Origin of the sequence: Sulfitobacter sediminis (assembly GCF_040811725.1) — a bacterium.
GTDB lineage: Bacteria > Pseudomonadota > Alphaproteobacteria > Rhodobacterales > Rhodobacteraceae > Sulfitobacter > Sulfitobacter sediminis.
This window is the reverse complement of record NZ_JBFNXX010000011.1, coordinates 1-54,471: the sequence shown is the minus strand read 5'-3', so window position 1 is coordinate 54,471 and position 54,471 is coordinate 1. Positions and strand designations below refer to the sequence as shown.

At 64.0% G+C, this 54,471-nt stretch carries 58 protein-coding genes and 1 pseudogene (1 of these 59 only partly in view); 23 read left to right on the top strand and 36 right to left on the bottom strand.

The genetic code is table 11. The features are described 5' to 3' along the window. Positions 1-342, bottom strand: partial view of an AMP-binding protein gene (locus AB2B41_RS14710; protein WP_367878567.1) — the beginning only. It extends 1,281 nt beyond the left edge of the window; 342 of the gene's 1,623 nt are visible here — the first part of the coding sequence; it begins with the start codon at positions 340-342; its stop codon lies off the left edge, out of view. Between the two features lie 91 nt (positions 343-433). Here AB2B41_RS14710 and AB2B41_RS14705 point away from each other — a divergent pair, with 91 nt between their 5' ends. Together AB2B41_RS14705 and AB2B41_RS14700 are read left to right on the top strand one after the other, a co-directional pair. After that, on the top strand, positions 434-1,369 hold the full coding sequence (locus AB2B41_RS14705; RefSeq protein ID WP_367878566.1) for a DMT family transporter: 936 nt from the start codon (positions 434-436) through the stop codon (positions 1,367-1,369). Continuing rightward, positions 1,366-2,013, top strand: a complete 648-nt coding sequence (locus tag AB2B41_RS14700; RefSeq protein WP_367878565.1) for a sulfotransferase family 2 domain-containing protein — start codon at positions 1,366-1,368, stop codon at positions 2,011-2,013. The genes AB2B41_RS14705 and AB2B41_RS14700 overlap by 4 nt, the downstream gene beginning before the upstream one ends. A 365-nt stretch (positions 2,014-2,378) precedes the next feature. Here AB2B41_RS14700 and AB2B41_RS14695 read toward each other — a convergent pair whose 3' ends face one another. Next, positions 2,379-4,598, bottom strand: coding sequence for a putative bifunctional diguanylate cyclase/phosphodiesterase (locus tag AB2B41_RS14695; protein ID WP_367878564.1), 2,220 nt, complete (start codon positions 4,596-4,598; stop codon positions 2,379-2,381). A gap of 200 nt (positions 4,599-4,798) precedes the next feature. On the opposite strand from AB2B41_RS14695, the gene AB2B41_RS14690 reads away from it, so the two are divergent. Together AB2B41_RS14690 and AB2B41_RS14685 are read left to right on the top strand one after the other, a co-directional pair. After that, positions 4,799-5,002, top strand: coding sequence for a substrate-binding domain-containing protein (locus AB2B41_RS14690; RefSeq protein WP_367878563.1), 204 nt, complete (start codon positions 4,799-4,801; stop codon positions 5,000-5,002). A gap of 33 nt (positions 5,003-5,035) precedes the next feature. Further along, on the top strand, positions 5,036-5,716 hold the full coding sequence (locus AB2B41_RS14685) for a hypothetical protein (protein ID WP_367878562.1): 681 nt from the start codon (positions 5,036-5,038) through the stop codon (positions 5,714-5,716). 51 nt (positions 5,717-5,767) lie between these two features. On the opposite strand, the gene AB2B41_RS14680 is transcribed toward AB2B41_RS14685, so the two are convergent. The 9 genes from AB2B41_RS14680 to AB2B41_RS14640 form a co-directional block, all read right to left on the bottom strand. Continuing rightward, positions 5,768-6,364, bottom strand: coding sequence for a PDC sensor domain-containing protein (locus AB2B41_RS14680; RefSeq protein ID WP_367878561.1), 597 nt, complete (start codon positions 6,362-6,364; stop codon positions 5,768-5,770). A 302-nt stretch (positions 6,365-6,666) separates the two neighbouring features. Next, a complete protein-coding gene (locus tag AB2B41_RS14675) occupies positions 6,667-8,871 on the bottom strand; it encodes a 3-hydroxyacyl-CoA dehydrogenase NAD-binding domain-containing protein (protein ID WP_367878560.1) in 2,205 nt (734 codons plus the stop codon). Beyond that, positions 8,871-9,167: a hypothetical protein gene (locus AB2B41_RS14670; RefSeq protein ID WP_367878559.1), complete on the bottom strand. Its 297-nt coding sequence runs from the start codon at positions 9,165-9,167 to the stop codon at positions 8,871-8,873. The genes AB2B41_RS14675 and AB2B41_RS14670 overlap by 1 nt, the downstream gene beginning before the upstream one ends. 1 nt (position 9,168) lies before the next feature. Then, positions 9,169-10,380 (bottom strand): acetyl-CoA C-acetyltransferase, encoded by a 1,212-nt coding sequence (locus AB2B41_RS14665; RefSeq protein ID WP_367878558.1) that lies wholly within the window; start codon positions 10,378-10,380, stop codon positions 9,169-9,171. A gap of 24 nt (positions 10,381-10,404) precedes the next feature. After that, entirely contained in the window at positions 10,405-11,043 is a 639-nt protein-coding gene (locus AB2B41_RS14660; protein WP_367878557.1) for a glutathione S-transferase family protein, read from the bottom strand. Between the two features lie 272 nt (positions 11,044-11,315). Continuing rightward, positions 11,316-12,464, bottom strand: a complete 1,149-nt coding sequence (locus AB2B41_RS14655) for an acyl-CoA dehydrogenase family protein (protein WP_367878663.1) — start codon at positions 12,462-12,464, stop codon at positions 11,316-11,318. A 26-nt stretch (positions 12,465-12,490) separates the two neighbouring features. After that, on the bottom strand, positions 12,491-12,703 hold the full coding sequence (locus tag AB2B41_RS14650; RefSeq protein ID WP_367878556.1) for a hypothetical protein: 213 nt from the start codon (positions 12,701-12,703) through the stop codon (positions 12,491-12,493). A 95-nt stretch (positions 12,704-12,798) separates the two neighbouring features. Further along, entirely contained in the window at positions 12,799-14,580 is a 1,782-nt protein-coding gene (locus tag AB2B41_RS14645) for an acyl-CoA dehydrogenase C-terminal domain-containing protein (RefSeq protein ID WP_367878555.1), read from the bottom strand. Between the two features lie 52 nt (positions 14,581-14,632). Further along, positions 14,633-15,034 (bottom strand): MerR family transcriptional regulator, encoded by a 402-nt coding sequence (locus tag AB2B41_RS14640; RefSeq protein WP_367878554.1) that lies wholly within the window; start codon positions 15,032-15,034, stop codon positions 14,633-14,635. Between the two features lie 289 nt (positions 15,035-15,323). Here AB2B41_RS14640 and AB2B41_RS14635 point away from each other — a divergent pair, with 289 nt between their 5' ends. Both AB2B41_RS14635 and AB2B41_RS14630 read left to right on the top strand, forming a co-directional pair. Beyond that, positions 15,324-16,067: a helix-turn-helix transcriptional regulator gene (locus tag AB2B41_RS14635; RefSeq protein ID WP_367878553.1), complete on the top strand. Its 744-nt coding sequence runs from the start codon at positions 15,324-15,326 to the stop codon at positions 16,065-16,067. A gap of 98 nt (positions 16,068-16,165) precedes the next feature. Next, positions 16,166-16,381 carry a hypothetical protein gene (locus AB2B41_RS14630; RefSeq protein WP_367878552.1) on the top strand — a complete coding sequence of 72 codons (216 nt, stop codon included), beginning with the start codon at positions 16,166-16,168 and terminating at the stop codon, positions 16,379-16,381. Between the two features lie 10 nt (positions 16,382-16,391). Here the strand turns inward: AB2B41_RS14630 and AB2B41_RS14625 are convergent, their stop codons facing one another. Then, positions 16,392-16,772, bottom strand: coding sequence for a MerR family transcriptional regulator (locus AB2B41_RS14625; protein WP_367878551.1), 381 nt, complete (start codon positions 16,770-16,772; stop codon positions 16,392-16,394). Positions 16,773-16,893: 121 nt separating this feature from the next. Here AB2B41_RS14625 and AB2B41_RS14620 point away from each other — a divergent pair, with 121 nt between their 5' ends. From AB2B41_RS14620 to AB2B41_RS14610, 3 genes are read left to right on the top strand one after another with little or no spacing between them, the layout of a single operon-like run. After that, positions 16,894-17,310 (top strand): PaaI family thioesterase, encoded by a 417-nt coding sequence (locus AB2B41_RS14620; RefSeq protein ID WP_367878550.1) that lies wholly within the window; start codon positions 16,894-16,896, stop codon positions 17,308-17,310. A 4-nt stretch (positions 17,311-17,314) separates the two neighbouring features. Next, positions 17,315-17,821: a PaaI family thioesterase gene (locus tag AB2B41_RS14615; RefSeq protein ID WP_367878549.1), complete on the top strand. Its 507-nt coding sequence runs from the start codon at positions 17,315-17,317 to the stop codon at positions 17,819-17,821. Position 17,822: 1 nt separating this feature from the next. Beyond that, complete coding sequence (locus tag AB2B41_RS14610) at positions 17,823-19,190, top strand: MATE family efflux transporter (RefSeq protein ID WP_367878548.1); 1,368 nt, start codon at positions 17,823-17,825, stop codon at positions 19,188-19,190. On the opposite strand, the gene arsC is transcribed toward AB2B41_RS14610, so the two are convergent. From arsC to AB2B41_RS14590, 4 genes are read right to left on the bottom strand one after another with little or no spacing between them, the layout of a single operon-like run. After that, complete coding sequence (arsC, locus tag AB2B41_RS14605) at positions 19,187-19,531, bottom strand: arsenate reductase (glutaredoxin) (protein ID WP_367878547.1); 345 nt, start codon at positions 19,529-19,531, stop codon at positions 19,187-19,189. The two genes, AB2B41_RS14610 and arsC, sit on opposite strands and share 4 nt — an antisense overlap. Beyond that, positions 19,528-20,571, bottom strand: a complete 1,044-nt coding sequence (locus AB2B41_RS14600) for a quinone-dependent dihydroorotate dehydrogenase (RefSeq protein ID WP_367878546.1) — start codon at positions 20,569-20,571, stop codon at positions 19,528-19,530. The genes arsC and AB2B41_RS14600 overlap by 4 nt, the downstream gene beginning before the upstream one ends. Further along, complete coding sequence (locus AB2B41_RS14595) at positions 20,568-20,999, bottom strand: DUF1330 domain-containing protein (RefSeq protein ID WP_367878545.1); 432 nt, start codon at positions 20,997-20,999, stop codon at positions 20,568-20,570. The genes AB2B41_RS14600 and AB2B41_RS14595 overlap by 4 nt, the downstream gene beginning before the upstream one ends. Further along, entirely contained in the window at positions 20,996-21,346 is a 351-nt protein-coding gene (locus AB2B41_RS14590) for a DUF952 domain-containing protein (RefSeq protein WP_367878544.1), read from the bottom strand. The genes AB2B41_RS14595 and AB2B41_RS14590 overlap by 4 nt, the downstream gene beginning before the upstream one ends. 175 nt (positions 21,347-21,521) lie before the next feature. Between AB2B41_RS14590 and AB2B41_RS14585 the strand changes: the two genes are divergently transcribed. Together AB2B41_RS14585 and AB2B41_RS14580 are read left to right on the top strand one after the other, a co-directional pair. Beyond that, entirely contained in the window at positions 21,522-23,078 is a 1,557-nt protein-coding gene (locus AB2B41_RS14585) for a bifunctional metallophosphatase/5'-nucleotidase (RefSeq protein ID WP_367878543.1), read from the top strand. A gap of 129 nt (positions 23,079-23,207) precedes the next feature. Further along, positions 23,208-23,831, top strand: a complete 624-nt coding sequence (locus AB2B41_RS14580; RefSeq protein ID WP_367878542.1) for a glutathione S-transferase family protein — start codon at positions 23,208-23,210, stop codon at positions 23,829-23,831. Between the two features lie 12 nt (positions 23,832-23,843). Here the strand turns inward: AB2B41_RS14580 and AB2B41_RS14575 are convergent, their stop codons facing one another. Continuing rightward, positions 23,844-25,121: an MFS transporter gene (locus AB2B41_RS14575; protein WP_367878541.1), complete on the bottom strand. Its 1,278-nt coding sequence runs from the start codon at positions 25,119-25,121 to the stop codon at positions 23,844-23,846. Between the two features lie 130 nt (positions 25,122-25,251). On the opposite strand from AB2B41_RS14575, the gene AB2B41_RS14570 reads away from it, so the two are divergent. Next, on the top strand, positions 25,252-25,938 hold the full coding sequence (locus tag AB2B41_RS14570) for an SOS response-associated peptidase (protein WP_367878540.1): 687 nt from the start codon (positions 25,252-25,254) through the stop codon (positions 25,936-25,938). A 23-nt stretch (positions 25,939-25,961) separates the two neighbouring features. Here the strand turns inward: AB2B41_RS14570 and AB2B41_RS14565 are convergent, their stop codons facing one another. Together AB2B41_RS14565 and AB2B41_RS14560 are read right to left on the bottom strand one after the other, a co-directional pair. After that, entirely contained in the window at positions 25,962-26,309 is a 348-nt protein-coding gene (locus AB2B41_RS14565) for a cupredoxin domain-containing protein (protein WP_367878539.1), read from the bottom strand. A gap of 123 nt (positions 26,310-26,432) precedes the next feature. Further along, a complete protein-coding gene (locus AB2B41_RS14560; protein WP_367878538.1) occupies positions 26,433-27,350 on the bottom strand; it encodes a LysR substrate-binding domain-containing protein in 918 nt (305 codons plus the stop codon). Positions 27,351-27,437: 87 nt separating this feature from the next. Here AB2B41_RS14560 and AB2B41_RS14555 point away from each other — a divergent pair, with 87 nt between their 5' ends. From AB2B41_RS14555 to AB2B41_RS14545, 3 genes are all read left to right on the top strand, one after another. Next, positions 27,438-28,661 (top strand): acyl-CoA dehydrogenase, encoded by a 1,224-nt coding sequence (locus tag AB2B41_RS14555; RefSeq protein ID WP_367878537.1) that lies wholly within the window; start codon positions 27,438-27,440, stop codon positions 28,659-28,661. 111 nt (positions 28,662-28,772) lie between these two features. Continuing rightward, on the top strand, positions 28,773-30,950 hold the full coding sequence (locus tag AB2B41_RS14550; protein ID WP_367878536.1) for a thiamine pyrophosphate-dependent enzyme: 2,178 nt from the start codon (positions 28,773-28,775) through the stop codon (positions 30,948-30,950). Positions 30,951-31,120: 170 nt separating this feature from the next. After that, the gene (locus AB2B41_RS14545; RefSeq protein ID WP_367878535.1) at positions 31,121-31,669 is read left to right on the top strand and encodes a hypothetical protein; all 549 of its coding nucleotides are present in this window, start codon (positions 31,121-31,123) and stop codon (positions 31,667-31,669) included. Positions 31,670-31,686: 17 nt separating this feature from the next. Here AB2B41_RS14545 and AB2B41_RS14540 read toward each other — a convergent pair whose 3' ends face one another. From AB2B41_RS14540 to AB2B41_RS14500, 9 genes are all read right to left on the bottom strand, one after another. Next, on the bottom strand, positions 31,687-32,919 hold the full coding sequence (locus AB2B41_RS14540) for a mandelate racemase/muconate lactonizing enzyme family protein (protein ID WP_367878534.1): 1,233 nt from the start codon (positions 32,917-32,919) through the stop codon (positions 31,687-31,689). Between the two features lie 122 nt (positions 32,920-33,041). Beyond that, positions 33,042-34,130 (bottom strand): Zn-dependent alcohol dehydrogenase, encoded by a 1,089-nt coding sequence (locus tag AB2B41_RS14535; protein WP_367878533.1) that lies wholly within the window; start codon positions 34,128-34,130, stop codon positions 33,042-33,044. 87 nt (positions 34,131-34,217) lie between these two features. Next, positions 34,218-35,423, bottom strand: a complete 1,206-nt coding sequence (locus tag AB2B41_RS14530) for a TCR/Tet family MFS transporter (protein WP_367878532.1) — start codon at positions 35,421-35,423, stop codon at positions 34,218-34,220. A 4-nt stretch (positions 35,424-35,427) separates the two neighbouring features. Then, entirely contained in the window at positions 35,428-36,753 is a 1,326-nt protein-coding gene (locus AB2B41_RS14525; RefSeq protein WP_367878531.1) for a lyase family protein, read from the bottom strand. Next, on the bottom strand, positions 36,754-37,137 hold the full coding sequence (pcaC, locus tag AB2B41_RS14520) for a 4-carboxymuconolactone decarboxylase (RefSeq protein ID WP_367878530.1): 384 nt from the start codon (positions 37,135-37,137) through the stop codon (positions 36,754-36,756). After that, positions 37,130-37,918, bottom strand: a complete 789-nt coding sequence (pcaD, locus tag AB2B41_RS14515) for a 3-oxoadipate enol-lactonase (protein ID WP_367878529.1) — start codon at positions 37,916-37,918, stop codon at positions 37,130-37,132. Before pcaD ends, pcaC begins: the two co-directional genes overlap by 8 nt. Before the next feature lie 29 nt (positions 37,919-37,947). Beyond that, positions 37,948-38,919 (bottom strand): threonine ammonia-lyase, encoded by a 972-nt coding sequence (locus AB2B41_RS14510; RefSeq protein WP_367878528.1) that lies wholly within the window; start codon positions 38,917-38,919, stop codon positions 37,948-37,950. Beyond that, on the bottom strand, positions 38,916-39,740 hold the full coding sequence (locus AB2B41_RS14505; RefSeq protein ID WP_367878527.1) for an alpha/beta fold hydrolase: 825 nt from the start codon (positions 39,738-39,740) through the stop codon (positions 38,916-38,918). The genes AB2B41_RS14510 and AB2B41_RS14505 overlap by 4 nt, the downstream gene beginning before the upstream one ends. Beyond that, positions 39,741-40,427, bottom strand: a complete 687-nt coding sequence (locus tag AB2B41_RS14500; RefSeq protein ID WP_367878526.1) for a haloacid dehalogenase type II — start codon at positions 40,425-40,427, stop codon at positions 39,741-39,743. 187 nt (positions 40,428-40,614) lie between these two features. Between AB2B41_RS14500 and AB2B41_RS14495 the strand changes: the two genes are divergently transcribed. Then, complete coding sequence (locus AB2B41_RS14495; RefSeq protein WP_367878525.1) at positions 40,615-41,043, top strand: FKBP-type peptidyl-prolyl cis-trans isomerase; 429 nt, start codon at positions 40,615-40,617, stop codon at positions 41,041-41,043. Here the strand turns inward: AB2B41_RS14495 and AB2B41_RS14490 are convergent, their stop codons facing one another. Beyond that, positions 41,044-41,586: a hypothetical protein gene (locus AB2B41_RS14490; RefSeq protein WP_367878524.1), complete on the bottom strand. Its 543-nt coding sequence runs from the start codon at positions 41,584-41,586 to the stop codon at positions 41,044-41,046. A 109-nt stretch (positions 41,587-41,695) separates the two neighbouring features. On the opposite strand from AB2B41_RS14490, the gene AB2B41_RS14485 reads away from it, so the two are divergent. Continuing rightward, positions 41,696-42,808, top strand: coding sequence for a THUMP domain-containing class I SAM-dependent RNA methyltransferase (locus AB2B41_RS14485; RefSeq protein ID WP_367878523.1), 1,113 nt, complete (start codon positions 41,696-41,698; stop codon positions 42,806-42,808). A gap of 149 nt (positions 42,809-42,957) precedes the next feature. Here AB2B41_RS14485 and AB2B41_RS14480 read toward each other — a convergent pair whose 3' ends face one another. Together AB2B41_RS14480 and fabB are read right to left on the bottom strand one after the other, a co-directional pair. After that, positions 42,958-43,749 (bottom strand): enoyl-ACP reductase FabI, encoded by a 792-nt coding sequence (locus AB2B41_RS14480; protein ID WP_367878522.1) that lies wholly within the window; start codon positions 43,747-43,749, stop codon positions 42,958-42,960. Between the two features lie 6 nt (positions 43,750-43,755). Beyond that, positions 43,756-44,985 (bottom strand): beta-ketoacyl-ACP synthase I, encoded by a 1,230-nt coding sequence (fabB, locus tag AB2B41_RS14475; protein WP_367878521.1) that lies wholly within the window; start codon positions 44,983-44,985, stop codon positions 43,756-43,758. 168 nt (positions 44,986-45,153) lie between these two features. Here fabB and AB2B41_RS14470 point away from each other — a divergent pair. Further along, positions 45,154-46,527 (top strand): annotated as a pseudogene (locus tag AB2B41_RS14470) (NAD-dependent succinate-semialdehyde dehydrogenase). 46 nt (positions 46,528-46,573) lie between these two features. On the opposite strand, the gene AB2B41_RS14465 reads toward AB2B41_RS14470, so the two are convergent. The 4 genes from AB2B41_RS14465 to AB2B41_RS14450 all read right to left on the bottom strand — a co-directional run bounded on the left by AB2B41_RS14465 (position 46,574) and on the right by AB2B41_RS14450 (position 49,388). Beyond that, positions 46,574-47,002: a response regulator gene (locus tag AB2B41_RS14465; protein ID WP_367878520.1), complete on the bottom strand. Its 429-nt coding sequence runs from the start codon at positions 47,000-47,002 to the stop codon at positions 46,574-46,576. Continuing rightward, positions 46,999-48,150 (bottom strand): sensor histidine kinase, encoded by a 1,152-nt coding sequence (locus AB2B41_RS14460; RefSeq protein ID WP_367878519.1) that lies wholly within the window; start codon positions 48,148-48,150, stop codon positions 46,999-47,001. The genes AB2B41_RS14465 and AB2B41_RS14460 overlap by 4 nt, the downstream gene beginning before the upstream one ends. 123 nt (positions 48,151-48,273) lie before the next feature. Continuing rightward, positions 48,274-48,783 carry a bifunctional 3-hydroxydecanoyl-ACP dehydratase/trans-2-decenoyl-ACP isomerase gene (fabA, locus tag AB2B41_RS14455; RefSeq protein ID WP_367878518.1) on the bottom strand — a complete coding sequence of 170 codons (510 nt, stop codon included), beginning with the start codon at positions 48,781-48,783 and terminating at the stop codon, positions 48,274-48,276. Between the two features lie 119 nt (positions 48,784-48,902). Continuing rightward, a complete protein-coding gene (locus AB2B41_RS14450) occupies positions 48,903-49,388 on the bottom strand; it encodes a RidA family protein (RefSeq protein ID WP_367878517.1) in 486 nt (161 codons plus the stop codon). 300 nt (positions 49,389-49,688) lie between these two features. On the opposite strand from AB2B41_RS14450, the gene AB2B41_RS14445 reads away from it, so the two are divergent. After that, positions 49,689-50,654 (top strand): hypothetical protein, encoded by a 966-nt coding sequence (locus AB2B41_RS14445; RefSeq protein WP_367878516.1) that lies wholly within the window; start codon positions 49,689-49,691, stop codon positions 50,652-50,654. Positions 50,655-50,769: 115 nt separating this feature from the next. Here the strand turns inward: AB2B41_RS14445 and AB2B41_RS14440 are convergent, their stop codons facing one another. Beyond that, positions 50,770-51,603, bottom strand: coding sequence for a hypothetical protein (locus tag AB2B41_RS14440; protein WP_367878515.1), 834 nt, complete (start codon positions 51,601-51,603; stop codon positions 50,770-50,772). Positions 51,604-51,816: 213 nt separating this feature from the next. On the opposite strand from AB2B41_RS14440, the gene irrA reads away from it, so the two are divergent. The 4 genes from irrA (at position 51,817) to AB2B41_RS14420 (ending at position 54,173) form a co-directional block, all read left to right on the top strand. Then, positions 51,817-52,245, top strand: coding sequence for an iron response transcriptional regulator IrrA (irrA, locus tag AB2B41_RS14435; RefSeq protein WP_367878514.1), 429 nt, complete (start codon positions 51,817-51,819; stop codon positions 52,243-52,245). Between the two features lie 15 nt (positions 52,246-52,260). Then, positions 52,261-53,055 carry a phytanoyl-CoA dioxygenase family protein gene (locus AB2B41_RS14430; protein ID WP_367878513.1) on the top strand — a complete coding sequence of 265 codons (795 nt, stop codon included), beginning with the start codon at positions 52,261-52,263 and terminating at the stop codon, positions 53,053-53,055. A 127-nt stretch (positions 53,056-53,182) separates the two neighbouring features. After that, complete coding sequence (locus tag AB2B41_RS14425; RefSeq protein WP_367878512.1) at positions 53,183-53,437, top strand: LysR family transcriptional regulator; 255 nt, start codon at positions 53,183-53,185, stop codon at positions 53,435-53,437. A gap of 31 nt (positions 53,438-53,468) precedes the next feature. After that, positions 53,469-54,173, top strand: a complete 705-nt coding sequence (locus tag AB2B41_RS14420; RefSeq protein WP_367878511.1) for an IS6 family transposase — start codon at positions 53,469-53,471, stop codon at positions 54,171-54,173. Positions 54,174-54,471 lie beyond the last annotated feature (298 nt).

Genomic DNA, 54,471 nt, shown 5'->3' with positions numbered 1-54,471 from the left:
ATCGAAGATATAGGACACGGTGCCCACGTCGAGGCGGGTGTTGATCGTGTTCAGCACCGCCCCGCAGGCGGGCACGCCGAAATGCGCCTCGGCCTGGGCAGGGACGTTCGGCATGATGGTGGCGACCACCTCGCCCGACTTGACCCCCATACCAGCGAGCGCCGAGGCGAGTCGCGAGCAACGGGCGTGGTACTCGGCATAGCTGACCCGGTGGTCGCCGTAGACCACCGCCAGCCGGTCGGCAAAGACATCCGCCGCCCGGCGCAGGTGCGACAGCGGCGTGAGCGGCACGTAATTGGCCGTGCATTTGTCGAGACCGGTCTCGTCAGCCATCCATCCCATGTCGCATCCTCCCCGAATTGATGTCGTTCTGGCGCTTGAGTATTGCGGCAGGGGCGCGCATTTGGAAGGGTGATTTTCAAGGGAGACCGAGGTGAGCGCAGATACGATCAAGCCGGGACTGGCGGCGGTCTCGATCCTGGGGGGCATGGCGACGCTGGGCCTGACGGACAACTTCGTGCCCCATATCTCCGAGCGTGGATCGCTCTGGCAATTCCATTTCGTGCGCGCGCTGATGGCCTTGGGCATCCTCGCCGTGATCGTGGCACTGGGTTTCGGCAGCCTGCGGCCCCGGAGGCCCGTCGCGGTGGCCGGGCGGAGTTTCTTCCAGGCGGGCGCGATGCTGATCTATTTCGGGTGCCTGTCGGTGCTGCCCATCGGCGTGGTGGTGGCGGGGCTGTTCACCGCGCCCTTGTTCGTGGTGCTGATCTCGATCCTCTTCCAGGGCAAGCGCGTGGGCCCGTTCCGCTGGACGGCGGTGGTGATGGGGTTTCTGGGCGCGCTCATGGTGATCCGGCCAGACCCGTCCGCGCTCGATCCGGTGGCCTTCCTGCCGATCCTTGCCGGCCTTCTCTACGCTGTGGGTGCCGTCGCAACGCGCGCCTGGTGCGAGGGGGAAACGACAATGACCCTCACGGCGGGCTTTTTCGGGATGCTGGGTATCTTCGGCCTGATCGGGATCTTCACCGTGACGGGCGAGGCACCGCAGGGGCACGCGGGCTTTGTCCTGCGCAGCTGGGGGCCGCTCGATACGGAAATGCTCTTCTGGTTCGCGGTGCAGGCGGTGGGCTCGCTCATCGGGATCGGGCTGATCTTTCGCGGCTACCAGATGGGTGAAGCCAGCCAGGTGGCGGTGTTCGAATATTCGCTGCTGGTCTTCGCCAGCTTCTGGGCCTGGGTGCTGTGGGACCAGGGCGTGCCGATGCTGGCGCTCGCCGGGATGGTGCTGATCGCAGGCGCGGGCAGCATCATCGCCCTGCGCAGCGACACGCCCGTGCCCGCGGGCCGCGTGCCGGAGCCGGGCGCGTGATCATCAGCCCGGGGCGATCCTATATCTTCGTCCACGCCCCCAAGACTGGCGGCACCTCGCTGGCGCTGGCGCTCGAGGCGCGGGCGATGAAGGACGACATCATGCTCGGCGACACCCCCAAGGCGCTCAAGCGGCGGCGGCGCCTCAAGGGCGTGCAGGCTGCGGGGCGGCTCTGGAAACATGCGACGCTGGCCGATATCGAGGGGGTGGTGAGCCGGGATGAGATCGCCGGGATGTTCACCTTCACCCTCGTGCGTAACCCCTGGGACCGGGTGGTCAGCTATTACCACTGGCTGCGCGCGCAGGGTTTCGATCATCCCGCCACGCGCCTGGCAAAGTCAGCGTCCTTCGACGTCTTCCTTCAGGATCGCAGCACGCAGGCCAGTTTGCGCGACTGGCCCGCGCGGCGCTACATGACCGACGGCGCGGGGGGGGAGCGGGCGAACGCCTACATCCGGCTGGAGCATTTCGAGGAGGACGCGGCGCCGCTTTTCCGGCACCTCGGTTTCACACTCGAATTGCCGTACGAGAATACCTCAAGGCGCGATCGGGACCATCGTCCCTACTACACGGATGTTCTTCGGGAAATCGTGTCGGACTGCTGCGCCGAGGATATCGCGCGCTTCGGCTACCGCTTTGGCTAGGCCAGGGTTCAACCCGCAGTTCCCTTCAGTGTTTCCGCTTCATGGGCAATCGGGCAATCAGTCGCCGACTGTTCGCGCGTTGGCCGCGCTCTCTCAATAGTGCCTTAAATTCGACCCGAAGGCGCCAATGGAAGCGCGGCATGTAGCGGCGGGCCCGCTGCGGGGCCGCTGTCGCTGTGTGGTATCCGCTTGCCATCGCGCTGCCCGGGCGGTCCCATGGTCAGGGCCCAGAGAGATACCGTGGCGCCAGCCGCCCTTTCGGCGGGTGCTGCGGGCGAGGGGACCGGGTGAGAGGCGCGGTCCCCTTTTCCCACCGCGCCCGCCCGCGGCGTTGCCGTTTTGCCGCGCTCACGGTCATCACATCGTCAGGCGATGCGACGCCCGCGCACCGCCATCCATTCGGTGATCTGATCGAAGGGAAGCGGCCGCGAAAAATGGTAGCCCTGCAACGTGTCCACGCCGAGCGCCGTGAGGTTGCGCGCGATCTCGGCGCTTTCGACCCCTTCGGCCAGCACCTCGGTCTCGAGTGCCTTGCCGATCTCCACCACCGCCTTCAGCACCGCCTGCGCACCGCTGTCGGCGCGCCTGTCGGCGGCGGGTGCCACGATCCTGCGGTCGATCTTTAGGCAATCCGGGCGCACCCGGTAGAGCGCCATGACCGAGGCATGGCCCGAGCCGAAGTCGTCCACCTCGATCCGGATCCCGCTGTCGCGCAGCCGGTCGCTTGACGCATTGAAGGCGATCTTGGGGATGGTGACGCCCATCCCGGCCCAACGCTCCATATCCTTACGCACGTGGTGAAAGATGCACCTGTCGATCTCGGAGACTTTCTTCATCTGTTCGGCAAGCGGCAGGAAGGCACCGGGTGCAAGGATCGTACCATCGCGCCGGGGCCAGCGCGCCAGCACCTCGAGCCCAACCAGCCGCCCCGTGACCGCATCGACCTGCGGCTGGTAATAGGGCACGAAGATATCGTTCTCCAGCCCGCGCAACAGCGCGTCGGCAAGCCGCCTCTGCGCCACGATCTCCTGGTGCAGCGCGGGCGTGTAGAGCGCCGAATTGTCTCGGCCCGCCGCCTTCGCGCGATAAAGCGCGACATCGGCGGCGGCAAGGACGCCACGAGGGCTGAGGTCATCGGAAATGTCGAGATTGGAGGCCGACCCGAAGGACGCGCCGTAATGGCAGAGCCGTCCATTGTAGTGAAACGGCTTTCGGATCTGCGCGGCGATCTTCGTGGCGAGGGTCTCGGCATGGGCGAGGTTTGCCTCCTTCGGCGCCATGACGACGAATTCATCTCCGCCGATCCGCGCGGCGAGGCGTTGATCAAGCTTTGTTTCCTTAAGAATCTTGGCGACATGCTTGAGCACCTCGTCGCCCGCGTCGTGGCCAAAGGTGTCGTTGACGTATTTGAAGTGATCGAGGTCGATCCGCAGCAGCGTGCAGGGCCCGTCGTTTGCGGCGGCCAGCGCCAGATCGAACGCCCGGCGATTGGGCAGGCCGGTCAGCGGATCGTTCAGGGCCTGATGATTGGCCTCTTTCTGAGCGGCGGAAAGCCGTTCGGTGAGCGTGTGCAGCTCTTCTTTCTGACGGTGGATTTCCGTCTGGTCGGCGGTCACGATCACGACTCCGTCGCCGCTGTCGACCCGCGCCGCCGAAAGGCGGACGAAGCGGCCGTCATCAAAGCGGATATCGGCCTTGGTACCTTCCATGATCCGTGCCGCAAGCTGGCCCGTGGTGAGGGTCACGTCCTCGGCGCGGATTTCGACAATGCGGCCCGACGAGACGGCGATGCGCAGGATTTCGTCGATGAAGCGGCCTTCGAGGTTCTCCACGCCGAAGGCCGCTGCAAAGCTGGGGTTCCACTCCTCGATCCTGCCCGAGATGTCGAGTACGCCAAGCCCCTCGCGCGCATCGCGGATCGCGCGGCGAAACCGTGTCTGGTCCCGCAGCCGCTCGGCCTCGGTTCCGCGCAGGATCTCCATCGTGCGCCGGCGCATCTGCAGGCCCACCGCCCCACAGGCCAGAAGCAGCATCGCGATGCCCATCGTGGCAATCCGCACCGCCCGCCCTTCGACGCTTTCGAGCCGATCGAGCACCGGAAAGATGCGATCGGCGGTTTCCGACGAGAGAATGAGACGGTTGGCGATTGCCGCGAAGGCAAAGCCGGTCGGCGCTGACGGATCACCGGCCAGAACCAGGTACCGTCCGGCTTCTCGCAACAGGCTTTCGTTCCGCTCGCACAGGTCGAACAAAGAGGTGCCGACGATCAGGCGCACCGCCCGCCGCTCCATGCGCGAGTTGGACGCTCGGCACCATGCCGCGCTTTTCTGCAGGGCCCGCAGCCTTCCCGAGACGGCGATCCTGCGTGCGGGCGACTGCAGCGACCCGGTCCGCTGGATCGACGTGAGCAGCTCGAAGGTGGCGTCACGTTGCAGGTAGTTTGCCTTATGCAGTCCGCTGACCCGCTGCAGGATACCGTATCCCGCAAAGGACAGAGCCGTCGACAACAACACGCCGAACATGAAGATACCGAAAACCGTTCTGCCCGAAATACCGGTCACATCGCGCCCTGCTCGTTTCTCCACTGCGCCACTTGATAGGGGCGAAGGGTTTCAAGGATGTTGACGACTCGGCCCGAATGAGCCCGGTTCCGGTCTTTTCGTCTCCGCGCTGCCATTAACCTCCCGTTGCGACTGTCGCGATACCCTGTTCAGACCCACCGATTCTGGAGAGAACGATGCGATATGTCCTGCGATCTATGCTTGGCGCGATAGTGGCGGTTGTCATGTCCTCTGCCGCAATGGCGTCGGAGATCTTTCGCATCGCGCTGCCGGAATCGCCAACCGCCGAAACCGCCGCCTTCCTTCTCGCCCTTCAGCGGGCGGAAAGGGCGGGGCTTCCGGTCGAGGTGACAGTGCTCGCTGGGGAGGAGGCGGTGATCGATGCCGTTGCGTCCGGTATCGCCGACGCGGGCGTCGGCACCCCCTAAGCCGAGATCGCCTCGGGCACATCGCAACTGCGCGTGGTCTTTCAGCTGACGCGCCTGTCCTTCTTTCCCGTGGCCGCCGCGGAATACGAGCGCCTCGAAGACCTCGACGGCGTACCCATACTTCTGCATGCACCGGGCAGTGGTACCGATGCCATCGCCTCGGCGATCGAGAACCGTCTCGGCATCCGCTTCGCGTCCCGCGACTATATCGAGGGATCGGAGAACCGCGCCGTTGCCCTGATGACCGGCGCGGCACCCGCCGCGATCCTCGATCTGGCGAACCGGGACACGATACTCGCCATGGCGGGGGAGGATTTCCATGCGCTCCCGATGTTCGAGATCAAGGCCAGCGACGAGGTTCTCTTTGTCGGGCTGGAGGCATTGCAGTCCCATGCCGAAGCCGTCGATTTCCTGGTGAAGGTCGTCGATCAGACCTGGCACGATCTTTTCGACGATCACACCGTCGTTTCACGCGAACTGGCCGAGCCGACCGTTGCAGGGCCTTTGCCCGAAGACGTCCGCAGCAACCTGGACCTCTGGATGCTGCGCGCCGTGGAGGCCGGGATATTCCCACCGTCGCCGCATGACAAGAAAGGCCCGGCTCAGGCCGATCTCGAATGGTACCTGCCCAATCTCTCCCAGGTCGAAGCGGGGAGAGAGATTGAAAACTTCTGGGACTTCGGCCCGATTGAAGCCGCAAGCAGTCTGCACTGAGAGGTCATTTCCGGCGTCAAGGCAGCGGGCATCCCCCGGGACGCCCCCCTTCTAGTCAGCCAGAAATACACCCGGGTCCAATCCCAGCGCGAAGGCACCGATGATCTCGCCCGTCCGCGGATCTCGGATGGGAAGCGATACCTCGACCTGGTAGCGGCGACCGGATTCGTCGAATTCCAGCTCCCCGATATAGATGCCTTGGGAAATCGCCGTCGCATGCTCCGGCTCGTCGCCCTGCCAGTAATCGGACGTTGGATCGGCTGCCGCCACGTTCAACCCCACAAGGTCCATCACGAAGGCCTCGTGGATCAGATCGTCGGAAGTATCGCGCCACTGGCGCAGCCAATCGGCCAGCGGATTGTCGATGGCCGCCTGCACAACCGGTGCATTATCGGTGCCGACCTGCTGGCGCCACAAAAGGTCGAGCCGCTCGATCTCTTCCTGCGAAAACCCCAGCGTCCTGAGGTTCTGACTGCGGATCGAGTCGAGAAGCAATTCATCCGTCAGCAATGGCCGGACATGTTCCGCGAGATACCGCTCAAGCGCCTCGGGGCCCTCGGCCAACGCAGGGGCCGGGCAGGCGACCCCGAGCAAGCCGCAGGCAAGGAGACCCCGAACCGGGTTATGACAGACTGACGGTATGCGCATCCAAGCCTCCGCGTTCGATGCGCAACGATAGTGGAGGAACCTTAACGCTTTCTCGCCATCCAAAGCCGAAAACGTGGGCGGAAACCACAGCGTCCATACCCCGCGCAGTTGCTTTACGCTGGAGCAATCGGACCTTTCCCACAGCACATGTTCACATTATCCCCCCGGACCGTTTCCTCCCGAGGGACTTGCGCCATCTGGCGGCGGCGCGCCCGATTGTGAGCGGCCTTCTGCAACCCGCAAACCCGACAACAGGAAAGGGGCGCCGCAGCGCCCCTCTGTGTCAGTTTCCCTCTGGCCGATCAGGCAGCCGCCTGCGCCTCGCCACCGAACCGGCCATAGAACGTCTGGTTCTTCGCGGCCATCTCCTTCAGCAGGGCGGGCGGCTCGAAGCGTGGGCCGAACTTCGCCGCCAGCTCTTCGCAACGCTCCACCGCGTAGGGCGTGCCGATGATGTCGAGCCAGCTGAGCGGCCCGCCGGACCAGGGCGCAAAGCCCCAGCCAAGGATCGCGCCCACGTCGCCCTCGCGGATGTCCATGAGCACGCCTTCTTCCAGCGCGCGCACCGCTTCGAGCGCCTGCACGAACATCAGACGGTCCTGCACTTCCTGCACCGGAGGCTGGTCTTTGGAAAGCGGGTACTTGTCGTGGATGCCTTTCCAGTAGCCGATGCGCTTGCCCTTTTCGTCATAGTCGAAATAGCCCGCCTTGGCCTTGCGACCCAGACGCCCGATCTCTTCCATCCAGACGATCAGGTTGTCGGCCTCGGACGCGGGGTACGCGTTGCCCATAGCCTTCTTGGTCGCGCGCATGATCTTGGTGGCCAGATCAATGGAGGTCTCGTCGCCCAGCTGGATTGGCCCCACAGGGAAGCCCAGCATCTGCGCGGCGTTGTCGATCAGCGCCGGTGCCACACCTTCGGTCACCATGCGCGTCGCCTCACCGCCGTAGGGGATGATGCAGCGGTTGGCATAGAAGAAGCGCGCGTCGTTGACGACGATCGGCGTCTTGCGGATCTGGCGGACGTAGTCGAGCGCCTTGGCTACCGCGCGGTCGCCGGTTTCCTTGCCACGGATGATCTCCACAAGCAGCATCTTTTCGACGGGCGAGAAGAAGTGGATGCCGATGAACTGGTCTTTGCGGACGGATGCCTGCGCGAGATCGGTGATCGGCAGGGTGGAAGTGTTGGAGGCAAAGATGCAGTCCTCGGGAATGATCGCCTCGACGCGTCTGGTCATCTCGGCCTTCACCTCCGGGTCCTCGAAAACCGCTTCGATGATCAGGTCGCAACCCTTGAGCGCGTCGAGATCGGGCGTGGCCGTGATGAGGCTCAGAAGCTGCTCCTTCTTCTCCTCGGTCGCCTTGCGGCGCTGGATGCCCTTGTCCATGTAGGCGGCTGAGTAGGCCTTGCCCTTGTCGGCGGCTTCTTGGTCGCGGTCGATCAGCACCACCTCGATCCCCGCCTGCGCGGAGACCAGCGCGATGCCCGCGCCCATCATCCCCGCACCCAGCACGCCCAGCTTCTTGACGCGTTGATCCGGGATGCCCTCGGGACGCACCGCGCCTTTTTCGAGCGCTTCTTTATTGACGAAAAGCGAGCGGATCATGGCCGAGGACGAAGGGTTCATCAGGATGGAGGTGAACCACCGCGCCTCGATCTTCAGCGCCACGTCGAAGGGCACGAGTGCCCCTTCATAGACTGCCGACAGCAGCGCCTTGGCCGCTGGGAAAGCACCCTTGGTCTTGCCGTTCACCATCGCGTTGGCACCGACGAAGGTCATGAAACCTGCCGGGTGATAAGGCGCGCCGCCGGGCATCTTGTAACCCTTCGCGTCCCAGGGCTTCACAAGGTCCGCGTCCTTGGCGTTCAGTACCCACTCGCGGGCGGCTGCCACCGGGTCGGCGACAACCTCGTCCACCAGTCCCGCCTTTACGGCCGCGGCGGGGTCCACAAGCTTGCCTTCCAGCAGGAAGGGCGAGGCGTTCATCGCGCCCAGCTTGAAGCTCAACCGCGTGGTGCCACCGGCACCGGGGAAGATGCCGACCATGATCTCGGGCAGGCCGATACGCGCCTTGGGATTGTCGGCGACAAAGATGCGGTGGGTGGCCAGCGGTAGTTCCAGACCGATACCAGCCGCCGTACCGGGAAGCGCCGAGGCGATGGGCTTGCCGCCCTTCAGCGTCTTGGGGTCCATGCCCGCGCGCTCGATCTTGCGCAGAAGCCCATGCATCCGCATCGTGCCTTCGAAAAGACCCTTGGCCGGATCGTCGCCGGTCATCTCGCGCAGCTTGCCCAAGAGGTTCAGGTCCATGCCCCCGGCAAAACTGTCCTCCTTGCCGGAGGTGATCACGATGCCCTTGACGGCCTCGTCGGCCAGCGCCTGGTCGATCAGCTGGTCCAGCAATTCGATGCCCTCGAAGGACATCACGTTCATCCGCTTGCCCGGCACGTCCCAGGTGATGATGGCGACGCCATCGGCGTCTGTTGTCATTGCAAAATCGGTCATCAAGTTTTCTCCTGTGTCCAGGTTCCGTCGGCATTTTGGCGAAGAATAATTAGACTGTTGGGTGCCATGATGTCGGGTGCTTGTCCCCGTTGGCTCACATTCGTCATCCTCGGATGTAGGCCATTTCTAATCTCAGCAATTGCATCTTCAATGTTGTCTCGGAGGACTGGTTTGCTTGTCTTTCTTTCCTTGGCACTATCACCTTTATGTAGTTGGAACTTCCCTTTCGACTTCATAGGAAGAAGTTCATGCAGGCCGCCATTTTTTGAAGAAATCCCGAGTACTCGAACCGTCATCTTAGATCCTTTCGATGATGGTTGCGGCGCCCATGCCGGAAGCGATGCAAAGCGTGGCAAGGCCCACTTCCTTGTCCGCACGCTCAAGCTCATCAAGGAGCGTGCCGATGATCATCGCACCGGTGGCGCCCAGCGGATGCCCCATGGCGATGGAGCCGCCGTTCACGTTCACCTTGTCGTGCTCGACGTTGAAGGCCTCCATGAAGCGCATCACGACGGAGGCGAAGGCCTCGTTCACCTCGAACAGATCGATGTCCTTGATGGACATGCCGATCTCGGCCAGCACCTTTTCAGTCACGGGCACGGGGCCGGTGAGCATGATGGTCGGATCGGTGCCGATCTTGGCGGTGGCCTTGATCCGGGCGCGGGGCTTGAGCCCGTATTTCTCGCCGAATTCCTTGTTGCCGATCAGCACGGCAGCGGCACCGTCCACGATGCCGCTGGAGTTCCCGGCGTGGTGGATATGGTTGATCCGCTCCAGATGCGGGTACTTCAGCATCGCCACCTTGTCGAAGCCCGGCATCACCTCGCCCATCTGCTGGAAGGCGGGGTTGAGCGAGCCGAGCGACTGCATGTCCGTCTCGGGGCGCATGTATTCGTCGTGATCGAGGATCGTGAGACCGTTCTGGTCCCTGATCTGGATAACGGACTTGGCAAAACGGCCCTCATCCCAGGCCTTCTTGGCACGCTTCTGGCTTTCCATGGCGAGCGCGTCCGCGTCATCGCGGGAATAGCCGTATTCGGTTGCGATGATATCGGCGGAGATCCCCTGCGGAACGAAGTACTTCTCCATCGCCAGCGTCGGGTCGACGGCAATCGCCGCCCCGTCCGACCCCATGGCCACGCGGCCCATCATCTCCACGCCTCCGGCGATATAGGCCTCACCGGCGCCACCCTTGACCTGGTTCGCGGCGAGGTTCACGGCCTCCATGCCGCTCGCACAGAAGCGGTTGATGGCGAGGCCGGGGATGGATTCATCAAGATCAGAGGCCAGCACAGCTGAGCGCGCAAGGCAGCCGCCCTGTTCCATCACCTGGGTGACATTGCCCCAGATCACGTCCTCGACGGCGTGCCCTTGCAGGTTGTTACGTTCCTTGACGGCGTTCAGCGTCTGGGCCGAGAGGCGCAGCGCTGTCACCTCGTGCAGGGAGCCGTCCTTGCGGCCTTTCCCGCGCGGGGTGCGCAGGGCGTCATAGATATAGGCGTCGGTCATGGGGATACTCCGATTGTTCGTGTGTCAGGCGCGGTCAGCGGGGCTGCCGGGCATCAGGTCATAGGGGGCTTTCCAGCCCGGTTGTTCCGCGATGCGTGACAGCCACGCGTCGATGTTGTGCCAATGGGCACGGTCGAACCCGAAGGGCTCGGGGTAATAGAGATAGCCGCAGCAGGAGATATCCGCGTTGGTGATTCCGTCACCGACGATCCAGTCGCGGCCCTCGAGATGATTGTTCAGCACCTCGTAGGCGGCCTTGAGCCGCCCCTGGTTGAAGGCGATCACCTCGGCCGGGCGCTTGTCCTCGGGCAGAAAGTTCATCAGGAAGCGCGTCATCCCGGCCATGGAGCTGAGCTTGTGGTTGTCCCACAGCACCCAGCGCAGGACCTCGCGCCGTTCGGCCGCGTTCTTGCCGCCGAACTTGCCGGATTTCTCCGAGACATAGTCCTGAATGACGCCGGATTGCGTCAGCTTCACGTCACCGTCGATCATTACCGGGGCCTCGCCCATCTGGTTGATGGTCGCGCGGTATTCCGGGCTGCGCGTCTCGCCGCCGAAGAAGTCGACCTTCATAGGCTCCCAGTCGAGACCCGAGAGTTGCAGCGCAAGAGCCGCCTTGTAGGCGTTGCCGGATTCGCCGAAGCAGTAAAGCTTGATGGTCATATGTTGGCTCCTAGTTGGACTGTCGCTTTCGGGGGTTTCACACCCCCGGACCCCCGTGGAGGTATATTGGAAAGATGAAGCGCGATTCAGGTCTCGTTAACCTTGATTTCCTAGATTGAGATTGCCCGGCATGCTGGAGAGATAACCCGGGTGAAAGGTGAAGCCCTGCCGTGCCACAGACCTCTTTTTGGTGTGGCCCGGCAGGGTGGGCACCACCGTCCGGCTTCATCTTTCCAATACAACTCACTTGCAACATCTCCGCCTGCGCACCATCAAAGGTTGCGCGCAATCAGTTCCTTCATGATCTCGTTGGTGCCGCCGTAGATGCGCTGGACGCGGGCGTCCGTCCACATCTCCGCAATCGCGTATTCCTGCATGAAGCCATAGCCGCCGTGCAGTTGCAGGCACTCGTCCAGAACCTCGCCCTGCGTGTCAGTCAGCCAGTATTTCGCCATCGCGGCGCGGTCGACCGTCAGCTCGCCGCGCAGGTGCTCGGCGATACACTGGTCGAGGAAGGCGCGCGCGACGGCGGTCTTGGTCTTGCACTCCGCCAGTTTGAATCGGGTGTTCTGGAATTGCAGCAGGTTGCCGCCGAAGGCTTCGCGCTCCTTGCAATAGGTAATGGTGCGCTCAACAGCGCCCTCCATGGCACCGACGGCCTCGCAGGCGATGATCAGGCGTTCCTGCGGAAGCTGCTGCATCATCTGGTAGAAACCCTTGCCTTCCTCACCGCCGAGGATGTTCTCGGGCGGGATTTCGACGTTGTCGAAAAAGAGCTCGGAGGTATCGGAGGCGTGCTTGCCGATCTTTTCGAGGTTGCGGCCGCGCTTGAAACCCTCGGCCCCCTCGGTCTCGACCACGACAAGGCTGACGCCCTTCGAGCCCTGCGTCGGGTCCGTCTTGGCCGCCACGATGATCAGGTCGGCGTGCTGGCCGTTGGTGATGAAGGTCTTCTGCCCCGACAGGCGGTAGGCGTTGCCGTCGCGGATCGCCTTGGTCTTGATGTTCTGAACGTCTGACCCGGTCGAGGGTTCGGTCATCGCCAGCGCGCCGACCATCTCGCCTGTCACCATCCTGGGCAGCCAGCGCTGTTTCTGCTCTTCCGAGCCGTAGGCGAGGATGTAATGCGCGACGATCCCCGAGTGGATGCCGTTGCCCCAGCTGGCGAGGTTGGCGCGCGCCGCTTCGATCAGGATCGCGGCCTCGTGGCCGAAGTCACCGCCCGCACCGCCGTATTCTTCGGGGACGGAGGCGCAGAGGAGACCCAGCGCGCCAGCCTCGTTCCAGCTGTCGCGGTCCATCTCGGACTGCTTGCGCCACTTCTCGAACTTCGGGGCCCATTCGGCGTTGATGAAGTTCGCGGTCATCTCCGCGAGCATCCGGTGTTCTTCGGTCATCCATTGGGATGTGGCTGGTGCCATGTCTTTCATGTCTCTCTCCCTGCCGCTTATTTCTTGCGGTCTTCAAGCTCGGAATTGAACAGGCGCAACCGCGCCACGAGGTTTTCCTCTTTGGTCACGGATTTGAAGTTCTCGAAAAGAAAGGACAATGCCTCGCCCTCGTCGAGCCCTGCGTCGGCGCTGAATTTCTTCAGCGCGCGGTAGCCGTCTTCGGTCATGGCGAGCGGGAAGCGGCGGGTCAGGCGAAAGCGTTTGGGCATTTTAACCCCTTGTTAGGAAACGGCAAATGTTTCGCGCGCGAAACAAATGCCCCTTCCGGTTGGGGTCGGACACGATTGTCCGACCCCGCCCGTCGTTAGAAATTCGCCGCGTCGAGCGCCATCACCGTATCCGCGCCGGACTGGATGCGGGTGAGGTGAAGTGCCGTGGCGGGCAGCTGTCGTGCCATGTAGTAACGGCCCGTGTTCAGCTTTGTCTCGTAGAACGCCACGTCAGAAGCGCCGTTGGCGAGGGCTTCCTTTGCGGCAAGTCCCATCTTGGCCCACATCAGGCCAAGGCAGACGTGGCCGAACATGTGCATGAAGTCGTTGGAACCCGCGAGCGCGTGGTTCGGATTCTTGGCACCGTTCTGCATGAAGTACATGCCGGCGGCCTGCAAATCCTTGGAGGCGTTCTTGAGCGGCTCCATGAACTGCGCGTCGAAATCCGCGTCCTTGCCGGAGTTTTCCTTGATGAAGGTCTTCACTAGGTCAAAGAAGGCCATGACGTGCTTGCCGCCGTCCTGGGCGAGCTTGCGGCCCACCAGGTCGAGCGCCTGCACACCGTTCGCGCCTTCGTAGATCATGGCGATGCGGGCGTCGCGGGTGAACTGGGACATGCCCCACTCTTCCACGTAGCCGTGGCCGCCGTAGACCTGCTGGGCCTTGACGGTCATGTCATAGCCGACGTCCGTCAGGAAACCCTTGATGACCGGGGTCAGCAGGGAGACAAGCCCATCGGCGTCCGCGTCATGCTTGCGGTGCGCCGCGTCGATCATCGTTGCCCCCCAGAGCACGAAGGCGCGGGCACCTTCGGCAAAGGACTTCTGGTCCATCAGCGAGCGGCGCACGTCGGGGTGCACGATGATCGGGTCGGCGGCCTTGTCGGGCGCTTCCGGTCCGGTGATCGCGCGGCCCTGCAGGCGGTCGCGGGCGTAGGTCAGGGCGTTCTGGTAGGCCACTTCGGCCTGGCTCAGGCCCTGCATGCCGACGCCAAGGCGGGCTTCGTTCATCATGGTGAACATCGCGCGCATGCCCTTGTGCTCCTGCCCGAGCAGGAAGCCGGTGGCCTCGTCATAGTTCATCACGCAGGTGGAGTTGCCGTGGATGCCCATCTTTTCCTCGATGGAGCCGACGGAGACGCCGTTGCGCTCGCCCAGGGAGCCGTCCTCGTTCACCAAGAACTTCGGCACGATGAAGAGCGAGACACCGGCGATGCCCTCGGGGCCGCCTTCGATCTTGGCCAGCACGAGGTGGATGATGTTGTCGGCCATGTCGTGCTCACCGGCGGAGATGAAGATCTTCTGGCCGGAAATCTTGTAAGAACCATCGCCCTGCGGCACCGCCTTGGTGCGCATCAGGCCAAGGTCCGTGCCGCAGTGCGGCTCGGTCAGGTTCATGGTGCCGGTCCATTCGCAGGACACCATGTTGGGCAGGTAGGTTGCCTTTTGTTCATCGGTGCCGTGGGCGAGGATCGCCGAAGCCGCACCGTGGGTCAGGCCCTGGTACATGGTGAAGGCCTGGTTGGCGGAGGAGAAGAATTCACCCACCGCGGTGCCGATCACGTAGGGCATGTTCTGGCCGCCGAATTCCTCGGGCATGTCGAGGCCGGTCCAGCCGCCTTCCTTCACCTGCTCGAAGGCTTCCTTGAAGCCCTTGGGCGTGTAGACGACGCCGTTTTCAAGGCGGCAGCCTTCCTTGTCGCCCACCACGTTCAGGGGCGCGACGACCTCGGAGGTCAGCTTGCCGGCTTCCTCAAGGATGGCGGAGGTGAAATCGGGGTCCAGTTCATCGTAGCCGGGAATATCGGACTGGCTGACTTTCAGGACGTCGTGAAGGACGAACTGCATGTCTTTGGTCGGGGCGGAATAGGTTGGCATCGGGCTCTCCCTTTGAGTTCTGTTCGCTGCTGTTGGTTCTGAGCGGGGGCGGTTATTCCGCCGCGCTGCGTGTCTGTTTCATCGAGGCGATCATCTTTTCGCCCCACTTGAGCTGTTCCTTGAGGTCGGCAATCGCCTGGTCCAGTTCGGCGCGCTGGTTCTCGAGGTCCGCGAGACGTTCGCGTGCGACATCGTAGGCGCGCATGATCTGGGTCTGCTGCTGGTCACCCATGTGGTAGAGGTCCAGCAACTGGCGGATTTCCTCGAGGCTGAAGCCGAAGCGCTTGCCGCGCAGGATCAGCTTGAGCCGCGCGCGGTCGCGCTTGGTGAAGAGGCGCTTCTGGCCCTCGCGGATAGGGAAAAGCAGTTCTTTCGCCTCGTAAAAGCGAAGCGTCCGGGGGGTGACGTCAAAGGCGTCACACATCTCGCGGATGGTCATCGTGTCACTTGTCATTGCGTTTGCTCTTTTCATCAAGAAATTCGTCTTGGCGTTGATCTGTGATGTTTCGACGCTTCTTACAATAGCGCTCTAGGTTGACGTAAGCAGGACGTTACGTCACTTCAAAAGTTGACGTGGCTAGAGCCTTGGTAAACCATATTTTTCTCGATTTCAGCCGAAAACGCGAATTTCCTGCCTTTTTCGAACCCATTTGGCCCTTTTGGGGAAAAAGCTGATTACGGAGCCGATTCGAGGCCATAAATGGATGTGTTCGATTGGGACGTTCGAGGGTCCGGAGGCCTGTATGACCGGCAAGATCACGCTTCAGGACTTCATCGCGCGCTGTCACGATATCGCGCGCCTGTCCGAATTGTGGTCGGAGGCGCTGGGCTTCTTCCACAGCCGCGGCATCGCGCGGGTCAGCTATCACAGCGACGATGCGCAGGCGCCGGGGGCGGCGCGGCTGGGCATCGTCGAGGATGGCTATCCCGAAGAGTGGCTCGATCTCTATATCGGTGGGGAATTGAGCAAGATCGATCCGATTCCGGGCATCGCCGCGCGGCTGGTCCGGCCGTTTCTGTGGTCGGAGGCGGCGTCGCTGGCGGAGCTGACCGAGGACCAGAAACGCTACATGGATATCCTTGTCGCCTCTGACCTGGGCGACGGGCTGGCGATGCAGGTCTATGGACCCAACATGCGAAATGCCTACGTCGGGCTCGGCTTTGGGCGGGAGACGCCGGCGCTGGATGCACAGGATATCTTCGAGCTGCAATGCGCCGCGCAGATGGCGCATATCCGCTATTGCGAGATCACCGCGGGCAGGCAACAGCGCGCTGAACTGTCGCCGCGCGAGCTGGAGGTGTTGCGCTGGATCGCGGAGGGCAAGAGCAATTCGGTGATCGCCGATATCCTTGGTATCTCGCGCCACACGGTCGATACCATGACACGGCGCATGTTCGACAAGCTTGATGTGAACGACCGCACCTCGGCGGCGATACGCGGGCTTGGGTCGGGCTTGCTGCACCACAGGGAGCATTCGCCCTCGTGATTTGTGGCGCAGGTGCGTGACATGATTCCGTCGCCGCCCCGGCTAAAAGGCCGCGCGTATCCACCCCAATCCCTTTGCCGTCCCCGTTCTGGTTCCAGATGTCCGTTTCCAACCCACCTTGCAAGCCGTCCGCATCCAAAGGTTTCGACCGGCCGCTCGCCGCGCTGTCCGAAGCCGAACGCCTGATCGAGGACGCGACCTACGAGCTTGCCGACAAGGCGGCGCCGCAGGCCATCGCCAAGCTGATCGTTCTGGCCGCCGATCTGCGGCGCGCGCGCACGGAAATCGCCAGGCGCAGCGCCAGGAAAGGCTGAGCCTGCGCCGTCAGGCGCTTTGCTTGTCGAGGAAATCCTTGGTCTGCTGGCGCAGCTCCTTGAGCTCGGCGATGGCCTCGTCCAGTTGCGCGCGCTGATCGGCGAGTTCCTTGAGCTGTTCTTCCGAGGCGGTCATCCAGGCTTCGGCCTGGCTGCGGGTGCCCTCGTTCTCGCGCATCAGCAGCCACTGGCGGATGGATTCGAGCGGGAACCCGAATTTGCGGCCCTGCAGGATCAGCTTCATCCGGGCGCGTTCGCGGGCGCCGTAGAAACGGGCGCGCCCCTCCCGGTCAGGTTGCAGTAATTCGATATATTCGTAATAGCGCAGCGTGCGCGGGGTCACCTCGAATTCCGCGCACATCTCCTTAAACGTGATCCGGTCATCGGCCATGCTCGTCCACTCCCTTTCGATCAAGCTAAGGGGATGCCGCGTCAAGCGCAACAGGCGCCCTTGCCCTTTGGCAGGCTTGTGCAGATAAAGGAAAAAAATCGCCCTTGGGAATATATTGAGCATGTCTGACAAGGACAGGATCGCCAGCCAGTTCATCCAGGCGCTGCCACATGCGCGTGCCCTTGGCATGACGCTGGAAGAGCTGGGTGGCGGCACGGCGACGATCTCGATGCCCTACTCGGAAAAGCTGATCGGCGATCCGGCGACGGGGGTGGTGCATGGCGGCGCGGTTTCCGCGCTGATGGATACGTGTTGCGGGGCAGCGGTGATGTGCCATCCCAACAACCTGTCCCATACCGCGACCATCGATCTGCGGATCGAGTACCTGCGTCCCGCGACACCCGGGCAGCGGATCAGCACGACTGCGACCTGTTATCACGTCACGCGCTCGGTGGCCTTTGTCCGGGCAACAGCCTCGGACGAGGACGCGAAGAACCCGGTGGCGATGGCCACGGGCACCTTCACGGTGGGGAGCTGAGCGGATGAAAAAGCGCCCGGAGCCGGTTCAGGTCGTCAAGCAGCGCCGCGACGCGGTGTTGCGTACGCTGGTTGAGAACGTACCGTATATTCAGTTTCTCGGCATCCGGTTCGAGCGGATGGGGGATGAGCTGACAGCGATCCTGCCGTTCAAGGAAGAACTGATTGGCAACCCGCTCTTGCCCGCCTTGCACGGCGGGGCAACCTCGGCCTTTCTGGAGACGACCGCGATCATCTGCCTGAGCTGGAGTTTCCTGTGGGAGGACATGGAAAGCGGCGTGCTCGATATCGAGAACCTCGACCGCGATCACCTGCCGCGCCTGCCAAAGACCATCGACTTTACCGTCGACTACCTGCGCTCGGGCCTGCCGCGCGACGGCTATGCGCGGGCCGAGATCACCCGCGCCGGGCGGCGCTATGCCAGCGTGCGCGTGCAGGCCTGGCAGGACAACCGCGCACGTCCTTATGCGCAGGCGACGGGCCATTTCGTGATGCCGCAGCGAAAGGGCTGAGGTGTCCGAACCGCTGAAGGACAGGGAGTTGCGCGCGGTCGAGACCGGCGCGCTGAAGCCTAAGGACGTGGTGACGCACCGACGGGTGCTGAACATCGCGGTGCCGGTTGTCATTTCCAACGCGACCGTGCCCATCCTCGGGGCCGTCGATACGGGCGTCGTGGGGCAGATGGGGGCGGCGGCACCCATCGGTGCCGTGGGGATCGGGGCGATCATCCTGTCGGCCTTCTACTGGTTCTTCGGCTTTCTGCGGATGGGTACCGTGGGCCTGACCGCGCAGGCGGCGGGTGAGAACGATGAGGCAGAGGTCGCGGCCCTGCTGACGCGGGGCCTGATGGTCGGGGTCGGCGCGGGGCTGGCCGTGATCGCGTTGCAGGTGCCGCTGTTGTGGGCGGCTTTCCAGGCCTCGCCCGCCTCGGCAGAGGTGGAGGCGCTGGCGCGGGACTACATCACCATCCGCATCTGGTCGGCCCCGGCGGCGATCTCGCTTTATGCGATCACCGGCTGGCTCATCGCGCAGGAGCGGACGCGGGCGGTGCTGGTCCTGCAACTATGGATGAACGGGGTGAATATCCTGCTGGACCTGTGGTTCGTGCTGGGCCTTGGCTGGGGGGTGGAGGGCGTGGCGATTGCCACCTTCATCGCCGAGTGGAGCGGGGCGGCGCTGGGCCTGTGGTTCTGCCGGGCGGTGTTCGGGGGGACGGATTGGCGCAACGCGGGCAGGGTCTTTGACCGGCTGCGGTGGGTCAGGATGGTGCGGCTGAACACCGACATCCTGATCCGGTCGCTGCTATTGCAGGCGATATTCGTGTCGTTCCTGTTCCTGGGCGCGGACATGGGCGATGTGACACTGGCGGCGAACCAGGTGCTGTTGCAGTTCCTGATGATCACCTCCTATGCGCTCGACGGTTTCGCTTTTGCCGCCGAGGCGCTGGTGGGGCAGGCCTATGGCGCACGGCAGCGGGCGGTGTTGCGGCGGGGGGCGGCGCTGGCGTCGGTCTGGGCCGGGGTGGTGTCGCTGGGGCTGGTCGTGGTCTTTGCGGCGGCGGGTCCGGCGCTTGTGGACCTGATGGCAAAGGCCCCGGAAGTGCAGGCGGAGGCGCGGGTGTACCTGCCTTATGTCGTGCTGGTGCCGTTGGTGGGGGTCGCACCCTTTATGCTGGACGGGATTTTCATCGGGGCGACGCGGTCGCGGGACATGCGCAACATGATGGCGCTGTCCTTTGGCGTTTACGTGGTGGCGGTTCTGGTGCTGGTGCCTGCCTTTGGCAACCACGGGCTTTGGGCGGCGATGTTGATATCCTTCGTGGCGCGGGGGGTGACGCTGGGGCTGCGGTATCCGGCGCTTGAGCGGTCGGTGGCTGCCTAGAGGAGATCGCGGACGTTCTCGGGCGGCCTGCCGATGACCGCGCGGTCGCTTTTGATGGCGACGGGGCGTTCGATCAGGATCGGATGGGCGGCCATGGCGGCAATGAGCTCGGTGTCGGGGGTGTCTTTGTTGAGGCCCAGTTCCTTGAAGAGCTTTTCGCCCTTGCGCATCATCTCGATCACGGGCGGGTTGCCGAGGGCCGTGCGGGTGGCGGCGATCTCATCCGCGCTGGGCGCGTCTTCGAGGTAGCGGCGGACGATGACGTGCGCGCCTGCGTCTTCCAGCAGCGCCAGCGCCTGTCGGGATTTGGAGCAGCGGGGGTTGTGCCAGAGGGTGATCATAGCCAGTCTTTCGTGTTGCTACCGACAGCCTCGGCGACGGAGGCGAAACCGTCGCGGGTGAGGAGCGTATCGAGGCCTTGGGCGATTTCGCGCACCAGCGAGAGGCCGCCGTAGACGAGCGCGGTGTAGAGTTGCACGGCGGAGGCACCGGCGCGGATTTTCGCGTAGGCCTGTTCGGCGGAACCCACGCCGCCGACGCCGATGAGGGGGATGTCGGTGAGGGTGGAGAGGCGCGCGAGAACGCGGGTGGATTTTTCGAAGAGCGGTTGGCCGGAGAGGCCGCCTGCCTCGCCCCGGTGGGGGCTGTGCAGTCCATCGCGGTCGAGCGTGGTGTTGGTGGCGATGATGGCCGCGATGCCTGCCTCTGCTGCGACGTCGGCCACGTCGGCGATTTCGGCCTCGGTCAGGTCGGGGGCGATTTTCAGGAAGACGGGGGTGGTGTCGCGTACCGCCATGACGCCTGCAAGCAGGGCGGAAAGGGCGGCCTTGCCCTGCAGGTCGCGCAGTTTCTCGGTGTTGGGGGAACTGACGTTGACGGTGGCGAAATCCACGTGGTCGCGGGCGGCTTCCATGACGCGGCCGAAATCGGCGGCGCGGTCGGTGCTGGTCTTGTTGGCTCCGAGGTTGAGGCCCACGGGCACACCCTTGCCGCGCCGGGCGAGGCGGGCGCAGATCGCCTCCATCCCGTCGTTGTTAAAGCCAAAGCGGTTGATGGCGCCGCGATCCTCGGTCAGTCGGAAGAGACGCGGCTTGGGGTTGCCGGGCTGGGGCAGGGGGGTGGCTGCACCCACTTCGACAAAGCCGAAACCGGCGCGCGAGAGGGGCGCGATGGCGGTGGCGTTCTTGTCGAAACCGGCGGCGAGGCCCACTGGGTTGGGCAGGTCGAGGCCTGCGAGCGTGGTTTTCAGGCGCGGCGTGGTGATCGGGCCGGGGGCGGGGGCCAGGCCCGCCTGCAGGGCGCGGATGGCGAGGCCGTGGGCGGCCTCGGGGTCAATGCGGCGCAGCGCCGAGAGGCCCAGACGCTCGATCAGGGCGTTCATTCAAACCGGTCTCCGGCACCTGCATTCTGCGTGCGGATCAGGCGCGAGGTTTTGACGGCGGCCTGCCGGTGGACGACGGCCTGTTTGTAGTCGGGGTCGGAGATCATGGCGAGGAAGGCATGGGCGTTCGGGTAACGGGCGATGAACATGGCGTCCCATGTTTCGTCCGAGGGGCCGATCAAAGTGGTCTCGAAATGGCCGCGCCAGAGGATGCTGCCTCCGACCTTCTTCAGCACCGGAGCGGAATGTTTGCCGTAGAGCGCATAGGCTTCGGCCCCGGTCATGCCGTCGCGGGCGAGGTCGTGGTCGCCGGGGTAATTGGCCAGATCGTTGAACTTGACGAGGTTGAGCATGTTGAGCTCGGTGTCGCGGTCGAGCGCCTTGAAAGCGTCGAACTGGGCGCGGTCGGGGTCGATGTATCCGGTCATTGGCTCGCCTCCTCCAGTCCGGCGGGGAATTGATGCACGCCGTCCTTCAGGGGCAGGGGCTGAGCCCAGACGACGTCGGCCATGGTCATCTTGCGGTAGAGATGCGGGAAAAGTGCGCCGCCGCGGGAGGGTTCCCATTTGAGCGCGTCACCTGCGGCATCGGCCTCTACGGCGATGAGGAAGAGACCGTCCTCGCCAGCGAAATGCTTGGCGGCTGTTTCTTCTGCCTGTGTGGCGGTGGAGAAATGGATGTAGCCGTCGGTGACGTCGATGGGGGCACCTGTGCTCTCGCCCTCGGCACGAAGGGTCTGCCATTCGTCGGTGCGGAAAATCTTGTAAATCAGCATTGGATGGTGATGGACGGTGATGGGGGGCGGGTCAAGGGGGCGCCGCGGGACAGGATGAGAATGCCTGTTCAAACCGCGCGCTGCTTTGCGACGCAAGGTCAGCCGCATTACATCTTTGACAGCTTGCCAGCCGCGCGCCACGATGCCGTCATAACAAACATCCGGGGAGATACCGATGAAACGATTCCTGATGAGCGTTGCGGCGCTCGGGCTGATGGCGGGTGCTGCCTCTGCCGATTACACGCTCACGATCCTGCACACCAACGACTTCCACGCGCGGTTCGAGCCGATCAGCAAGTACGACGGTCCCTGCTCGGCCGAGGATAACACCGCTGGCGAGTGCTTTGGCGGTTCCGCGCGCCTGATGACGGCGATCACCGAGGCGCGGGCGCGATCGAACAACTCCGTGCTCTTTGACGGGGGGGACCAGTTCCAGGGCACGCTGTTCTACACCTATTACAAGGGTGCGCTGGCGGCCGAGATGATGAACCAGATGGGCTATGACGCGATGACCGTGGGCAACCACGAATTCGACGATGGTCCCGAAGTGCTGCGCGGCTTCATGGACGCGGTGGAGTTCCCGGTACTGATGTCGAACGCAGATGTGTCGGCGGAGCCTCTGCTGAGCGATGCGATCCAGAAATCCGTGGTGATCGAACGCGGGGGCGAGAAGCTGGGCCTCATCGGTCTGACGCCGCAGGACACCGACGAGCTGGCGAGCCCCGGTCCGAACATCACCTTCACCGATCCGGTGCAGGCGGTGCAGGGCGAGGTCGACAAGCTGACCGAGATGGGCGTGAACAAGATCATCGTGCTCAGCCACTCGGGTTATGGCGTTGACCAGCGTGTCGCGGCGGAGACAACGGGTGTGGACGTGATCGTCGGCGGGCATTCCAATACGCTGCTGTCCAACACCTCGGACCGGGCGGAAGGCCCCTATCCGACGATGGTGGGCAGCACGGCGATCGTACAGGCCTATGCCTATGGCAAGTTCCTGGGTGAGCTGAACGTGACCTTCGATGACGAAGGCAACGTGACCGACGCCAAGGGTGAGCCGCTGATCATGGACGCGGCGGTGACCGAGGACGGTGCGACCAAGGACCGGATTGCCGAGGCCGCCGGGCCACTGGAAGAGATCCGCAACCGCGTGGTGGCCGAGACCAGCGAGGCGATTGGCGGCGAGCGTGATGTCTGCCGGGCGATGGAGTGCCAGATGGGCTCGTTGATCGCGGACGCGATGCTGGCGCGGGTGAAGGACCAGGGCATCGACGTGGCCATCCAGAATGGCGGCGGCATCCGGGCCTCCATCGACGCGGGTGAGGTGACCATGGGCGAGGTGCTGACGGTGCTGCCGTTCCAGAACACGCTGTCGACCTTCCAGGTCACCGGTGCGGTGCTGGTCGAGGCGCTGGAGAACGGCGTGAGCCAGATCGAGGAAGGTGCCGGGCGCTTCCCGCAGGTGGCGGGCATGACTTATGCCTTTGACGCCAGCCAGCCCGCTGGCAGCCGTGTCAGCGACGTGATGATCGGTGGTGCGCCCATCGAGATGGACAAGGTCTATGGCGTGGTCAGCAACAACTACGTGCGCAACGGCGGGGACGGCTACAAGATGTTCCAGAACGCCGAGAACGCCTATGACTTCGGTCCGGACCTTGCGGATGTGACGGCGGAATACCTGGCGGCCAACGGGACCTTCACGCCCTACACCGACGGTCGGATAACCAAGAAGTAAGACCCGACCGAGCGGGTGCTCAAGCAACGCCCCGGCCAGGTGCCGGGGCGTCTGCGTTTCGTGGGGCCGATCTTCCACAATTCTTAAGCGAATCGCGGCAAACCGGGGCGATCTTGGAAAGGGTTTCGGATGACAGACGTCACGCTTTACGGGCTGCCGCCCACGACGAACACGCGCACCGCGCAGATGGTCCTGGCCGCCAAGGGGGTGCCCTACCGGCTGGAGGTGCCCGATACCCGCGGCGAAGCCTACACGGCCCTGCATCCCTTTCGCAAGGTCCCGGCCCTGAGACACGGAGCGCTAAGCCTTTTCGAGGCGCTGGCCATCGCGACCTACGTGGATGAGGCGTTTGACGGTCCAGCACTCCGACCGGAAGACCCGGCCGCGCGGGCGGTGATGATGCAATGGATCAGCGCCACCTGCGACTATGTCTACGACGCGGCGATCAAACGCTGCGTGATCGAGCGGATCGTGAAACCGGCCGTGGGCGGGACGACGGACGAGGCTGTGATCGCGGCGGCGCTGCCGGATGTGGGACATGCGCTGGACGTGATCGACCGGGCGCTGGAGGGGCGGGCCTATCTTGCCGGGGATGCGGTCAGCCTCGCCGATTTCTTTCTGGCGCCGATCCATGTCTACCTTGCCGCAACGCCCGAGGGGCAGGGGATGTTGCCGGTGCGGGGCAACCTGCAACGCTGGGCGGAGCGGATGGCGGACACGCCGGACTTTGCGCAGATCAACGCAATGGGCTAGGGGCGCGGGCCCTCAGCCCGCTGCGACGGCGGGTTTCTCTGGCCCGTCGTCCGCTGCCTCGCCCTGGGACAGTTTCACCGTTTGCAGGCTTGACGTGCGGCCGGCGTTGAGCGGCTGGAAGGCCGTCTTGCTGTCGCCGGTGACAGCCACGCGGCGGCTGATGCGCCAGATGGTATAGAGGATCAAGACGCCGTGCGCTGATGACGTCACCACGAAGAGCGCGCGAATGCCGATCTCGGACATGGCCCAGCCCGCCACGGTCGGCCCGAGGATCGAGCCGATGCCGAAGGTCAGCAGCAGCCCGCCCGATATCTGGATGGCGGTGCCGGGCTCCGCGTGGTCATTGGCGTGGGCCACGATCACCGGATACATCGCGTAGATCGACCCGCCGAGCAGGGCAGCAAGGACGTAGTTCAGGGTCGTGCCCTCGGGTGCCAGCAGGATGAAGGCTAGATCGGCCACAAGCGCCAGCGCCGCGACCGCGACAAGCACCTTGCGCCGGTCCATCTTGTCCGACAATAGCCCGACGGGCATCTGCATGACCGCCCCGGCGAGGATCGGGATCGAGGTGAAGAGCGCCACCGCCGCCACGGCCAGACCGACGTTCTGGGCGTAGACCGCCGCAAGCGTGCCGAAGGCCGAGTTGGAGACGCCCACCCAGAAGACCGCGAAAACCGCTACGGGCGAGTTCCGCCAGAGCGCGCGCAGGTTCAGCTTGACGCTGACCATGGGCGCGGGCGTGCTGGTGTTGCTGAGCGCGGTGGGCACCAGCGCCAGGCAGTAGAAGATCGCGGCCAGCGCGAAGAACAGAAAACCGGTCGTATCGCCAAGCGTCAGCAGCATGAAACCGGCCGTCGTGGCCCCGAGGTTGACCATGGTGTAGACGCCAAAGACCCGCCCGCGCGAACCGGGATCGGTGCGCTCGCTCAGCCAGCTTTCGACGATCATCGCGGTGCCGGCAAAGCAGAAGCCCGAAAGCCCCCGCAGGGTGATCCAGGCCCATGGCGTGATCACGATGGCGCTCGACAGGATAGAGACGGCGGCGATGGCGCAGAGCGCGCCGAAGACGCGCACGTGACCCACGCGCGCAACCATGGCCGAGGTCATGATACAGCCCACCACGTATCCCAGAGCCCAGCCGGTGCCGAGAAGGCCGAGCGACACACTGGAAAAGCCCTCGTAATTGCCACGAACGGGCAGGATCAGCCCGTTGATCCCCCCCGCGAACAGCAGGAAGGCGGAGCCAAGCAGCAGCGCGGATATGGGGATGAGCTGGCGGATGGTGATCACTCTGTTGCGAATTTTGCGGCATGTTGCCAGATCGCCCGGGGGGATGAAACCGGGTTTCCGGGCGCGCGTTCCCATCTCGGTGCGCAAAGGCTAAGTTGCGGTAAACGTCGATCAACAAGGAGGCGCCGCGATGTGTGGACGCATGGCCGTCACCCTGCCACCCGATGCCATGGCGCAGCTGTTTGCCGCGGCCCCCGCGAATGATCTGCCTGCGGTGCCCAACTACAACGTCTGCCCCACCAACAAAGTGCATATCGTTACGTCGGACCCCGAGCGGGGAAGGCAGCTCGGTGCGATGCGCTGGGGGTTCATCCCGCGCTGGTACAAGAAACCCTCGGACGGCCCCTTGCTGATCAACGCGCGGGCCGAGACGATCGCGGAAAAGCCCGCCTTCCGCGACGCCGCGCGCCAGCGGCGCGGGCTGATCGTGGCCTCGGGGTTCTATGAATGGACGAAGGACGCCGAGGGCGGGCGCGATCCCTGGTACATCTTTCGCCGGGACGATGCGCCGCTTGCCTTCGCGGCGGTCTGGCAGGACTGGAAGACGCCCGAAGGCGAAATGATGTCGACCTGCGCGGTGGTGACCACTGGCGCAAACGACAAAATGCAGGCCATCCATCACAGGATGCCTGTTGTCTTGGAACAAAACGACTGGCCTCTCTGGCTTGGTGAAGCCGGAAAGGGTGCTGCAACGCTGATGCGGCCAGCGGCGGATGACGTCCTGGGCTGGTATCGCGTCGACAGGGCGGTCAATTCAAACCGCGCCAGCGGCGCACACCTCATCCGGCCCTTGGCAGAGGATGCCAAGGGGGCGTGAACTCCCGTCTAGGCGGACCTGGATCAGTCCGCCAGCGGCGGGGCGTCGAAGCTGATTGCGCCGGAAATTTCGATCCCGGCGATATCGAGGCCGGAGTAGGTCATCGGCGTGGTCTCGTCCACGCTCAGCATGAACTGGCCAGAGATCGCGATCGGATCGGATGCCCAGCTTCCCAGGGGGCCGGAAACGACGTGTTCGGCTTCGCTCCAGTTCTCGAAAACGATGTTGTCGCCCGGTGCCACGTAGACAATCTCGGGGAAGTACCCGCCGTCCACGATCATCACGGTGTGATTCGCGGCCTGGGCGGCCCCGGTCATCATCCCGATAGCAGCGGCAAGGGCGATGGCGCCTTTGCTCTTTGTGGTAAGCATAGCAGTGCTCCTTGTGTCGGCCCCCACCGGTCACAGAAGCAGGGAATAATTGGTAAATAGGGCGAAATTTTGACAAACCGCGAATTTCTTTGACGAAGTCCAGCAGTCACGGGGCAAAACGCCTTATTTTCGGTTCCGTTCCGGTTCGGCCTGCCCTGCCAGCCATTTCCGAAAAGAGACGAGGGCCGCGCTTTCCTCCTTGGCCTCGGGCCAGACGAGGTAGTAGCTGCCGATGCTTTGCGTGGTCTGGGCCGAGGCCAGCACCAGCTGGCCGTCGCGCAGATAGGGTTCGGCAAAGAACGTGGGCAGCAGGGCGACACCCAGCCCGTGAATCGCGGCCTGTGCCATGGTCGAGAACTGGTCGAAGACCATCCCGGCGGGCGGCTCCGTCTCGACCCCGAGGGCTGCGAGCCAGCGGGCCCAACCCTTGGGCCGGGTCTCGAGGTGCAAGAGCGGATGGGAGAGCATGTCGGCGGGATCGTCAAGCGGGGCGGCCAGCAGATCGGGGGCGCAGACCGGCACGACGGTCTCGGGCATCAGCGGCATGTAGTGCACGCCCGGCCAATCCTCATGGCCGAAGTGGATCGCCGCGTCGAAGGCGCTGTCCTGGATCGCGAAGGGTTTGAACCGGGTGCTGAGGTTGACCGTGACTTCAGGGTGCGTGCGGGCGAAATCGCGCAGGCGCGGGGCCAGCCAGTGCATGCCGAAGGCGGGCAGAATGGCGAGATTGAGGTAGCCGCCCGTGGGGTTCGTGCGCACCGAGACCGAGGCCCGCGCCAGCCGGTTGAGGATCTCGCGCACCTGCAGGACGTATGACTGACCGGCATCGGTCAGGGTCAATTGCCGTCCCTGCCGCTTGACCAGCGCCACGTCGAGCTGTTCTTCGAGCGTTTTCAATTGCCTGCTGATCGCGCTTTGCGTCAGCGACAGCTCCTGCGCCGCTGCCGTGGCACTTCCGAGACGCGCGACAGCCTCGAAGGCGAGGAGCGCGGAGATGGACGGCAGGAAGCGGCGCGGGGCGATCATATGACTTTTTCTCATATATCCAGAACAAAGCAGCGATAGTCTTTTGGCCCGAAATTTGCAATAAGCGGGCCAAACGCGAACTTTCACATGAAAGGAACTGCCATGAACGCCGAAGCACCGATCCTGAAAGCCAAGGACGCCCCCGACCTCGGAACCTTCGAATGGTCCGACCCCTTCCGCCTGGAAAGCCAGCTGACGGAAGACGAGCGCATGATCCGCGACAGCGCGAAGGCCTATGCGCAGGAAAAGCTGCAGCCCCGCGTGATCGAGGCCTATGCCGAGGAAAAGACCGACCCCGAGATTTTCCGCGAGATGGGCGAGATGGGCCTCTTGGGCGTGACCATCCCCGAGGAATACGGCGGGCTGGGCGGCAATTATGTCTCTTACGGTCTGGTCGCGCGTGAGGTCGAGCGTGTGGATTCGGGCTACCGGTCGATGATGTCCGTGCAATCGTCGCTGGTGATGTATCCGATCTACGCCTATGGCTCGGAGGCGCAGCGCAAGAAATACCTGCCGAAACTTGCCTCGGGCGAATGGATCGGCTGTTTCGGTCTGACCGAGCCTGATGCGGGCTCTGACCCGGCGGGCATGAAGACCCGCGCGGTCAAGACGGCGAATGGCTACAAGCTGACCGGCTCCAAGATGTGGATTTCGAATGCGCCCATCGCGGATGTTTTCGTCGTCTGGGCCAAGTCCGAGGAGCACGGCGGCAAGATCAAAGGCTTCGTGCTGGAGAAGGGCATGAAGGGTCTGTCCGCGCCGAAGGTCGGCAACAAACTTTCCTTGCGTGCCTCGATCACCGGCGAGATCGTGATGGATGGTGTCGAGGTGGGCGAGGATGCGCTGCTGCCGCATGTCACCGGTCTGAAGGGACCCTTCGGCTGTCTCAACCGTGCGCGCTATGGCATTTCCTGGGGTGCGATGGGGGCCGCCGAATTTTGCTGGCATGCCGCGCGGCAGTACGGTCTGGACCGCAAGCAATTCGGCAAGCCGCTGGCACAGACACAGCTTTTCCAGAAGAAACTCGCCGACATGATGACCGAGATCTCGCTCGGTCTGCAGGGCTCCCTGCAGGTGGGCCGCCTGATCGACGAGGCCAATGCTGCGCCCGAGATGATCTCCATCGTCAAACGCAACAACTGCGGCAAGGCCCTCGACATCGCGCGCATGGCCCGCGACATGCACGGCGGCAACGGTATCTCAGGCGAGTTCCAGGTGATCCGCCACATGATGAACCTCGAGACGGTGAACACCTACGAGGGCACACATGACGTGCACGCGCTGATCCTGGGTCGGGCGCAGACCGGGTTGCAGGCTTTCTTTTGAGAACACCCGGCGGCGTGCCATTGGCTGCGGTCGCGCATGAGTTATAGTGGAAAGATGAAGCGAGGGGTTGCGCATCGGCGCGGCCCCTTAGTCCTGTAGGGGAGAGGGCGGTTGGATCGGGTTCAGATCGTTCACGAGAATTTCCTGCGTCGGGTGGCGGGGCGGGATTTTCCGCAGTCGGCTACTTCGGGGGAGGAGCTTGACCGGGAGACGGCGCTGAGCCTTTACCAGTCTCAGGTACTGTCCCGCGCGCTCGATCTGGAAAGCCGCGCGATGCAGAAGCGGGGGCAGGGGTTCTATACCATCGGGTCCTCGGGGCATGAGGGGATGGCGGCACTTGGCTATGCGCTGCGGGTCGATGACATCGCCTTTTTGCACTACCGGGATGCCGCGTTTCAGATCGCGCGTGCAGCCAAGGCGGGGCAGGGGGGCATGATGCGGGACATGCTGCTGTCTTTCGCCTGTTCCTCGGACGATCCCACCAGCGGCGGGCGGCACAAGGTACTGGGATCCCGGCCGCTGATGATCCCGCCGCAGACTTCCACGATTGCGAGCCATTTGCCCAAGGCCGTGGGGGCAGCGCATTCGATCACGCTGGCGCGGCGCAACCGGCCCGAGCATGCGATCCTGCCGCGCGACGGCATCGCGATGTGTTCCTTTGGCGATGCCTCGCTGAACCATTCCACCGCGCAGGGGGCGATCAATGCCGCCTGCTGGACGGCGGTGCAGGGCGTGCCGTTGCCCCTGCTCTTTGTCTGCGAGGACAACGGGATCGGCATTTCCACCAAGACGCCCACGGGCTGGGTGAAGGCGACCATGTCGGCGCGTCCGGGCCTGAAGTATTTCGAGGCGGATGGGCTCGACATCTTCGCCGCCGTCGCCGCCGCCCAGGAGGCCGCGGATTGGGTCCGCACGCACCGCAAGCCGGCCTTCCTGCACCTGCGCACCGTGCGCCTTTACGGTCATGCGGGGCCGGATGTGGTCACGTCCTACCTGCCGAAGGCGGAGGTCGAGGCGGACGAGGCGCATGATCCGCTGCTCTACAGCGCTACCGGTCTGGTGGCGCAGGGGATGCCGCCCGAGGACGTGCTGTCGGTCTACACAGGTATGCTCGATGAGGTCGCGCAGGCCGCCGAGGAGATAGCCGGGGCACCCTATCTGCGCAACGCGCAGGAGGTCATGGCGAGTCTGATCCCACCCAAGCGCGAGGTCACGCCCACCAACGGTCCCAGCCCGGAGCGGCGTGCCGAGGTTTTCGGCTCGGACATGGCACAGATCGACCAGCCGCAGCCGATGTCGCGGCTGATCAACTGGGCACTGCATGACCTGATGCTGGAGCATGACCACACGTTGCTGATGGGCGAGGACGTGGGCCGCAAGGGGGGCAACTATGGGGTGACGCAGAAACTGCACGCGCGCTTTGGCCCCGCGCGCGTCATCGACACGCTGCTGGACGAGCAGTCCATTCTTGGCCTTGCCATCGGTCTTGCGCACAACGGGTTCATTCCGATCCCCGAGATCCAGTTCCTCGCCTATCTGCATAACGCCGAGGACCAGCTGCGCGGCGAGGCGGCGACGCTGTCCTTCTTCAGCCGGGGTCAGTGGACCAATCCGATGGTCATCCGCATCTCGGCGCTGGGGTATCAGAAGGGGTTCGGCGGGCATTTTCACAACGACAATTCCATTGCCGTGCTGCGGGACATCCCCGGTGTGATCATCGCCTGCCCTTCGACCGGCGATGAGGCGGCATGCATGCTGCGCGAATGCCACCGGCTGGCGCTGGAGGAACAGCGCGTGGTGGTCTTTCTTGAGCCCATCGCGCTTTACCCGATGCGCGACCTCATCGAAACGGGGGACGGCGCGTGGATGCGGACCTATCCGGCGCCGGACCGGCGGATCGAAATGGGCACGGTCGGCGTGCATGGTGACGGTACGGACCTGGCCATCGTCACCTACGGCAACGGCCATTACCTGAGCCGACAGGCGCAGCACGATCTGGCGGCACGGGGTGTCAAGGCGCGGGTGATCGACCTGCGCTGGCTTGCGCCCCTGCCGGAGGCGGCGCTAATCGAGGCGGTGGGCGACCGTCCGGTCCTGATCGTGGATGAATGCCGCCGCACCGGCGGGCAGGCCGAGGCGTTGATGGCGCTGATGGCCGAACATGGTATCGCCCGCTTTGCCCGGCTGACGGCCGAGGACAGTTTCATCGCCACGGGCCGCGCCTACGGGGCCACCTTGCCGTCGCGCGAGGGGATCGTTGCGGCCGCCGACGCGCTCTTGCAACGTTAGGGCACAGCCGATTGCACCGGGACTGACCATGTTCTAGGCACACCTGAGGCATTTGCGCATCACAAATTGCGAAAGGGGCCTGTGGTCCGTGGGCGTGACGCCAAAACCTTGCGACAGCGAAATCCCCTGCGCGAAGATCGGGTCACCTGGTCCACCGTCGAAGGGTTCCGATGTTCTTCAAGCGATCCTGCATCCTTTTCCTCGCTTGCGCGCTTTCTGCTTCACCCCTTGCCGCCGAGGACGCCGGGAACTGCGCCACTGCGGGAACCGACGCCTTTTTCTGCTCTGGCGAGCTTTTTCAGAAACTGGAACTGGGCAAGCATGAGGGCGTGAGTTTCTGGATGCACCGGGCGGGCTATCTGTCGAAGGTGCTGGTGGAAGAGACAGGCAGCAAGCGGATCAGCGAAAGCCAGATCGAAAGACGCATTCTCGATATCGTGTCACGGCAGGCCGAGAACCTCGGCCGTGCTTTCGCCTTTTCCGATCTCGATGCCACGATGGGTCCGGGCGTGTCCGTCGGTACTTTCAGCTACAGCCTCAAGGGGGCTCGGGGTGAGGCCTCGGTCCTGCACAGCTATGTCGCGGTCAAGGGGCGGGTCTTGCAGGTGGTTAGCCAACTGGCGCTGAAATCGGCGGCCAGCGAGGCGGTGAGCCTCGAGAAAGCCCATGCCGCCGCCCTGCGCGCGGTCCGGATCGAGGACCTCGGGTCGGACATCTGACGGTGACGGCAATCGCGTCAGTCCTTGATTGACGGCGCGCCGCCCTCGAAGGCATTGCCATTGACATAGTCGCAGGGGTCTTCCTGCATCTGCAGGTGCAGCCCGTCTCCGGTGTAGGGATGCGCGCGCGCAAGCTCTTCGTCCACCTCGATCCCGAGGCCTGGGGCGGTGGGCGCGGGGATGAACCCTTCTTCTACGCGAATGGCGCCCTTGATGAGGTCATCGTGGAAAGGCGTTTCGATGGTTTCGGCGAGAAGCAGGTTCGGGATGCTCACGGCAAGCTGGATGTTGGCGGCCCATTCCACAGGGCCTGCATAAAGATGCGGTGCCATCTGCGCGTTGTAGACCTCGGCCATGGCGGCGACCTTCTTCATCTCCCAGATGCCACCCGCGCGGCCCAGCGCCGGTTGCAGGATCGTGGCGGCCCCCGCGCGCAGCACGGGCGCGAATTCCGCCTTGGTGGTCAGCCGCTCGCCCGTAGCCACGGGGATGCGCACGGCTGAGGCGACCTTGGCCATCTCGGCGATGTTGTCGGGCGGGACAGGTTCCTCGAACCAGAGCGGGGAATAGGGCTCGAGCGCCTGACCCAGTCGGATCGCGCCTGCGGTCGTGAACTGACCGTGTGTGCCGAAGAGCAGGTCCGCCTTGTCCCCCACGGCCTCGCGGATAACGTGGCAGAAGGCGACGGATTGGGAGATGTCCGACATCGCGGGCATATGCCCGCCTCGCATCGTGTAGGGGCCTGCGGGATCGAACTTCACCGCCGTATAGCCGCGTGCGACGCAATCCGCCGCCGCCTCCGCCGCCATGTCGGGCGACGTCCAGAAGGCGGTCATGTCATGCTGCGGCAGGGGATAGAGGTAGGTGTAGGCGCGCACGCGGTCGTTCATCATGCCACCCAGGAGCGTCCAGACCGGGCGGTCGCGGTCCTTGCCCAGAATGTCCCAGCAGGCGATCTCAAGCCCCGAGAAGGCGCCCATAACCGTGAGGTCCGGCCGCTGGGTAAACCCGCTGGAATACACCCGGCGGAACATGCGTTCGATGTTCTCGGGGTTTTCGCCCTGCATGTGCCGCTCGAAGACGTCCGCGATCACGTGGCGCATCGCCTCGGGCCCTACGGAGGACGCATAGCATTCGCCCCAGCCGGTGACGCCGGTGTCGGTGGTCAGCTTGACCAGTATCCAGTAGCGCCCGCCCCAGCCGGGGGCCGGCGGGGCGGTGACGATGATATCGAGGTCTTGCAGCTTCATGTGTAATTCCCCTCAGTCGCCCGATTGTGCCCTGCTCTCTTCCCGCGCTTCTGCCCCTCGTTCTGGCCAGATAAAGTCCCGGGGTCTGGGGCAGAGCCCCAGTCCGACCTCAGCGAAAGGGTCTACCGATCGAACAGGATCACATTCCTCCGGGCCGCCCCCGTCTTGGTATCGGCAATCGCCTCGTTGATCTGGTCGAGCGTCCAGCGGCCCGAGATCAGCTCGTCAAGCTTCAGCCGCCCCTGAAGGTAGAGGTCCACCATCCACGGAATATCGCGCTGGATCACCACGTCACCCATCTTGGAGCCGACCATGCCCTGGCCCATGAAGGCCATGGTGACTGGCTCGTAAGAAGACATGTCGCCGGAGTGGGGCATGCCGACCATGATAACCTTGCCGCCGCCCGCGAGGTAGCGGGGGGCGGCATCATAGGCGGGAATGGCGCCCACGGTGACGATCACCGCATCGGCGCCGCGCCCCATGGCCTTTTGCGCCGCGCGCCATGGTTTGGGGTCGCTCGCCAGCACGCCGTCGGTTGCACCGAATTCCCTGGCGATTTCCAGCTTCGCCTCGCTCATGTCGACGGCCACGATACGCCGTGCGCCCGCGATGCGCGCGCCCTGGATGGCGTTGAGTCCAACGCCGCCCGCGCCGATAACAACCACGTCCTGGCCTGCGCGCAGCCCCGCCGCGTTGACCACGGCCCCGACGCCGGTGATCACCCCGCAGGCGATCAGCGCCGCGCTATCCTTGGGGATGTCGTGGCTGATCTTCACGACCTGGCTTTGCTCAACTACGACCTTCTCGGCGAAGGCACCGGATGCCATCGCCTGGTGCAACTTGCCGCCATCGACGGTTTTCAGCGGACCGTGATCGCCGTCATAGGGGGTTTCGCAGACCGTGGGCTTGCCGCCCGCGCAAGAGGGGCAGGCGCCGCAGGCGCGGATCAGGGTGACGACGACGCTGTCCCCGGGTTCCAGCCCACGCACGTTGGGGCCGACGGCGCTGATGCGGCCTGCGGCCTCGTGGCCGTAGACCGCCGGAAGCGATCCGCCCCAGCCGCCTTCGGCGTAGGAAATGTCGGAATGGCAGATCGCCACGGCGTCGAGGGTCACTTCGACCTCGCTGCCGTGCGGTGCGCGCAGGTCGACGTCTTCGACGACGAGGGGCTTGCCGAATTCATGGGCGACGGCGGCTTTGATATGGGCCAAGGCCAGGTCCTTTCTTTTCAGGTTTCGGCCCACGTTGGCCCGCTGCCTGTCGAAGTGCAAGTGCCGATGCGACAGCGCAGAGTGCGGTTACGCCACCGGTTGCCGCCTTGGGCGCAGAAGGAAGAAGACGAGCCCCAGCAACGTGAGGGCCAGCGCCAGCACAAAGGGCGCGCCGGGCAGATAGAGGGGTGCGTCCTCGGCGGTGAAGCGGGCGAAGGTGGCGGTCATCACGAGCGGCGAGAGGATCATGGCGAGCGAGGCGGCGGAGGTCAGCGCGCCCTGCAATTCCCCCTGCGCATTGGCCGCGATGCGGGCCGACATGATCCCGTTGAGCGCGGGCGGGATCACACCTGCGAGTGCCGCGAGCGGCGTCAGGATCAAGGCCAGCGTGCCCGAAGTGACGAAGCCGAGGCTGAGATAGGCCAGCGCGGCAAAGAGATGGCCCGCAACCACGGTGCCGCGTTCTCCTAGCCAGGCGAGTGCCGCCCGGATGAGACCGCCCTGCACCAGCGCCATGATCAGGCCGAAAAGCGCCAGCGAAAAGCCGATCATCGCCGGTGTCCAGCCGAAACGCTCCTGTCCGAAGTAGGACCAGACCGAGGGGTAGACCGCGAAGGCCACGTGGTAGAGGAAATAGACCAGCAGCAACTGTCGCACGCCCGGCAGTTTGCCAAGGTGCTTCACGACACCGAAGGGGTTGGCACGGCGCCAGTCGAAGGGGCGGGCCATCTCTGGTGTCACGGTTTCCTTCAACACGATCGAGCCCAAAAGAAGGTTGCCCCCCGCCAGTGCCGCCGCGGCCCAGAAAGGCGCGCGGGTGCCGTATTCGGCCAGGACCCCGCCAATCAGCGGGCCCAGCACGAAACCCATGCCGAAGGCCGCACCGATCAGGCCGAAGTTGCGGGTCCGGTGTTCGGGGGCCGAGAGATCGGCCATCAGCGCATAGGCGGTCGATTGCGTCGCCGCCGTGATCCCACCGACGATCCGGCCCGCCAGCAGCAGCCAGATGCTGCCCGCAAGGGCCATGACCACGTAATCCGCGGCCATTACCGCCAGCGAGATCAGCAGCACGGGTCGCCGCCCGCAGCGGTCCGAGAGGCTGCCCACCGTGGGGCCGCAGAGGAACTGCATGAAGGCGAAAGTGGTCGTGAGGATACCGCCCCAGATCGCCGCCTCACTCAGCCCGCCGCCGTTTACCTCGCGGATGAGGTCGGGCATGACCGGTACCATCAGGCCGATGCCCATGGCGTCGATCATCACCGTGATCATGATGAAGAGGACGGTGGGGTTCATCCCCTCAGAGGGCCTTGGCCCGCTTGGCGAAGGCCAGCGCCTCGGCCGCCGCCTGTCCCATGCCCGCGACCGGGTCGAAGACGCTGTCAGGCAGGTCGGGATAATCGGCCTGTGCCAGCTTTTGCAGCGGCACGCGCTTGTCTCGCGCTTCGAGGCAGAGCGCCTTGGATTTCGCCTGCGCTTCGGGGCGGGGCATCAGGTCAGCGAGCGCGAAGCTGAGCGCCTCGGCATGGATGAGGCCGAGGTTGCCGTCGAGTGTGCTGTGCATCTGGACGGGGTGGGGGGCGATGCCATGCGCCAGTTTCTTGGCGTGCTGGAGTGCAGCGGCCAGCGACAGCGCCAGTTGCGGGACGACCATCCATTCGGTGAACCAGGCCACGCCGTCGCGCTGGTGCTGGTGCACGGCGGCGCTTTGCAGGCTGGTGCGCAGCCCGGTGAACTGGTGGCTGAGCGCGACCATGGCAGAGGGTCCTACCGGGTTCTGCTTTTGCGGCATGGTGGAGGAGGCGCCGCTGTTACCAAGGGCGATCTCACCCGCCTCGCTGGCCGTGAGGCCGATGAGCGTCTGGCCCATATGGGCGAGGGCCGCCATGACCTGCCCCTGCCAGTCGGCAATGCGCAGGATGGGGCCGCGATCTGTGTGCCATGTGCGGTGCGGGTCGTTGAGCCCCAGCGCCTCGGATAATCCAGCGCGGGTTTCGGCGGCCTTGGGGCCCAGGGCCGATCCTGTCCCGGAGGCCCCGGAAAGGGAAACGAAAAGGGATGAAGCCCGCAAGGGCTCAAGAGCGGCCAGCGCGTCGAGAAGAGGTGTGCCGAATTGGGCCAGCACTGCGCCCCAGGAAGTAGGCGTGGCATGCTGGCCGTAGGTGCGCGCGGCCATGGGGAGGTGGGCGTGTTCTTCGGCCTTTTTGCCAAGAGCTGCCACGATCTCGCGCAGGTCCGCTTCGGCCAGTGCGAGCGACTGCCGCAGCCGCAGCATCAGCCCAGTGTCGATGATGTCCTGGCTCGTAGCGCCCCAGTGAACGTATTGCGCGTGCTCCGGCGCTTTCATCTCGGCCCGGAAGGCGGCGACAAGGCCCGGGACGCTCACGCCGTTCTCGCCCGTCGGCTTGGCGATGGCACCGGGATCGACGGCGATCTCCATGCTCGCGCGGTGGATCGCGGCGGCGGAAAACTCGGGGATCACCCCAAGGCCGCCCTGCACCTTGGCAAGCGCGCCTTCGACCAGCAGCATGGCGCGCACGGCGGCGCTGTCGGAGAAAAGCCGTCCGGCCTCGCCTGTATCGAAAAGCTGGGCGTAGAGGGGGCTGTCGAATACGCTGGCGGCCATTTACCTGTCCGTCGTCTCTTGTTCCTGCCAGACCCGCTTGGCGATCTTGATGGCGTGGTTGGCCTTGGGCACGCCCGCGTAGATCGCGACGTGTTGAAAGGCTTCCATGATGTCGCGCTTGCTGGCACCGGTGCGCTGGGCGGCGCGGACGTGCATCTCGATTTCCTCGAAATTGCCGGTGGCGGCCAGCAGCGCCAGCGTCAGCATCGAGCGTTCGCGCCTGCTGATCGCGTCGGAGGCCCAGACGGTGCCCCAGGCGGCCTCGGTGATGAGGTCCTGAAAGGGCTTGTCGTCTTTGGTCATGGCGCTTTGCGCGCGGTCGACGTGCCGGTTGCCCAGCACTTCGCGGCGCACCTGCATGCCCCTATCGTGACGCTCAGACATGGCCGACAGCCTTGAGAAAATCGGTGAGCACCTGCGCGTATTCCTCGGGCTGCTCGACGCAAGGCAGGTGACCGGCCTTGCGGATCAGGTGAAACCTGGAGCCGGGGATGAGGTCCATCATCTCGCGCACGAGGTCTGGCGGGGTGGAGCCGTCCTCGGCCCCCGCGATGCCAAGGGCGGGCAGGCGCAGGGTGGCGGTGGTGGCGTAGAAGTCCGTGCCGGAGATCGCTGCCGAGCACCCGGCATAGCCCGCGTCCTCGCCCCGGACGAGCATGTTGCGCCAAAGCTCCAGCTCGGGTGTGGCGCGGAAGTCCTTTGAGAACCAGCGTTCCATCACCGCATCGGCGAGCGCTTCGATGCCGCCCTTTTCGACCGCCGCGATGCGTTCGTCCCACATCTCGACAGTGCCGATCTTGGCCGCCGTGTTCGACAGCACCAGCGCGCGGATGAGGTCGAGGCGTTTCACGGCGAGGCCCTGCGCGGTCATGCCACCGATGGAGAGGCCGACAAAGACGCAGTCTTTGACCTTAAGGTGGTCCATCAGCCGTTCCACGTCCGTCACCAGCGATCCCATGGAATAGGGCGCGGGGGGGCAGGACGACAGGCCATGGCCGCGCTTGTCATAGCGGATGATGCGCAGGCCCTTGGGCAGCAGCGGCAGGATCGGGTCCCAGAGGCGCATGTCGGTGCCCAGGGAGTTCGAGAAAACGACGGGCGGGCCGTCATCCGGGCCGTCCACGCGGTAGTGCAGCCGTACTTCCCCGGTATCGAACATCTTCATCACTTGTCCTCCCGAACTTGTCTCTTGCGTTATTCTAGCGTCTCCAGCGCCCGGATGAACATGGGCGCATCCACGTTGCCGCCCGAGATGGTCACGATCACGTCGTCGCCCTCGATTTCATCCTTGCGGAAGAGGGCCGCCGCAAGTGCGACTGCGCCGCCCGGCTCGGATACGATCTTGAGCCGGTTGAAGGCTTGCGCCATGGCGCGCAGCGCTTCGTCCTCGGTCACGACGAGGCCGGGGCCGCAGAGGCGGTGCATGATCGGAAAGGTGATATCGCCCGGCTGCGGTGTGATGATCGCGTCGCAGATATTGCCGGACAGTTGATTGTTGCGCTCGATCCCGCCCGAGCGGAGAGAGCGGGCGACATCGTCGAAGCCTTCGGGTTCCGCCGTGCGGACGCGCAGGCCCGGCGCGTCTGCCTCCAGCGCCAGTGCGATGCCTGAGGTCAGACCCCCGCCACCACAGCAGACGATGACGTCCGCCTTTTCAATGCCTTGCTCTGCCGCTTGCGCTGCAATCTCCAGCCCGCAGGTGCCTTGCCCTGCGATCACCTGCGGCTCATCGAATGGCTTGATCAGGGTCAGGCCCCTCTCTTCGCTCAGACGCGCGCCGATCTCCTCGCGGCTTTCGCTGTCGCGGTCGTATAGCACGACCTCTGCACCGTAGGCGCGGGTGTTCTCGATCTTCAGCTTCGGGCTGTCCTCGGGCATCACGATGACCGCCGGAACGCCGTGCAGTTTCGCAGCCAGTGCGACGCCCTGCGCGTGGTTGCCGCTGGAAAAGGCGATGACGCCGCTCTTGCGGACCTCTGGATCGAGGGCCGACAGCGCGGACCATGCGCCGCGAAACTTGAAGCTGCCGGTGTGTTGCAGGCATTCGGGCTTCACCCAGACGCGGCGGCCTGCGATCTCGTCAAGAAAGGGGGAGCTGAGCAGCGGCGTGCGGCGCGCGTGGCCTTCAAGCCGACCGGCGGCGGCGCGGATCATTTCGATGTTCATTTCATCTGCTCCACCCATGTGTGCAATGCCTTGACGGCCTCGGGTTCGTCGAGGAAGGGCACATGACCCCGCCCCGGCACCACCGCCGTGACCATGTCAGGGCGTCGGTCCTTCATCTTGTCCAGCGTGTCTTGCGTGAAAAGCTGCGAATTCGCGCCCCGGATACAGGCCACCGGCAGGCCGTTCATCGCGTCGAAAAAGGGCCAGAGGTCCATCGCGGGCTGGCTGGCCATCGCCTCGGTCGCCTCCCGCAACTTGGGGTCGTAGGTGATTTGCAGGCCCTCGTCGGTCTGCGTGTAATTCTTCTGCGCCTCGCGCAGCCAGCGTTCATCGGGCACATCGTCGAAGTCCTGAAAGACGTGCTTGAGCGCCGCTGCCGCTTCCTCATGCGTCTTGGAGGCCGGGTTACGACCGAGGTAGACCATGATGAAGGCAATGCCGCGCGGGTCGATCTCGGGGCCGATGTCGTTCAGCGCAACGCCAAGCAGCCGGTCCTTGGCCGCTGCCGCCAGCCCCATCCCGATCATGCCGCCGCGCGAGGTGCCGAGGATCGCCGTCTTGGCGATGCCAAGATGGCCCAGGAGTTCCAGCACGTCGCGGCCTTCGACCTGCAGGTTGTAGTTCTGCCAGTTCTCGTCGAAATCCGACTGCCCGCGCCCGCGATAGTCGATCTTGATCACGCGGTTGCCCGCCAGATGGGGCGTGACATAGTCGAAATCCGCCGTGGTGCGCGTCAGGCCGGGCAGGCAGAGGATCGGCAGGCCGTCGCCCTGGTCCTCGTAGTAGATGTTCAGCCCGTCGGATGTGGTGAAATGCGGCATTCAAACTCCTGCCAGTTGCGGGATCTCCGTGAGATCGCTCAGTTCATGTTTCGGCGTCCAGGGCAGGCGATCCATCGGCTCGCCCGCCCGGTTGACCCATGCGGTCGTAAAGCCATAGCCCGTTGCCGCCGCCGCGTCCCAGCCGTTGGATGACACGAAGAGCACCTCCTCCTTGGCACAGCCGAAGTGCTTGCCGACGAGGTCGTAGACACGTGCGTCGGGCTTGAAGATGCCCACGCTCTGCACCGAAAGCGAGACGTCGAGGACGTCGCCGATCCCGGCGGAATTCACGGCACCCTCCAGCATCTGAGGCGAGCCGTTCGACAGGATCGCGGTGTTCAGCCCCGCCTGTTTCAAGGTGGCGAGCATCCTGGGCACTTCCGGGTAGGCCTGAAGCTCCCAGTAGAGCGCCAGCAGGCGCTCGCGCAGGGCCGGATCGCCGTCATGGCCGGTTTTCTCCAAGGCCCAGTCGAGGCCGTTTTGCGTGACTTCCCAGAAATCCGTATGCGCCCCCGTCACCGCGCGCAGCCAGGAATAGGAGAGCTGTTTCTGCCGCCAATGCTCGGCCAGCACCATCCAGTCGTCCCTGATCGCCGCGAAATCGGGCTCTGACGCTGCCTGCCGCGCGGCGGCGCCCACGTCGAAGAGCGTGCCGTAGGCGTCGAAAACGCATGTGGTGATCGCCATGAAAACCCCCTTTGCTTCGGCGTCAGACTGTCACGGGGCGCACCCGGGTGAAAGGCCCGAAATTGTACCAAGTACAGTGGGGTTTACATCCCGGCGCGGCTTTGAAAGGCTAGGGAAGAGCGAAAGGAGCACCCGCGCAGATACGCGGCCTCCGCCAATTTTCCAATATCACAGACAGGAGACGACCATGACTCAGGTGAAGTCAGGCGACACGGTTGCTATTCATTACACGGGCACGCTGGAGGACGGCACGACCTTCGACAGCTCCCAGGGGCGCGATCCGCTGGAGTTCGAAGTGGGCTCGGGCCAGATCATTCCCGGCCTCGACAGCGCGCTGCCCGGCATGGAAGTGGGCGACAAGAAGACCGTGAAGGTCGCCAGCGCGGACGCCTACGGCGCGCACAATCCCGAAATGCAGCAATCTGTCCCGCGTGAGGGTATTCCGCAGGAAATCCCCCTCGACATCGGCACGCAGCTGCAGATGCAGACCCCCGACGGGCGCGCGGTGCCGGTGACGGTGGTCGGGGTGGACGAGGCCACGGTCACGCTTGATGCCAATCACCCGCTGGCGGGCAAGGACCTGCAGTTCGACATCGAGCTGATGAAGATCGCCTGATCAGGAGCCGCCGGTGATCCGCTGAAGCAGGTTCTCGAAATCGAGGGTCGTGGATTGCGGATCGGTGGTGCTTGCGGGACCGGCTGGCGCCTCGGCTGCCGGCTGGCCCACCTTCCTGAACTGCGGGCCTGACCCTTCGGGGTTGTTGCCGAAACGGTTCACCTTGATCGTCTCCGTGGGAGCGGGGGCGGCCACCGGGCTGTCTGGAGAGGCAGGCGCCGGTGACGGCTTGTCGCCGATGTTGCCGGGCTGAAGCTCTCTGAGCAGTTTCATCACCGCGTCCGGGTCGGCAATTGTCCTCTCGGCACCCTCGGGCAGGTTCTCTGGCGAGGTGACCGGCACGAAGGAGCCACCGGTCAGGGCCATCACGCCGTTGATCGCGGCCGTCATCAGGGCCGCGCGCAGGCGGGGTTCGCTGTGCAGGGTGGCGGCGACGGTGATCATCAGCATCAGGCTGACGATACGCGCCCAGAACCGGGCCCGCTGCGCGCGGATGCGCCGGGTCTCGATCACCTCTTCGCTGTAGGTCTCCGCGAAACTCATGGGGGCGTCATAGCGGGGAAAGCTGGCCAAATCTGGGCATTGCTCTGAAAATCCTGAAATTCTCCGTTCCGCTCTCGCCGCCGCGGGTTGCGGGCAGTAAAGGTGAGGGATGGAGAATCCATCTTTCGAGATATTCCTGGTCTGCGCCCCGGGGCTGGAGGCACCGCTTTGCGCCGAAGCGGCGGAGAAGGGATTTGCGGCCCCCAAGGCGGTGCCCGGTGGCGTGACCGTGACGGGGGGCTGGGCCGAGGTCTGGCGCGCCAATCTGGAATTGCGCGGTGCGGTGCGGGTGCTGGCGCGCATCGGGTCCTTCATGGCCTTCCACCTTGCCCAGCTCGACAAGCGGGCGCGCAAGTTCGACTGGGGCGCGGTGCTGCGCGCGGATGTGCCGGTAAAAGTGCAGGTCACCTGCAAGGCGTCCAAGATCTACCACGCGAAGGCGGCGACCCAGCGGATCGAGACGGCGCTGCGCGAAAGCCACGGCATCGCGCTGTCGGAGGATGCGGCGCTCGCGATCAAGGTACGCATCCTCGACAACCAAGTGACGATCAGCCTCGACACCTCAGGCGAGGCCTTGCACAAGCGCGGCCACAAGGAGGCAGTTGGCAAGGCCCCGCTGCGCGAGAGCATGGCGGCGCTGTTCCTGCGGCAGATGGGATCCGACGGCAGCCAGCCGGTGGTGGACCCGATGTGCGGATCGGGCACCTTCGTTATCGAGGCGGCCGAGATCGCGGCGGGGCTGCAGCCGGGGCGGTCGCGCAGCTTCGCCTTCGAGCAGCTGGCGAGCTTCGATGCGAAGGCTTACGCGGCGCTGCGCCGGGAAGGGTCGGGCGTGGTTCCGCAGAAACGGTTCTTTGGATCGGACCGCGATCAGGGGGCGGTCGCTATGGCCACGGCCAATGCGGAACGCGCCGGGGTAAGCGACTGGTGCAGCTTCGCCTGCCACGGTGCCTCAGAGGCACGCCCGCCCGACGGCCCGGCGGGGCTCGTGATGGTCAATCCGCCCTACGGCGCGCGGGTCGGCAACAAGAAGCCGCTTTTCGCTCTTTACGGATCATTCGGCGAGACGATGCGCACGCATTTCCGGGGCTGGCGCGTGGGTCTGGTGACTTCGGAACCCGCGCTGGCGAAGGCCACCGGCCTGCCCTGGCAACCGCTGGGACCGCCGGTCGCCCACGGTGGCCTCAAGGTCTGGCTGTGGCAAACACCGCCTCTGCCGTAGCGAGACCACCCCCGGCTTCATCTTTCCAATACAACTTGTGGCGCAACATAACCAAAGCGCGCTCCGTCGGTATTGAGCGAAGCGTCCGACACCATTTCCTTACAAGGAAACGGTCAAAAGTCAGGACTGTCTTCTGCCCCCACGCGGTCTCAGAGGTTTTCCTGCTGGGGCATCCCCAGCACATGGAAACCGCCGTCCACGCGGATGATCTCGCCGGTCGTACAGGCACCTGCGTCCGAGGCGAGGTAGACCGCCGTGCCGCCCACCGCCTCGAGCGTGGCGTTGGCGCGCAGCGGCGCGTTCATGTCGGTATGCTTGTATGTCTTGCGCGCGCCGCCGATGGCGGCCCCGGCCAGCGTCTTCATAGGCCCCGGCGAGATCGCGTTCACGCGGATGCCCTCGGGGCCAAGATCGTTGGCGAGATAGCGGGTGGCCGCCTCCAGCGCTGCCTTGGCCACGCCCATAACATTGTAGTTCGGCACCACGCGATTGCTGCCCTGGTAGGTCAGCGTGATCAGCGTGCCGCCGTTCTCCACCATCAGCGGATGCGCACGGCGCGCCACCTCGATGAAGCTGTAGGCGGAGATGTCCATGGAGTGCTTGAAGTTCGCGCGGGAGGTGTTGAGGAACCGGCCCGTCAGTTCGGACTTGTCGGAAAAGGCGATGGCGTGGACGAGGAAGTCGATGGTGGGCCAGCGGTCGGCAAGCGCGGTGAAAGCGGCGTCGAGAGATGCGTCGTCGGTCACGTCCACGTCGACCATGAAATCCGAGCCTACGCTTTCCGCGAGCGGCTTCAGCCGGCTGCCGAAAGCTTCGCCCTGGTAGGTAAAGGCCAGTTCCGCCCCGGCTTCGGCCATGGCCTTGGCGATGCCCCAGGCGATGGAGCGTTCGTTGGCGACCCCCATGATCAGGCCGCGTTTTCCCTTGAGCAGATCAGACATCGCCTCTTACTCCCGATATCTCGACAGGATCATCGACCCGTTGGTGCCGCCAAAGCCGAAGGAATTGGTCATCACCGAATCGAGACCTGCGTTCTCGACCAGCTCGGTGGCGATTTCTTCGGGCTTGAGCGCAGGGTCCAGTGTCTCGACGTTGATGGAGGGTGTGATGAAATCATGTTCCAGCATCAGAAGGCAGAATATCGCCTCCATCGCCCCCGCGGCCCCCTGTCCGTGGCCGGTCATGCTCTTGGTGGAACTGACGGGCGGTGTCGTGCCTTCGCCGAAGATGCGGCGCACGGCCTCGATCTCGCCCACGTCGCCCACGGGGGTCGAGGTGCCATGGGCGTTGATGTAGCTGACCTTGCGGCCCTCGGGCAGGGTGTCGAGCGCCAGTTGCATCGCCCGCGCGCCGCCTTCGCCGGAGGGGGCCACCATGTCGTGCCCGTCCGAAGTAGCGGCAAAGCCCGTCACCTCGGCGTAGATCTTCGCACCGCGCGCCCTGGCGTGTTCCAGTTCTTCCAGCACCACGATGCCGCCGCCGCCGGTGATCACGAAACCGTCGCGATTGGCGTCGAAGGCACGGGAGGCGCGCTGGGGCGTGTCGTTGTACTTGCTGCTCATTGCCCCCATGGCGTCGAAAAGGCAGGAAAGCGTCCAGTCCAGTTCTTCACCGCCGCCCGCGAACATCACGTCCTGCTTGCCCAGCATGATCTGCTCGGCGGCATTGCCGATGCAATGCAGCGAAGTCGAACAGGCCGAGGTGATCGAATAGTTGATCCCCTTGATCTTGTAGGCGGTCGAAAGGTTCGCGCTGACCGTGGAGGACATGCACTTGGGCACGGCAAAGGGGCCGATCCGCTTGGTGGCACCAGTACTGTCGACCGTGTCATGGGCGGTCTTCATCGCGCTGGTCGAGGGGCCGCCGGAGCCGGCGATCAGGCCGGTGCGCGGGTTCGAGATCATCTCTTCGCTCAGACCTGCGTCCGCAATCGCCTGACCCATCGCGATATAAGCATAGGCCGCGCCCGGTCCCATGAAACGCAGCGTGCGTTTGTCGACATGTTCGGTGACGTCGATCTTGAGCGTGCCCGCGACCTGGCTGCGGAAACCGTGTTCGGCCATCTCGGGCGAGGCTTCGATCCCGCTCTTGCCCGCCTTGAGCGCGGCGGTGACCTCTTCGGCGTTGTTTCCGATGGACGAGACGATCCCCAGTCCGGTGACGACGACGCGGCGCATGCGCAGCACTCCCTTTGATCTGTTCGGTCTATCTAGGACAGCAGGTGCGAAGGGCGCAAGCGATTAGGCGGCGCGGGTGCGCAGCGCGATTCCGGTCCTTTTTGCTTTGCAAGGGAACCGGGCAGGGGGCCGGGCGGTTGCCTTTGCAACCCATTCAAAGGAGCAGACATGTCCCAGATCACCACGATCAACCCGGCGACCGAGGAAGTGATCGCCACTTATCAACACATGACCGAGGAAGATGCCATTGCAGCGGTCAAGGCCTGCCACGCGGCATTCCTGGACTGGCGCGAGAAATCCCATGAGGAACGGGCACCCCACCTGACCGCGATTGCCGAGACATTGCGGCAGAATCGCGATGAACTGGCCGAGTTGATGACGCGCGAGACCGGAAAGCTGCTGAAAGACGGCAAGCGCGAGGTCGACATCTGCGCGGCGATCTTCGAGTACACGGCCAAGCACGGTCCCGAAAAACTGGCAGACGAGGAGCGTACTCACGGCAAGGACCAGCGCGGGATCGTCACCTATCAGCCCATCGGTGTGATCTATTCGATCCAGCCCTGGAACTTCCCGCTTTACCAGCCGGTGCGGGTGCTGGCGGCGAACCTGATGGCGGGCAACGGCTGTGTGCTGAAACATGCCTCGATCTGCACCGGCAGTGCGCTGCGGCTGCAGGAGCTGTGTGTCGAGGCGGGATTGCCGCGCGACCTGTTCAAGGTGGTGCTGATCGGCCACGACCTGAGCGACAAGCTGATCGAGTACAAGCTGGTGCGCGGCGTGACCATGACCGGCAGCGACGGTGCGGGGCGTCACATCGGCTCGGTCGCCGCCAAGGCGCTGAAAAAGACGGTGCTGGAGCTTGGCTCAAACGACGCCTACCTCGTGCTGGAGGGCGCCGACATCGAGACGGCCGTGAAGTTTTCGGTCATGGGTCGGCTCTAGAACAACGGCGAGACCTGTGTCTCCGCCAAGCGCTTCGTTGTGACGGAAAAGGTCTATGAAGCCTTTGTCGATGCCTTCGTCGCGCAGATGAAGAAGATCGAGATGGGCGATCCCATGGCAGAATCCTCCCAGCTTGGTCCGCTGTCGAGCCAGGACCAGTTCGAGACGGTGCGCGATCAGGTGGAAAAGAGCGTCGAGAAGGGGGCCAAGGTGCTTTGCGGCGGCGAGGTGCCGGAGCGGAAAGGCGCCTATTACCCCGCGACCGTGCTGGCCAATGTGACGCCCGGCATGCCCGCCTATGACGACGAGATCTTTGGCCCCGTTGCGGCGGTCATCCGCGCCAAGGACGACGAGGACGCCATGCGCATCGCCAACGACAGCCGCTATGGGCTGGGCGGCGGAATCTTCTGCAAGGATGAGGCGCATGCGATCAAGCTCGCACGGGAGCATTTCGACACCGGCATGTTGCGCATCAATTCCTACGGGGCGGCCGATCCGAACATGCCCTTCGGGGGTGTGAAGGATTCAGGCTACGGGCGCGAGCATGGCGGCTTTGGCATGAAGGAATTCGTCAATGCCAAGGCGGTTTTCCTGCCCTGATAGGCAAGAGACCGGGGGCGGCGCGCCGGTGCCGCCCCGTTGAGCGTCAGGCGGGCGGCGCGTTTTGCCGCACCAGTTCTGCCACGTGCTGCACATCCGCCGCCGTCAGCGGCTTGTTGAGAAAATCCTTCACCACATCGAACCGCTCCGCCCGCGCCCGGTCGTTCGGGTCAAGCGAAGTGGTGAGCATCACGATACAGACCTTGGCAAAGGCGGGCCCCAGTTCCGCCGTGGCTTCTTCGAGGAATTCGAAGCCGGTCATGCGGGGCATGTTGATGTCGAGAAAGATGGCGTCGACCGCTTCCTCGGGATGCGTCCTAAGGTGATCAAGCGCGTGGTCCGCGGCGAGGAAACTGCGTGTCTCACCGACAAGGTGGGTGCGGGCGATGATCCGCTGGTACATCTTCTGATCGAAGGCTTCATCGTCGATCAGGTAGGCAAGCTGGATCGGGTGCTGGGCCGGCTGGTCACTCATACAATCATATGCCTCGGTAAATGCAGGGCGAATTCCGACCCGACCCCGGGCGTTGAGGTCAGGCCGATCTCGCCCTGGTGGTTCATCGCGATATGCTGGCACATCGGCAGGCCGATGCCCGCGCCTGCAATCTCACTATGGCCGTGCAGGCGTTGAAAAAGCCTGAAGATCCGCTCTTCGCTGCCCGGCGGAATGCCGATGCCGTTGTCCTGCACGGTGATTTTCAGCCGGTCCTGCGTACAGTCCGCGGCCTGGGCCACGTGGATGCGCGGGGTGCGGTCGGGCGGGCAGAACTTGATCGCGTTGGCCAGCAGGTTCTGGAACAGGATGTTCATCTGCGCGCGCACCGCCCTGATGCGTGGCAAGGCCTCGACTTCGATCCGCGCGCTCGTTGCGTCGATGTCGGCGCGCAGGTTCTGCAGCGCGTGATCGACAGCGTCGTTCAGCGGCAGGTCCTCGAACTTCGGCTCCATCCCGATGACGCGTGTGTATTCCAGAACGTAGTCTATGAGGTCTTTCATGCGCCCGACGGTTTTCTGGCTCATGTCCAACAGATCTCGGCCCTCTGCATCGAGGTCGGCGCCGATGTGACGCTCAAGCTCGTTCAGGAGCATATCGAGGGTGTTGGAGGGCGCCTTGAGGTCGTGGGAAATGGAGTAGGCGAAGGACCGCAGTTCGGCATTCGCCTTGTCTGCGGCACGCCATCCGGCGCGGGCGCTTTCCTCCGACACCTTGACCTGTGTGATGTCCGTATGCGCGCCCAGCATCCGGATGGGTTTGCCTGCCGGGTCGCGGATCGCCATGCCCCGGCAGCGGACCCAGACGGTCGACCCGTCTGCGTGGCGGTAGCGCACCACCTGGTCATAGGGATGATCCTGGTCGGCGCAATGGGCGTGGAAATTCTCGAGCGCGGTGGCGAGGTCGTCCTGAAAGATCAGGTCCTGCCATTCCGCCGGGTCATGCCGTTTCTCCGCTGGATCGAAGCCCATGGTGCGCCAGAATTCGGGGCTCATCCATTCGTTTTCGGGGCGTTCGAGATCCCAGTACCAGATACCGTCGAGCGATCCTTCCTGCATGAAAGTCCAGGTCGACAGGTCCTTCTGCAAAAGCTCTTCGAGCTCGTTTTGCAGGTAATTCTTTTCCGACACGCCACCGCCCCTTCCGTCGAACGGAGGCAAGACCCCCGCGCAGCGAAGTCTGGGCGGAGTTTCGTGAATAAATCCTTAACGCGGCGATGCGTGTCTGCGGGCTTCCGGCACCATCGGTTCGGATCAGCTTTCGCTGAGCGCCACCTTCATGTCCTTGACCTGGTAGATCATCTCACCGTCCGCCTCGACGATCCCGTCGGCCACGCCCATGGTCAGGCGGCGCGTCTGGATCGCCTTGGTAAAGTCGATCTTGTAGGTCAGCATCTTGCGGTCAGGCCGCACCATGCCGGTCAGTTTCACCTCGCCCACACCCAGCGCATAGCCGCGCCCGGGCCAGCCGCGCCAGCCGAGGTTGAAGCCGGTCAACTGCCACAGGCCGTCAAGGCCCAGGCAACCTGGCATGATCGGGTTGCCGGGGAAGTGGCAGTCGAAGAACCACAGGTCCGGCGTGATGTCGAATTCGGCGGTGATATGTCCCTTGCCATGGGCGCCGCCGTCGGCAGAGACATCGGTGATCCGGTCCATCATCAGCATCGGCGGGGCGGGAAGTTGCGCGTTGCCGGGGCCGAAGAGCTCACCTCGGGCGCATTTGAGGAGGTCTTCCTTGTCGAAGCTGGTGGGATAATCGGCCATCGGTTGCTTTCCTGCTGGGTCTTCGGTGTTCGGGGCGGTCTACATGCCGCACCCTCATACCGCAAGGGTCGCGCGCGGACCAAGACCGATTGGCGGGGAGATGCACCTCCGCGTTCCCCTCAGGTCGCGATCAGCACCTCGCCCTCGATCTCCATCGCAAAGCCCATGGGCAGGCTCGCGACGCCGATAGCGCTGCGGGCGTGCCGACCAATCTCCGGGCCGAAGACGTCGACCACAAGGTCGCTGAAACCGTTCAGGACCAGATGCTGCTCGGTATACCCAGGGGCCGAGGCGACCATGCCGAAAACGCGGGCCCAACCGGTGATCCGGGACAGCGTGCCCAGTTCCGCCCTGAGATTGGCCAGTACCGTGAGGCCGATATGGCGCGCTTCGTCATAGGCGGCCTCGGTTGTCAGGTCGGTGCCGACGGTCCCGAAGGGCCCACCGATGCTGCCGTCCGCCGCGTTCTTGGGATGGCCCGAGAATATGGCCCGCTCGCCGCGCAGGTTCACGAAGCTGAATGGCAGATGCAGGCCATCGGGGATCTTTGTTGGGGCGGGCAGGGACAAGCCAAGCTGCTGCAATCGTTCTTCGGGGGTGGTCATGGCCGTGAACTCCTTTGCCAGATGTTTTCGGTCAGAGCGTAGCATGGGATCAGCGGATTTTCAGCCCGCCGTGCCCTAATTGACCCTACCTGCGTTCTTGCATGGATGCCTTGCACCGGTGCCGGTTCATCTGCTGCGTGCCGCTCTCTACATCTCTATCAGGTATTTCAAACCTGTCGGGGCCCGCGATGGGCCGTGCAAACCAACGTCAATTTCGGGCGTTGCGAGCGGCGCACCGCGGACCCGGCACACCAGACCATTCAGAAACACAAGACCTTATCCCTCACGGAGACAGATCACATGAGCTTTTCGCTTAAACACATGGCCCTCGAATACCTGCGCCGGGAAATCGAGGAATACTACAGCGACGTTACAGACCTGACAGATGCCAACCTCAAAAGTTCGGAAATGGCGCATTGTCCAAAGTCGCTCGTGAGCGGCTACAAGAAGGACTACGCGGTGCTCGAAACACTTTATGACAAGTGCGACGCGGCCTTCGAGGAGATCGAGAAGAAGGACCTGACCACAAGCCGCATCAAGAAAGCGCAGGCGGCGATGGAGAATTTCCACACCGCGATCATGGTGCTGGAACAGAGCAACGCGATGTTTGCCGCGCACAATAAGGAACGGACGGCCTCGCAGGCGGCGGGCATGATCCTTCTCTTTCAGATGATCGTGAAAAGCCAGCAGGATCAGGTCAAGAAGCTGATGGACGGCATTCCGAAGCTGGAAAAGAAGCTGAAAAAGGCCAAACGCGATGTCACCGGGGCCAAGGCGCAGCGCGCGATCAACGTGGCGATCACTGGCGTGACCGCCTGCCTGCCCGCGCTGAAGGGCGCGCAACTGGCCATTCTCGTTCTGGGCACCGCGGGGACACGCCTTGCGGCGGATGCGGCCCTCGGTCCCACGGGGCCAACCGCCGGGGCGGCGGCCAAGACCGCTGCGGGCGAATACGGCGGGGCGGTCGATCTCTTGGGCAAGGGCAGCGGCAAGCTGGTCTCGGCCATGGGCGCCATCGACGCGTTGATCGCGGATGACAAGGAGATCGGCACCGCCGAGAAGGACCTGAAGAAGGCCAGGAAGGACCTGAAGGACACCGAGAAACGCTACAAGAAGCTGGTGGTGGCCATGCGTTCTTCGGACAAGACGCTGGCGGCGGCGGCAGAGAAATACAAGAAAGCCACCAAGGCCGCCGGGGATGCCTCGGACAAGTTCAGGGCGGCCAAGAAACGCCGCGTGGACCTGAAAAAAGAGTTGCAGGAATAGGGAGAAGCTCAGCTGGCGCTTGCCCCTCGCTGAGCAAAGCTACCCTCGCCGAGTGCAGCGATGGTGGCTTTCTGAAACTCTCGCGACCTCGAGCCAGGTTGGTCGGGTCGCTGGCTCAGTCCGTCTGCGGACTGAGCTGTGCCGTCGAGATGCTGTCCTTGCCTGCGGCATAGCCAAAGGGCTGGTGGGGCAGCTTTTCGACGATGGGTTCGAGGTCGAAACTTGCAAGGAACCTATATACTTCGGCATCGGGAGCCAGCGCGATCACCTTGATGTCCACCTGACCGTCAAGGTTCATCGAGTATGAGTGGTACGCTACGGGCGTCCGCTTGTCCGTGAGGGCATCAACCGACACCTGTGCGTGCCGCATGAAGGGCAGGCCGTCCACGACGATTTGCGAAGGCTGAGCGTTGCCCGGAACGCGGGCCTTCCGCTTGGGCTCGGCGCGCAGGCCCTCGCGCGAGATCTCCAATGCCATGGCGATGGCCATACCGTCCTTGCGATAGAACCGCACCGCGCCGGTCTGCGCGGCCTTTGCCATGTCGTCGAAATGCATCAACAACTTGTTGCTGGTGGAGGAAACAAGAACGGTGCGCTCCATCTTTTGTCCGACGATGGCCTCGGTGAGGGCAAGATCGTAGGGCACCGCCGTCCAGCCCTCGGGTGCCTGCGGCAGACCCGTCTCGGGATCGAAGGGCACGCCGGAGAAGACGCCGTCGCGCAGTTCCGTCACCATGGCAGCAATCTTGCCGAAGAAGCCGCAACGGCGTCGGCAGCCATCCTCCCGGCGCTCCTCGTATCGCGCCGCGCCCTCGTCGAGCTGCGTGTTGATCTCGGCGCGCACCGCGTCCTTGCGATCGTCGTTCATGTAGGCGTCGAACGCCATCATGCTGGCAGCCCCGATCATCAGGACGCCCAGTACGAAAATGAAACCTGTGAGCCTGCTCATCGGACCCTCCGTCAATAGTTGGGGACAGCTAAGGCTGCAACTATGGCGATATTTAAGCGCCACCGCGGCAAGTTCTGGGTGGATCGGGGATTTAAAGGCGCTGTTTCCCCGCCGCGACAGGATGATGCACTCAAGTGCCAGATCTGCCTTTTGCAATTGAAAACGGTTCGCATCGACCCTTATATTAGGTTCGACCCCGAGACGGAGCGATCCATGACGCAGACCCATATCGAAAACGGCACACGCTGGCTGGAGCAGGCGGGCGTTCGCCCGACCCGGCAACGTGTCACGTTGGCGAGCCTGCTGGTCGGTGATGGACAGCACCGGCACGTGACGGCCGAAAGCCTCTTTGAGGCCGCGAAGGGGCAGGGCGACGCGGTCTCGCTTGCGACCGTCTATAACACCCTGCGCGCCTTCTGCGAGGCCGGGCTGTTGCAGGAAGTGACCGTCGATGGCTCAAAGAGCTATTTCGACACCAACACGCACGATCATCCGCATTTCTTCTGGGAAGACGACGGCAAGCTGACCGATGCGCCGTCGGAGCAACTGGTCATCGCGGAACTGCCCGACGCGCCCGAAGGGGCCGAGATCGCCAGCGTCGACGTGGTGATCCGCCTGCGCCGCAAGACCGCCAAGGGCTGAGCCCGGTTTCGGGCCATGCCGCATCCGCTGATTTCACAAGACCTGATAGACGCCTTCCAGCGCGACGGTGTCGTGCTGATAAAGGGGCTTTTCGCCGACCATGTCGACACCCTGCGCGCGGGTGTGGATCGGAACATGGCCGAACCGGGGCCCTACGCGTCCAACAACGAACGCGCGGGCGAGACGGGGCGTTTCTTTGACGACTACTGCAACTGGCAGCGTATTCCCGAATTCGAAGAGGTGATCCGGGGCTCCGCCGCCGCGCAGGTTGGCGCTGAACTGATGGGCAGCGGCACCGCGCAGCTTTTCCACGACCACGTGCTGGTAAAGGAACCCGGTACCTCCATGGCGACACCGTGGCATTCGGACGGACCCTATTACTTCGTCTCGGGCAAGCAGACGATCAGCTTCTGGTCCCCGCTTGATCCGGTGACCGACGCGACGCTGCGTTGCGTGGCGGGCTCTCACCTGTGGGAAAAGCCCGTGCTGCCCACGCGCTGGGCCAAGGGCGATGCCTTCTTCGATCCCGCGCCCTACATGCCCGTTCCGGACCCCGACGCCGAGGGGATGGACATCCGCGAATGGGAGATGGCACCGGGCGATGCGGTGGCCTTCAACTATGACATCCTGCATGGCGCACGGGGCAACAGGGCAGGTGCGCGGCGGCGGGCGTTCTCGCTGCGGCTGGTGGGCGACGATGCCCGTTATGTCGAAAGGCCCGGTCCCACCTCGCCGCCCTTCCCGGGGCACGGGATGCAACCGGGTGACCGGCTGCGGACAGACTGGTTTCCGGTGATCTGGGACGGGTAGGCCTCTGTCGTCCATGCCTCGCTTGCCGGCGTCTCATCGCCGGCGCGAAAAAAGGTCTCCCGCTTTATCCAAGTCCGGATAAGCTGTTTCCGGTGGGTTTGCGCGAACGGGGACCAATACTTTGCCCTTGCACTGGGACGATCTGAAAATCCTTCTGGCCGCCGCGCGCGGCGGGTCGCTTTCGCGTGCGGCGATCCTTCTGGGCATGGATCAATCCACGGTCAGCCGCCGCCTGTCGGGGCTGGAGGCATCGCTCGACACCGTGCTTTTCAAGCGTTCCAAGACGGGGCTTGAGGTGACGGATGCGTGTGCGCGGCTGGTGCCGCTTGCCGAACGGGTGGAAGAAGCTGTCGCGGGGGACTGTCAGAGCAAACCAGCTTGAGCGGGGCAGGGCAGTTCCGTAACTTTCCTTCATGACCAAACCTGACCCATTCCGCTATTTCAAAACGAGCCGTGAGATCATCCGCCTGGCCGTAATGTTGTACGTGCGGTTTCCTCTTTCCCTCCGAAATGTAGAGGATTTGCTCCATGAGCGCGGCATCGATGTCAGCCATGAAGCGGTGAGATATTGGTGGCATCGGTTCGGGCCAATGTTTGCCGCGGAGATCCGAAAGCGCCGGATCGAAGGCACGAATTCGAGCAAGTGGCGCTGGCATCTGGACGAGATGTTCGTGAAGATCAACGGCGAACGGCATTACCTATGGCGCGCCGTTGATCATGAAGGCGAGGTGCTGGAAAGCTTCGTAACGAAAACACGCGACAAGAAAGCTGCGTTGAAATTCTTAAAGAAAGCAATGCGTAAGCACGGCTGTCCGGATGTGTTCGTCACGGATTTGCTGCGCTCTTACAGCGCTGCGTTGAGAGACATCGGCCTGGACAACAGACAGGAAACCGGTCGCTGGCTGAACAATCGTGCAGAAAATTCACACCTTCCGTTCCGACGAAGAGAACGGGCCATGCTCCGCTTTAGGCGCATGCGAAGTTTGCAGAAGTTCGCCTCTGTCCACGCCTCGATTTACAACCTCTTCAACACGGAACGAAGCCACTACACCAGACCTCATTTCAAGTTGAATCGTGCCGCTGCTCTCGCCGAGTGGCGCGCTCTCGGCACGGGATAAAAGAAAGCCTCACTGTCCTTTCGAAGACGGGTTCGTATTGGTCTGACACCTCCGGCCGGTGTTTCGCCTGAAGGCAGTTTTCGGGTTTGAACACTGCGGGCTCGATACAGCCATTAGCTGCGCTCACCAATAAGGTCTGCTGAGCGTTCAGCAGGCCATCTAGATGCGCTACAGGTGTATCAGTGTGCGTGAATTCGGAATCTGTGCTACTGTGTCGGAATTATGGGAGGAGTGACTATGGCCGACTGGCGTATTGAAGGCGAGTACATGGAAACCTGCAACTGTGATTTCCTTTGCC

Bases quoted from the DNA above. Each gene is read 5' to 3' on its own strand.
- AB2B41_RS14690 (WP_367878563.1), top strand. From the start codon at position 4,799: ATGTCCTCTGCCGCAATGGCGTCGGAGATCTTTCGCATCGCGCTGCCG.
- AB2B41_RS14680 (WP_367878561.1), bottom strand. From the start codon at position 6,364: ATGCGCATACCGTCAGTCTGTCATAACCCGGTTCGGGGTCTCCTTGCC.
- AB2B41_RS14675 (WP_367878560.1), bottom strand. From the start codon at position 8,871: ATGACCGATTTTGCAATGACAACAGACGCCGATGGCGTCGCCATCATC.
- AB2B41_RS14670 (WP_367878559.1), bottom strand. From the start codon at position 9,167: ATGACGGTTCGAGTACTCGGGATTTCTTCAAAAAATGGCGGCCTGCAT.
- AB2B41_RS14665 (WP_367878558.1), bottom strand. From the start codon at position 10,380: ATGACCGACGCCTATATCTATGACGCCCTGCGCACCCCGCGCGGGAAA.
- AB2B41_RS14660 (WP_367878557.1), bottom strand. From the start codon at position 11,043: ATGACCATCAAGCTTTACTGCTTCGGCGAATCCGGCAACGCCTACAAG.
- AB2B41_RS14655 (WP_367878663.1), bottom strand. From the start codon at position 12,464: ATGGCACCAGCCACATCCCAATGGATGACCGAAGAACACCGGATGCTC.
- AB2B41_RS14650 (WP_367878556.1), bottom strand. From the start codon at position 12,703: ATGCCCAAACGCTTTCGCCTGACCCGCCGCTTCCCGCTCGCCATGACC.
- AB2B41_RS14645 (WP_367878555.1), bottom strand. From the start codon at position 14,580: ATGCCAACCTATTCCGCCCCGACCAAAGACATGCAGTTCGTCCTTCAC.
- AB2B41_RS14640 (WP_367878554.1), bottom strand. From the start codon at position 15,034: ATGACAAGTGACACGATGACCATCCGCGAGATGTGTGACGCCTTTGAC.
- AB2B41_RS14635 (WP_367878553.1), top strand. From the start codon at position 15,324: ATGACCGGCAAGATCACGCTTCAGGACTTCATCGCGCGCTGTCACGAT.
- AB2B41_RS14630 (WP_367878552.1), top strand. From the start codon at position 16,166: ATGTCCGTTTCCAACCCACCTTGCAAGCCGTCCGCATCCAAAGGTTTC.
- AB2B41_RS14625 (WP_367878551.1), bottom strand. From the start codon at position 16,772: ATGGCCGATGACCGGATCACGTTTAAGGAGATGTGCGCGGAATTCGAG.
- AB2B41_RS14620 (WP_367878550.1), top strand. From the start codon at position 16,894: ATGTCTGACAAGGACAGGATCGCCAGCCAGTTCATCCAGGCGCTGCCA.
- AB2B41_RS14615 (WP_367878549.1), top strand. From the start codon at position 17,315: ATGAAAAAGCGCCCGGAGCCGGTTCAGGTCGTCAAGCAGCGCCGCGAC.
- arsC (WP_367878547.1), bottom strand. From the start codon at position 19,531: ATGATCACCCTCTGGCACAACCCCCGCTGCTCCAAATCCCGACAGGCG.
- AB2B41_RS14600 (WP_367878546.1), bottom strand. From the start codon at position 20,571: ATGAACGCCCTGATCGAGCGTCTGGGCCTCTCGGCGCTGCGCCGCATT.
- AB2B41_RS14595 (WP_367878545.1), bottom strand. From the start codon at position 20,999: ATGACCGGATACATCGACCCCGACCGCGCCCAGTTCGACGCTTTCAAG.
- AB2B41_RS14590 (WP_367878544.1), bottom strand. From the start codon at position 21,346: ATGCTGATTTACAAGATTTTCCGCACCGACGAATGGCAGACCCTTCGT.
- AB2B41_RS14585 (WP_367878543.1), top strand. From the start codon at position 21,522: ATGAAACGATTCCTGATGAGCGTTGCGGCGCTCGGGCTGATGGCGGGT.
- AB2B41_RS14580 (WP_367878542.1), top strand. From the start codon at position 23,208: ATGACAGACGTCACGCTTTACGGGCTGCCGCCCACGACGAACACGCGC.
- AB2B41_RS14570 (WP_367878540.1), top strand. From the start codon at position 25,252: ATGTGTGGACGCATGGCCGTCACCCTGCCACCCGATGCCATGGCGCAG.
- AB2B41_RS14565 (WP_367878539.1), bottom strand. From the start codon at position 26,309: ATGCTTACCACAAAGAGCAAAGGCGCCATCGCCCTTGCCGCTGCTATC.
- AB2B41_RS14560 (WP_367878538.1), bottom strand. From the start codon at position 27,350: ATGAGAAAAAGTCATATGATCGCCCCGCGCCGCTTCCTGCCGTCCATC.
- AB2B41_RS14555 (WP_367878537.1), top strand. From the start codon at position 27,438: ATGAACGCCGAAGCACCGATCCTGAAAGCCAAGGACGCCCCCGACCTC.
- AB2B41_RS14545 (WP_367878535.1), top strand. From the start codon at position 31,121: ATGTTCTTCAAGCGATCCTGCATCCTTTTCCTCGCTTGCGCGCTTTCT.
- AB2B41_RS14540 (WP_367878534.1), bottom strand. From the start codon at position 32,919: ATGAAGCTGCAAGACCTCGATATCATCGTCACCGCCCCGCCGGCCCCC.
- AB2B41_RS14530 (WP_367878532.1), bottom strand. From the start codon at position 35,423: ATGAACCCCACCGTCCTCTTCATCATGATCACGGTGATGATCGACGCC.
- AB2B41_RS14525 (WP_367878531.1), bottom strand. From the start codon at position 36,753: ATGGCCGCCAGCGTATTCGACAGCCCCCTCTACGCCCAGCTTTTCGAT.
- pcaC (WP_367878530.1), bottom strand. From the start codon at position 37,137: ATGTCTGAGCGTCACGATAGGGGCATGCAGGTGCGCCGCGAAGTGCTG.
- pcaD (WP_367878529.1), bottom strand. From the start codon at position 37,918: ATGAAGATGTTCGATACCGGGGAAGTACGGCTGCACTACCGCGTGGAC.
- AB2B41_RS14510 (WP_367878528.1), bottom strand. From the start codon at position 38,919: ATGAACATCGAAATGATCCGCGCCGCCGCCGGTCGGCTTGAAGGCCAC.
- AB2B41_RS14505 (WP_367878527.1), bottom strand. From the start codon at position 39,740: ATGCCGCATTTCACCACATCCGACGGGCTGAACATCTACTACGAGGAC.
- AB2B41_RS14500 (WP_367878526.1), bottom strand. From the start codon at position 40,427: ATGGCGATCACCACATGCGTTTTCGACGCCTACGGCACGCTCTTCGAC.
- AB2B41_RS14495 (WP_367878525.1), top strand. From the start codon at position 40,615: ATGACTCAGGTGAAGTCAGGCGACACGGTTGCTATTCATTACACGGGC.
- AB2B41_RS14490 (WP_367878524.1), bottom strand. From the start codon at position 41,586: ATGAGTTTCGCGGAGACCTACAGCGAAGAGGTGATCGAGACCCGGCGC.
- AB2B41_RS14485 (WP_367878523.1), top strand. From the start codon at position 41,696: ATGGAGAATCCATCTTTCGAGATATTCCTGGTCTGCGCCCCGGGGCTG.
- AB2B41_RS14480 (WP_367878522.1), bottom strand. From the start codon at position 43,749: ATGTCTGATCTGCTCAAGGGAAAACGCGGCCTGATCATGGGGGTCGCC.
- fabB (WP_367878521.1), bottom strand. From the start codon at position 44,985: ATGCGCCGCGTCGTCGTCACCGGACTGGGGATCGTCTCGTCCATCGGA.
- AB2B41_RS14465 (WP_367878520.1), bottom strand. From the start codon at position 47,002: ATGAGTGACCAGCCGGCCCAGCACCCGATCCAGCTTGCCTACCTGATC.
- fabA (WP_367878518.1), bottom strand. From the start codon at position 48,783: ATGGCCGATTATCCCACCAGCTTCGACAAGGAAGACCTCCTCAAATGC.
- AB2B41_RS14450 (WP_367878517.1), bottom strand. From the start codon at position 49,388: ATGACCACCCCCGAAGAACGATTGCAGCAGCTTGGCTTGTCCCTGCCC.
- AB2B41_RS14445 (WP_367878516.1), top strand. From the start codon at position 49,689: ATGAGCTTTTCGCTTAAACACATGGCCCTCGAATACCTGCGCCGGGAA.
- AB2B41_RS14440 (WP_367878515.1), bottom strand. From the start codon at position 51,603: ATGAGCAGGCTCACAGGTTTCATTTTCGTACTGGGCGTCCTGATGATC.
- irrA (WP_367878514.1), top strand. From the start codon at position 51,817: ATGACGCAGACCCATATCGAAAACGGCACACGCTGGCTGGAGCAGGCG.
- AB2B41_RS14430 (WP_367878513.1), top strand. From the start codon at position 52,261: ATGCCGCATCCGCTGATTTCACAAGACCTGATAGACGCCTTCCAGCGC.
- AB2B41_RS14420 (WP_367878511.1), top strand. From the start codon at position 53,469: ATGACCAAACCTGACCCATTCCGCTATTTCAAAACGAGCCGTGAGATC.